This window comes from Dongia sp. agr-C8, from assembly GCF_054658695.1.
Map to the genome: position 1 here is coordinate 330,160 of NZ_BAAGHZ010000002.1, position 54,660 is coordinate 384,819.

Genomic DNA, 54,660 nt, shown 5'->3' on the forward strand with positions numbered 1-54,660 from the left:
TGGTGACCTGGTATTCGACTTGGCCGATCGGCTGCTCGACCAAGGTCTGCCCGGGGTCGTCGGAATGCGCGAGCCGGATCTCGCTCTTCGGTGACATGGCGATCAGGTCTTCGCCGCGCGCCAGGACCAGGGCGCCATCGGCGCCGGTGGTCAGGCGATCGCCTTCCCTGATGGTGGCACCCTTCGCCACCGGAACCGGCGCCGCCGCGCCGGCCGGCGTGACATAAGCATTCGTCGCCGCGGCAATCGTCCAAGACGTCGATTCCGACGGGCTGGCGAACGTCCGCTCGATGGCCCCCAGGATCAGAGCCAGGCTCAGGAACCCGGCGGCGAGCAGAGCTGCGGTGAACCGGACCATGGCTGAATTCCCCCGCTTGGCCCGTTACCGGCGGGCCTGCCAGCATTTAAGAAAAATTTAACCTAATAGGACTTAACCCCCCTTTTTCGGAGAATGACAGGGCCCGCGCCGCGAATCTCTTACGTTATTGGCGGCGGACTCACACCCCATTGGGGCAATCACGAATTGTCGGAAAGAGGATGGAATAAACAGCCACCCGCCCCGGAGCGCTCCAGGGTGGCTGCGCCACCGAAGATCCTTGAAGCGAGAAGTGGCGGAGGGGGTGAGATTCGAACTCACGGTACGCTTGCACGTACAACGGTTTTCGAGACCGTCCCAATCGGCCACTCTGGCACCCCTCCGCAGGGTCCCTCCTTGAGGGTCGGGCCGTAACGGGCGCGGACAATAGTGACCCGCCGCCGCGGCTGCAAGCCCTCGTTAAGCCTTTGTGTCAGGAAGACAAACGCTCTGAATCCAAGCTTCGGGCCAAGCCGGCGGAAAGGCCCGGCGGGGGGCTTCACTTGATCCAAGTCAATTGCCGCCGAGACAGGCTCCGCTAGCCTGGCTTAGAATCGGAGCGGCGCTGCCGTCCGGTTGCGTGGGTGAAGGGGTCGCCAATGCCGGTCTGGACCAGGATCGAGCAGAACAAGTCGCCGATGGTGCGCCTGGTCCACACATGGTGGATGGCGCATCGCGGGCCGAGCGGCATCCCCGATCGGCGCGATCTCGATCCGGCGGCTTTGCGCGCGGTGCTGCCCAATCTGTTCATCGCCGACGTCGAGCCGGAGCCGTTCCGTATTCGCTATCGGCTGGTTGGCACCAAGGCGGTGCGGACCATCGGCTTCGACATCACCGGCCGCTATCTCGACGAACTGCTGACCGTGGCGCCGGAGGTACCCTGGCTGGACTACTACAGGACGGTCTATGACGGCCGCGCCCCGCTGCTGGGCTCGGTGGTGGTTTCGGCCAGGTCGGGCGGCACCTTCGGCTACGAGTTCGGACTCTTCCCGCTGACCCAGGGCGGCTCCGCGGTCGCCCAGATCGCCGCGGTCGAGGACTATTTCGACTTCGATCTGACCTCGGCCCAGCTGATCGCCCGCCCACCCGGCACGGGAAGTGCCGACCCAGGAACTTCCGGCACAGGAAGTCCCGGCGGGGACCGTTAGACCCGGCATGAGAAGCAAGCTGACACGCCGGACCCTGCTCGCGTCGGGACTCGCCGCGGCCGCTTTGGCGCCGCTGAAGGCAGGTCGGGCCGATGGCCTCGCTGGGGCCTGCATCCTGGCACCTGAACAGGCGCTCGGCCCATACCACCTCGCCGATGAACTCCTTCGTCGCGACATTCGCGAAGACAAGCCCGGCATCCCGCTCGCGCTGTACCTCCAGGTGTTGAACGTAAGGACCTGCCAGCCGCTGGCCGATGCCGCGGTCGATGTCTGGCATTGCGACGCCGCCGGCGCCTATTCCGGCTTCGGCGCCGGCGAAGAATCACACAGCTTCCTGCGGGGTATCCAGATCACCGGCCGGGATGGGATCACGCAATTCAACACCATTTTCCCGGGCTGCTACCCAGGGCGCACCAACCATATCCATTTCCAGGTGCGCACCGCAGGCGCCGTCGCCGGCGAGACCTATCGCGGCGGCCATGTCGCTCATACCGGTCAGGTGTTCTTCCCGGAGGAAATCACACTGCAGTTGATGAAGACGCGCTTCTACGCAGCCCAACCGGGTTCACGCACCGGCCAAGCAGAGGACGGCATCTTCCAGCGCCAGGGCGGCCGCGCCAGCACGGCGATGCTGGCGCCGTTGGACCAGGAGTCGTGGGTCGCCTTTGTCGCGAAGCTGATCGTCGCGGTCGACCCCTCCCAAGCATAGGCACGACTTCGCACACCCCAATCGGGGTCGAGAAGCTCCCACATGCTTGGACGCCGCGCCGCCAATCGTTAGGATAGCGGGAATTGCAACGCCGGGGGGCGTGGGAGACAAATTCGTGCTCGGAGACGTGCTCTCCTTTTTGCGGACCCAATACAAGCCGGGTCCCGGCCAGTTCCTGCAGATCGACCCGAAGATCATCATCGAGAAGATGGACTTGCGGCAGCGGGCGGCCGATCGCGCGCGCGCCAACCAACCGGCGCCGGACTCCGCTTCGTTGGACGAGGTCGAGCAGGAGATCGAGAGCACCATCCGCAGCATCGCCGCCGAGGACCAGGCCCGGACCTACGACCAGATCACGACCTACGAACAGCGGTTGCGCGGCGCCGATGTCGCGGGCGCCGCGGTCGATATGCGGGTCATCGCCCGGCAGGCCGAGAGCGACATGGAATCCATGCTGCTCGCGGTCAAGGGCGATCTCCGGGTCGCGCGCAAGGAAGTGCTCGACCGCGAGCGCACGCTGGAAGCCTTCAGACGCGATCACGGCCTCAAGCGCCCGGCCCATCCGCCACGCGGGCATTTCCTGTTCTCGGCGATCATCGTCCTGCTGTTCGCGGCGGAGACCCTGCCCAACGCCATCATCCTCGGCGAGGGCGAGGAGCTCGGCATCGCCGGCGGCTACACGGTCGCCATCCTGTTCTCGCTGATCAACCTGTCGCTGGGCTTTGCCGCCGGACGCTGGGGCTGGACCAACGCGATCCACAAGAACCTCTTGCGCAAGCTGTCCGGCCTCGTCCTCGCCGCCGGCTGCCTCGGCGGCGTGCTGCTGATCAACCTCGCCCTCGCCCATTACCGCGCCGCGGTGGAAAGCGGCATGCCGTCGAGTGCCGCCGCGGCCGCGGTCATCCCGCTGATGCAGGCGCAGCCGCTGGTACTGGGCGACATCAAGTCGGTGATCATGGTGGCGATGGGCGTCATCTCCGCCCTGATCGTGATGATGGAAGGCTGGTTCTGGGACGAACCCTATCCCGGCTATGCCGAGGTCTCCGATCATCTCCGCCAGGCCCAGGCGCGCTATCACGACATGGTCGAGGAAAAGCTCGACCACCTGAAGAGCGTGCAGGAGGAATTCGTGCAGAAGATCCAGGTCGAGCGTTCGCGGCTGCGCGACCGCCGCCTGGAGATTCCCTATGTGATGCAAGAACGGCAACGGCTGCTCGCCCGCTTCAAGGATCACCTGACGCATCTGCAGGATGTCGGGCGGCAGGCCCTGGTGGTCTACCGCGACACCAACCGCAAGGCACGCCAGATCCCGGCGCCCAAGCGCTTCGACGAGGTCTGGCACCTGAACGGCTTCGGCCCGATCGAGCTCGCCGAGCTGCCGCCGATCCCGGAGAGCGAATACGCCAAGGCCAACAAGGCGCTGGAAGACAGCATCAACAAGCTGCAGACCGCCTATGAGGAGGCGATCCGCTGGATCCGACACCTCAGCGAGACCGATCCGGACGCGCCTATCCTCGAAGGAAAGACCCATGGCGCGCCGCAGGTTTAGCCGACGCCGCGGCGGCTCGGAAACCCTGGCGCTCAAGGCGATCGCCATCGCGATCGTGGTGGCCGTGCTGCTGGGCCTGGGCGGCGTCTTCTGGTACGTGCAGGGCCGCGCCGCGCAGCTCGCCGCGCTCGATCCCGAGACGCTCTGCCCGAAGAGCGGACCGACCTCGCAATTCGCCGTCCTGGTCGACCGCACCGACGCGCTGACCGAGATCCAGGGCGAGGCCTTGCGGCGGCAGATCACCGCCTGGGCCGCGGCGATCCCGAAACACGGCAGCTTCAAGGTCTATGAAGTTGGATACGGCGGCGCCCTGCTCCAGCCGGTGGTCGCGGTCTGCAATCCCGGTGACGGCTCGGACCAGTCGGCAATCGATTCCAACCCGAAGATGTGGCGCGCGCGCTACGAGGAGAAGTTCCAGGCGCCGATCGCGGCGATGCTGGAGCGGATGCGGCTCGACGAAGAAGCCAAGGCCAGCCCCATCCTGGAGGGCGTGCAGGCGATCGCGGTCAAGGATTTCGGCCCCGACGCGCCGCAAGGACCGAAGACCCTGATCATCGTCAGCGACCTGCTGCAGAACCAGCCGGGCTTCAGCCTCTATCAGAGCGTGCCGCCGCTCGACGCCTTCTGGGCAACACCCTATGCCGCCTCGGTCCGGAGCAACCTCACCGGCATCCACACCGAGATCCACCTGCTCCACCGCCTGAAGGCGGCGGCCAAGCAGACCGACGCGCTCGGCAAGTTCTGGATCGACTGGCTGCAGCGCCAGGGCGCCGAGGTCGATGCGTTCCGGAGCGTGCCGGGATGAGGCACCCATACTTTGCCTCCGACGAGCGGGCGCGGCGGGAGAAGAACCGCTTCGTCTGGCTGAGCCGCGCGCCGTTCCTGATCGCCGCGCTGATCGGCGGCGGGTCGCTGGTGGCGATGAAGCTCGTCGGGCTCGACCAGCTCATCATCACCGCGACCGCCTGCGCAATCATCGTCGCCTACTGGGCGGTCGTCGCCGCGGTGCCGCTGCTCAGGATCCGCGAGGATCAGCTCGGTGACAACTGCTACTACCTCGGCTTCCTGTTCACCCTGGCGAGCCTCGCCTACGCACTCTACCAGTTCGGTGGCACCGGAGACGTCGATCAGATCGTCGCCAATTTCGGCCTGGCGCTGGGCTCGACCATCACCGGCATCCTGCTGCGGGTGCTGATCAACCAGGCGCGGCGCGACGTGCTGGAGACCGAGCAGGACGCGCGCATGGCGCTGGCCGAGGCGGTGGTGCGGCTGCGGACCAACATCGACGACGCGGTGCTGGCCTTGGGTTCCTTCTGCCGCTCGGTGCAGCAGGTGACCGCGGAGCAGATCGGCGTCACCGCGAAAGAGACCCATGCCGTCCTGGAGCAGAGCGTGGCCCGGGTCGGCGATACTTCGCAGGCGGCGATGGCGCAGATCGACCAGGCCTTCGCCGAGTTCCACGAGCACGCGAGCAAGATCAACGCCACGACCGCGCAGACCGCGGTGGCGATGGGCCATATGCTGGCCGCGATCGATTCCGCGACCTCGGCCCTGCGCGACCTCGATGACAGCCTGCGCGGCACCATCGAGCGGGATCGCAAGCGATGATCGGCTCGGCGCGCGACGACAAGCAGTTTCGCCGCGGCGTGGTGCTCGGCCTCACCATGGCCGAGGCCCTGCTGCTGCTGATCTTCCTGCTGATGCTGATCCTGGGCATCCGCCTCAAGACCCAGACCACGCAGCTCGCCGAACTGGAGAAGCAGCGCGACGATGCGCAAAGCACCCTGGTCGCGATGCAGCCGGTCTTCGATAAGCTTTCGAAGACGGAGAAGTTCGATATCACCAAGGACTACGTGCGGATGCAGCAGCAGCTGGCCGATGCCAATGCGCGGTTGAAGGACGCCGAGCTTTCGGTTGACCTGATGCAGCGGGCGGCCTCGCTCGCGCCGGCCGAGGCGACGCCGGAGCAGGCGGTTCGCGCCTTGCTGAATGAAGCCGCGGTCGGCCGCCAGGCGCTCGATGCCGCGCAGCGCCTGGTGCCCGACCTGCCGCCGGAGAAGGCGGTCGAGGCCCTGGTGAATGCCGCCATCGTCGGTCAGTCTTTGAAAGATGGCGGCACGCCGGATGCGCTGCTGGCGTCGGCCGGCGCCTGCAAGGCCGACCTGCAGAGCTGCAAGAACCAGACGACCTATCTCAATTCCAAGCTCAACGCCAAGACCGGCGGCTTCGACCTGCCGCCCTGCTGGGTCGATAACAAGGGCAAGATTCAATACATCTTCGATGCCAGCCTGACCGATGCCGGAATCTATATCGAAGACAAGGCCGTCTCGGGCCGCGAGGGCGATCAGGAGAAGCTGCCCCTCTCCCGCGCCCGCTACGGCGAGCCGCTCGGCCCCGGCGAATTCTCCGCCGCCTTCTCGCCGCTCCTCAAATGGAGCAACGACCATGGCTGCCGCTTCTATGTCCGGCTCTACGACGACATGCGCGACGGCGACCGTGCCGAGTACAAGGAGCTGCGCGGCACGGTCGAGGGCTATTTCCGGATTCTGCTGAGCTATTGAACGGCCGCTCGCGACGTCGATCGCCACCGCGATGCGGGCCGGAGACTAGCCGATATTCTCCGGGGCTTCCGGGGATTGCGGCGGATGGGTTTCGGGGCCGACGGCTGCGGGCTTACGTGCCGCCTTGATGCGCTTTGCCGTCTGGTTCCGCTGCAGGCCGGGATCGCCCGTTTCGAGTTTCCGCTCCAGGTTGGTGAGGAAGCGGGTCATTGCGATCAGGCTCTGTTCCATGATCAGCAGCTGAGCCTGGGCCTCGTCGGCCGGATGGCGCTCGATCAGCATCTTCTCGACCCGGCGGCGCTGGCGCTGGATTCGCTGCTCGGTTTGCGTAATATTGTTGCGCGCTTGTTCGATCTTTTCCGTCGTGTACTGCATCGCGGGTTCCCCATCCTGTTGTCATTGATCGGCCGGTCGGAAAGAGGCTGACCCGCAGACATCAAGCCTCGGCCCGGAAATTCGTTCCCTCGCTTCGCGATGATCTTCGGAGCCGGCGCCGCGCTGCGGAACCCGGGCCGCCCCGCGCACCTTGGTGGAATACCCGAACCCGTGATCAGGAGTGAGGCGATGCTGCTTCCGCTGGACGACATCGACCGCTACGCGCTCGACATCGAGAAGGTGGCCACGGGCGCCGGCAGCGCCGCGGAGCGCAGCAGCGCCGTGGATATCGTGATCGATGACCTGATGACCGATCTTGCTTTGGCCAACGGCCAAGTCCGGCTGCATGGTGCGCCGGCAACCCGCATCGAATACCTGATGGCGCTGCGCAAGAAGCTCGATCGCCTGCGCGGTCTGGTCGATGCGACGGCGCGACCGGCCATCGACCAAGCGATGGCGCGGTTGAACTGACCCACCCTCGAAGCCCGGAGCCGCGGTTCCGGGATTGAGCCCGCGCTACATCGATGCCACTCTTCACCCCGATTCGCGGGAAAGCGCCGGGGCATGGGGAAAGGTATCAAGGTTCTGATCGGCGGCGCGCCCGCCGTCGGCAAGTCCACCGCCGCGGCGGCTCTGGCGGCACATCTCGGCTTGCCCTGGATCTCCACCGACCAGATCCGCGACATCATGCGCACGGTCGCCGACCGCGGCACGCATCCGAAGCTGTTCAATCCGGAAGGCTACGACGCCGAGACTCTCTTCGACGCCTTCTCGGCCGAGCAGCTGGTCGAGATCGAGGTCGGCCAGGGGGAAGCGGCATGGACGGGGATCCGGGCGCTGATCGAGCGCGATTACACCTGGCCGCAGGGCTTCGTGGTCGAAGGCGTGAACCTGCTGCCGCATCTGATCCGGCGCGATCTCGGCGCCGCATCCGATATCCGCGGCGTCTTCGTCACCGATGCCGACCCCAAGCGGATCCGCGACGTGATCTTCACCCGCGGCATCTGGGACGCGGCCGGCCGCTATCCTGATTCGGTGAAAGAAAAGGAGTTCGCGTGGGTCCTGCGATACGACGCCTGGCTCAAGGACCAGGCCGGGGCGCATGGATTTCCGGTCGTCGCCCTCGACAAGGATGACCAGGACCTCGGCCGCATCCTGGGCGCCCTGCAGCTCTCGTGAGACAAAGACCGATCCTCGGCGCGGGCCTGATGCTCTGCGCGCTCGCGATGCTGCCCGGCATGGATGCGATTGCCAAGCACCTGTCGGCAACGCTGCCGACGGTCGAGGTGACCTGGGGGCGGTTCCTGTTCTACGCGCTGGTCATCGGACCGATCGCGGTGGCCAAATTCGGCCGGCGCGCGCTGCGGCCGTCGCGGCCCGGGCTGCAGATCCTGCGCGGCCTGCTGTTCGCCGGCTCGGCCTATGCCTTCTTTCGCTCGATCGCGGAAATGCCACTGGCCGACACGATGGCGGTGTTCTTCATCTACCCGATGATCGTGCTGCTGGCTTCCGCCGTCATTCTGCGGGAGCGGATCGGCGCCTTGCGCTGGGCCATGGTGGTGCTGGGTTTCGTCGGGGTTCTGCTGGTGATGCAACCCTCGCTCGACGGGTTCTCGCGCGGCGATCTCTTCGCGCTCTTGTCCGGCGCGGGCTATGCGCTCGGCTCCATGATAACACGCCGTCTGGCGCCGCATGATCCCGGCCTGGTCACCGGCCTCATCTCCGCGCTGACCGGCGTCCTGCTTTACAGCTTCGCGATGCCCGTCGTGTGGCAGGCGCCCACAGCCACCGAATGGCTGTGGCTGGCGGCGGTCGGCATCATTGCGGCTGCCGGACATTACCTGCTGATCGCCGCGCATCGCCTGGCGACGGCGGCGCAGCTGGCCCCCTACGGCTATGCGGAGATCGTCTCGGCGATCTTCTTCGGGCTGATCGTGTTCGGCGACTGGCCGGAACCGATCGTCTGGCTCGGCATCGTCGTCATCGTCGCGAGCGGCGTCGTCGTCACCTGGTCGAATGCCAGATTGGAAACCGCCCGCACCGATACGCCTTAGAGAACCGAAACCGCAAAGGCGGCGATGGCAAGCAGCAGCACCACCACCGCAGAGCTGCCCACCACATGGCGCGGGGCAGCGTTCTCGCTCAGGACGTCGTAGTAGTTTTCATAATTGGGCATGGCCCGTCTCCTTTGCGTTTGGAGATGGCGGGTCCGGCCATGCCTTCAAGAGAGTTAACGCCGCCTTCCCATACGACTGTGCGCCGGGTCACAGACAGAATTTGAACCCTTTGCGCAGTCGGCGCAGGACCGCCGGAACCGACACATCCCACTGTATCTCGGCCGGGAGAATGGTGGCCCGGGATCAGGGGATTAAACCTCAGAAGAAGGTCCGGATCGCGCCGGTCACGTTGTAGGCGTCATCGACCAGGTAGATGAGCTGCCAGCGGTCGAAGGTGGTGCAGGGATGCGAGACGCCGAAGGCCACCCGGTCGCCGACTTTCCAGGGCGCGTCCGCCGGACCCTTGAGATAGCCGTGCTGGTCGTTGAGCTTGATGACCGCATTGCCCTTGGGCATCGGCTCCGCCGTTGCGCTTCCCGCCGGCGACCAGGCAATCGGCACCGGCAGGCTCACGTCGAAGGAGACGTCGCGCTTGCCCATGGTGACGAAGGCGAGGCCCGGCTCCGGGATCGACTGCACCAGGGTCCAGACTTCGAGCGCCGCCTTCGGCCCGTTGTTGGCGAGCGCCGAAGACGCGATGCCGCGCTTCTGGATGTCGTGGAAGCGGTCCTCGTAGAGGCCGGAATCATGGGTCAGATAGCAGCCGCTCCTGAGCACGACCTTGACCGGCGCGCCGAAGTCGCCGTTGCGCCAGGTGTCGGCGACGATGTCGAACTCGGCCGAGCCGCCGGCGGTGGCGATGATCTCGCCGGCGCCGAACCAGTTCTCGGCGATGCCGCGCTTGGCGATCGAGCCCAGGAAATCGACGAAGGCGCGCACCTTGGCCGCGCGGTCCTCCGGCGTGGCGCCGTCGATGATGCCTTCGAAGCCCTCGACGCCGCGCAGGATCACATGCGGCGCGGCGGCCAGGACCGCCTTCGCCACGGCCGCTGCCTGCTCCATCGTGCGGCAGCCGGTGCGGCCGCCGGCGATGCCGCCTTCGAGCAGCAGGCGCAGCGGCCGGCCGACATTCGCGGTCTTCGCGATCTCGGCCAGGCGCTGCACCGCGGCGGGTGAATCGACCAGGCAGTAGAACTCGAAGCCGGGATCGCGCTTCATCTCGGCCAGCACATAGCGGATGCCCTGCGGATCGACGAGCTGGTTGGCCATGATCACGCGGTTGACGCCGCAGCCGCGCGCGATGCGGAGCTGCTGGGGGGTCGCGACCGTGATGCCCCAGGCGCCGTCCGCCAATTGCCGCTGGAAGAGATGCGGGCTCATCGTGGTCTTGCCGTGCGGGCAGAGCTCGACGCCCTGCTCCTTGCGGAAACGGTCCATCCAGCGGCTGTTGTGATCGATCGCCGAGGTCTTCAGCACCGCGACCGGAAACGGCAGGTCGCCTTTCAGGAGGTTCCAGCCCTGCTTGCCGATCTCGCCGAGCTTGACCGGCTGGGCGGCGGGCGGGAAGCCCTTGAACGTGTCGTCGATCAGGCTGGCATCGAGCGCCGCCAACGCTGCGTTCATGGGGGCGGTTGTCGCGGTCCGGTCCATTGGAAATCCATTCGTCACAAGGCGGGAATCGGCGCGAGTGTCTTGGCCGGACCGCGCGGAGTCAAGCGCACCCGCGCCCTTTCCGTTTCACCGGCTTTCCGCTACGGTTTCGGATGTCGTGACCATTCCAACGGGGAGGAAGTCTTGGGCTGGATTGCATGGATCATCTTCGGCCTCATCGCCGGTGTCATCGCCAAGTTCCTGATGCCGGGCCGCGATCCGGGCGGCTTCATCGTCACCATCATCCTCGGCATCCTCGGCGCCGTGGTCGGCGGCTGGATCGGCTCGCAGCTCGGATTGGGCTCGGTCAACGGCTTCGACCTGATGAGTTTCGCGCTCGCCGTGCTCGGCGCGGTGATCCTGCTGTTCATCTATCGCCTGATCAAATCGCGCTCTTGAGCTGAGGCTCAGCTGCTCGACTTGTACTGCGCGACGTTGTCGCCGAGATAGGCGTTGTTGGCTTCGCGGATCTTGGCGGCCGCGTCGTCGTAGAGGAACGGCAGGAAGGCGTAGCGCCTGCCCTTCGTCACCGGCAGCGCCTGGTGCAGCAAGCTGCAGGAGAACACCACCGCGCCGCCGACCGGCGGCTTGAAGATGGTGCGGCCGTATTCCGGGAAGGTGAGCTCGCCGCCCTCGTATTCGTCGCTGTTAAGATTGACCGTGACGGCGAAGCGGCGATGCGCCGTGCCTTTCGTCGTGTTGTCCCGGTGCGCCTGGAAATAGCCGCCGACCTCGGCGTCATAGCAGGCGACGATGTAGCGCTCCATCCGCGTGATCCTGAACTGGAACGCCTTCTGGATCTCGGGGACGACCCGCCGCAGGATCCGGGCCCGCGCCGCCTCCTTCAGCGTTTCGTCGGCGATGGTCCAGTCGGAGCGGCGCTTGTGCTTGTGATCGATGACCAGCACGGTCTTGCCGTCCTTCTCGCGCATGAAGCCGGATTCCGCGCCGCCGCCCGACTCATAGCCGTCGATCAGCCGCCGGCAGAGCGCCGGCTCGAACACGCTGGTGAGCATCAGCACCGGCGCCTGGGGGACGCCGGGACGATGCGACCCGATCTGCGGCAGCCGCTTCAGGAGCTCATAGACCGCGGCGGCATGCCGGGCCGGATCGGGCTGCGTCACGACCGCGAGGATGCGCAGGTCGAGGCCGATCAGATAGCTCACCGGCTCACCCGGCGCCGCGCCGTATCTCTGCGCCACGGCCCCGTCGTCCCAGAACATGTCCATGCCGGGCCGCTGCTGCCGGAGCGCGGGCGCGCCGTCGGCGGCCTTGCCGGCGACCACGCCGAAGAAATAGCAGTCGGGATTGGTGAAGATCGCCGCGCCGGCGAGAAAGGCGTCGAACCGGGTCTTCGCCGCACCGGCCTCCACCGGGCCGAGAAAGCTCAACACCAGGTAGCGGCCCGCGGCAGTGCTGAAGTCGAAATCCGGGTTGACGTTGCTGTTCGCCCGGAAGACCGGCGCCGGATCGCCCGGCAGCAGGAGGTTGCGCGCTTCAGTCACGTCCGGACCCGTGGTTGCCCCGATGGTCAATTCTCCAGGTTCTGCTGGAAGAAGGCCAGTGTCAGCTTGAGTGCCTGTTCATGGCTCTGCGGTTCAAACGAGGCACGTTCGTCGCAGGAGAAGCCGTGGCCGGCCGGCCAGGTGTAGACCTTCACCTCCGGCCGCGCGGCCTTGACCTTCTCGACATCGGTCATCGGGATGCCCTGATCCTTCTCGCCGAAATGCAGGATGGTGGGCACCTTGGGCTTCTCGTCCTTGTGGGCGGCGATCATGCCGCCGTAATAGCCGACCGCGCAGGCGAGGCCGGAGAGGCGTGCCGCCGCCAGGAAGGCGAGCGAGCCACCCCAGCAATAGCCGACCACGCCCACTTTCCCCGCAGACTGAGCGGCAGCGATCGCCGCCTGCACGTCCTTCAGCGAATCCTCGAGCCTGATCGCGGCGCGGAGCTTCACGCCCTCGTCCATCGCCGCCTTGTCGTAGGCGTCGAGTTGGACGTCGGCCTTGGCGCGGTCGAACAGCGCCGGCGCCACCGCGGCATAGCCCATGGTCGCGAAGCGGTCGCAGACATTGCGGATGTGATGGTTGACGCCGAAGATCTCTTGGATGACGACCAGGCCGCCCCTGGGACTCCCAGCCGGATCGGCGCGATAGCCGCCCAGCAGAAATCCGTCGCTCGCTTTCAAACCGATCGTCTGGCCCATGGGAACTCCTGACCGCGTGATCCGGATGATCTAGGCCGACCGCGCGAAGATTTCCAGCGTGATGGCCTCCGAAAGCCGCCCGAGATCGGGACCCAGCGCGCGCAAGGCGGTGATCGGCGGCGCATGGCGGCGGATGAAGGCGAGCCGCGCCCGCAACGCCGGCGGCGCATCGCGCCGGGTCACGTCCAGCGCTTCCGCCGCGATCAGGCCCAGCACGGCGAGGCAGCCGTCAAAGGCCTTGCCCGCCACCGCTTCCTTCTGCCAGGCCAGGAAGCTTGCAACGCCGACGTCGTTCTGGCCGAAGCCGCCGCTCTCGGCGCCGGGCAGGAAGCTCCTTTGCGCCGCATGCCGCGCGCGCTCGCCCAGGCCGACCGCGACCATCGGCAGCGGGATCAATTCGCGCGGATCCTCGGGATCGGCGCGGAGCGATTCCGGCAGCAGCGAGACCCTGCCGTCGAGCAGCTTCGCCGACTGCCGCTCGGCGAGCGTGCAGAGATCGGCCCAGCCCGCGGCGAGATCGTCCAGCACCGGCGCCGCCATGCTGTTGTGATAGCCGCCGTTGCTCAGGACCCTGCCGTTCGGAAAGCGCCCGTCTTCCGCCGGCGGGATATAGACCGGGTTGTCGGTGATCGAGCCGAGCGAGACTTGCGCCGCCTGGATCGCGGCATCGCGGGCGCGGATCGCCCGGCCGAGGATCCGCGGCACAATGCGGAAACTCACCGGCGCCTGGTAGGGCCGCCGTTCGGCCGTGCCGCCCGAGATCAGGGTGCGGATCGCGGCCAGCGCTTCGCTTTCAGCCGGATCCTGCCAAAGCGTCTCCAGCGCCGCGTCATAGGCCTCGAGCGGCGCCTTGAAGGCCTCGGCGGAGAGCGCCAGGATCTCCTTGGCGATCTCGATGCGCTTCCGACTGGCCAGCGCCGCGTCGGCGATCAGCGCCGCGGCGCAGGGACTGCCGTTGATCAGCGCCAGGTGTTCCTTCTCCTCGAGGCCGACGCTTTCGCCGAGTGCCGCGAACAGATGGCCCAATGCCAGGATCTCGCCGGCACCGCTGTTGCCGATCGACGGCACGTCGGGCATCGCGCCATCCAGCATCGCCGCGACCGCTTCGGCGAGTTGCGGCCGCACCGCGGCATGGCCTTCCAGGAAATTCGCCAGCCGCGCCAAGACAAAGCCGCGGGTCACCCGCTTCGGGAAGGGCTCACCGAAGGTGGCGGCGGTGCCGTGGTTCGGCTGGGCCGCATGGCGCTTGCGGTCCTCGGGCTTCAAGCGCTGGCCGGCGCGGCTGCCATAGCCCGAGGTGACGCCATAGATGTTGATTGCCGGTTCTTCGATCAGCCGCATGAAGGCGGCGCGCGCGTCGGCGATCCGCGCCAGCGCTTCCGGCGCCAGGCGAACTCCCTCGCCTTGCCAGGCGACGGCTTCGAAATGTTTCAACGTGATGTCGCTGCGCCGGGTGAGCGTGACCATCGCCGGTCCGGGAGCTGAATGTGTTGGCTACTTCTCGGCGCCGGGATCGGTGGCGGAGAAAATGATCCAGAACCCGAAGCAGCCCATCAGGATGACCGCGGGATAGATCACCAGGTTGGACCAAAGTCCTCCGGTCGGATCGGCCGCCCCGGTCAGCCCGGTCGCACCGATGCCGGCAAAAGTCACCGCGCCGAAGACCGCGGCAACCAGCGCACAAACGAAGAATCGAAGCCCCCTCATGGGTGCGATGATAAGACGCCGCGTGAGTCGCCGCAAGCAAACCGTTCAATAGCGCTGCACTTTATAGCCACGCCGGGCGAGCTGGTCGGGCAGACTGTCCTTGCCGACGAGATGGCCGGCGCCGACCGCGATGAACTGGGTGCCGGAGCCCGTCATCATCACCTCGATCTGCTTCACCCAGTTGTTGTTGCGCTGCAGGATCATCGCATCGAAGAGTTCCGGCGCCTCCTGGCGCATGCGATCGGTGCTGATCCGTTCCAGCTGCTTCACGTCGCCGGCGAGCCAGGCCGCCTGCAACGCGTCGATGACATTCTCGCCCTCGCCGACTTCGTTCAGGGTCTGGACCAGCATCTCCGCCGCGATCCTGTCGGGCATTTCGGCGAGATAGCCGAGCTGCTCGGACGCGGTCTCGAACGGCCTGACGGCCTTGCCGGCCGCCACCGCCTCCCTTTGCAAGGTCTGATCGATCCCCAGCGCCGGGTCATAGCCGATGCTGGCGACCTGCGCTTGCGTCAGCACCATGCTCGCGAGCCAGGGCCGCATCTGGTGCAGGTCGCGGGTCGGAATGTCGTAGCGTTCCGCCAGCGCGACGAGTTTCTCGAAATTCGCCTCCCCCACCGCGTTCGCCAGCGGTTTCCGGGAATCCATGCCGAAGTTGAGCAGATAGGTCTGCACGACAGCCGGATCGGCCTGGAGATCGATCTCCATCCAATACTCGCTGCTGCTCTTCAGCGCCGCATCGAGCTTTTCCGAGCGCCAGTTCACCCCCGGCTTCATCACATGGATCGTGCCCAGCAGGTAGACGGTACTGTCGGCATCCTTCACCACCCACATCGCCGGCTCGGCGGTTGCGGCGCCGGCCCCGCAAACCAGGCCCAAGCCGGCGCAGAGATATCGGTACGCGCTGCGGCCGAAGCGAGAGAACTGCATGACCCGTCCCTTATCGATCAGGCGCGCGTCGCGGCTTCGACCGAGAGCCGCCGGATGTCGGGCCGCACCGCCGCCTTCTGCTTGGCGCGGAAGCTGGCGCGGAAGGCGCGGGGCGTCTGCTTGAACTGGGCGCGGAAGGCGCGGCTGAACACCGCGGGATAGGAGAAGCCGCAGGCGACCGCCACGTCCTTGATGCTGAATTCCTCATAGAAGAGGATGTTGCGCGCCGCCTGCAGGCGGATCCGCAGATAGAGCCGCATCGGCGTCTCGCCGAAGCTCCGGCGGCATTCGCGGACCACGGTGCGGCTGGAGACGCCGAGCTTGGCGGCGATGCCATCGAGGTCCAGCGGAAAGTCGAGATTGCTCTCCATCACCGCGACGATCCGGTCCGAAAGCGCCTGCTTCGGCCCCGCCGCGTCGCCCAGGCGCTGCACGGTCTGCGCCGGCCGCGGCGTATGCACCAGCGCATCGGCGACCTCATTGGCAAGCGCCGGGTCGTACAGCCGGCCGATCAGCTCCAGCATCATGTCCAAGGTCGCGACGCCGCCAGCGCAGGCGATGCGCTTGCCGTCGATCAGATAGATCTGGTTGCGGGTCTTGGTTTCCGGAAAGCGCTCGTGGAAGGTCGGGGTCGCCTCCCAATGCAGTACCGTCTCGCGCTCGCCGATCAGACCCGCCTGCGCCAGCGCGAAGCTGCCGGTATCGACGCCGCCGACGCTGCCGCCGAACCGCGCCGCCGCACGCAGCTGATTGAGCAACTTCGGCGAATTGCGCTGGGTCGGGAGATTGCCTTCGAACAACAAGGTGAACATCGCGCGCGGCATCGACGGCAGGTCGCAATCGGCCGGGATCCACATCCCGTTCGAGCCGCGCACCGCGGCGCCGTCTTCCGAAACGATGCGCCAGCGAAACAGGTCGCGCCCGCTGTTCTGGTTGGCGATGCGCAGGGCCTCGGTCGCGAGGATCAGCGCATTCACCGGAAACTCCGGCTGCAGGATGAAATTGAAGGACGGCAGTTCTTCCCCGGATTTCGTTACTGTTGTCTTCGAAGCCAATCTCGCCTCCCGACAGGCGTTTGTGCGCTGTCCGTCATCGTCAAGTATTGGTCTGTTAAAATCAATATACATGACAGGGGGCGGCACAGGATGGCTGCGTGATGGTGCGCCTGAAGCCGGAAAGACAGGGGCGCGCCGACGACATCGAATGAAACACCACGAGCCGGAGACGCCGCAGAACGCGAGGTTCTGCGAAGGGAGAAGCGTGTCCGCGCCGCAGGAAGAACGTGACAAAGAGAGGGAGTGCGGGAAATGAGCAGAATGCGGAATGTGATCCTCGGCGCCGGCGTGATCGCGGCGGGGCTCGGTTTTGCGGCCAGCGTCGCCTCGGCCGATGATGCGGTGCGGCTGCGCCTGAACTGGATGTATTACGGCTCCCATGCCGGCTTCGCCTATGGCAAGGACAAGGGCTATTACAAGGAGCAGGGCATCGATCTCGACATCCGGTCGGGCAATGGCTCGGGCTCGGCGCATCGCCTGGTCGCCAACGGCGACAGCACCTTCTCTTACGGCTCCTGCGCCTCGATGACCAACCTCGCGGCGCAGGGCGCGCCGCTGGTCTCGGTCGGCGTGATCGACGCCATGGGCACCGAGGCGATCATCGTGCAGCCCGATGCCGGCGTGAAGGACATCAAGGATTTGAAGGGCAAGGCGCTCTTGACCACGGCGAACGCGGGCGTGAACACCTTCTTCCCGCTGGTGCTGAAGAATGCCGGCCTCGCCGAAGGCGACGTGAAGATCACCAACGTGCCGGACGGCGCGCTGGTCTCCTCCTATCTGCAGAAGGCCGGCGGCGCGGTCGGCATCCTCGGCGGCCTCGACGACAAACCGGCGGAGATCAAGGCCAACGGCGGTGCGGCCCCGGTCACCTTCCCCTATTCCGATTACGGCGTGAACCAGGTCGGCTATTGCATCGTGACCACCAAGGACACGATCGCCAAGAACCCGGACCTGGTGAAGCGCTTCATGGCCGCGACGGTGAAGGCCTACAAGGAGACCGCGGCCAACCCGGATGCGGCGATCGCCTCGATGGCCGACATCGTCGGCGGCACCATGGCGGAAGATGCCGGCAAGGCCCAGGCCCGCGAGGTGCTCGACGTCACCATCGGCGTGCTCTACTCCAAGGCCAACAAGGACAAGGTGCTGGGTCTGAACGTCGCCTCCGACTGGGACGACATGCTGAACCTGATGAAGAAATACAACGACCTGAAGACCGACCAGCCGGCCACGGCCTTCTACACCAACGACTTCCTGCCGAAGTAAGCTTCACGTTGAAGGAAGCCCCGGGGGACACGTGCTCCCGGGGCATTTTTATGCTCTGCTCGCGCCCATGACCGCCGCCGTCCAACTCACCTCCGTCTCGAAGACCTTCGGCCTCGGCGCCGATGCGGTCCATGCCTTCGGCCCGGTCGACCTCGCGATCGAGAGCGGCGAGTTCATCTCCCTGCTCGGGCCCTCGGGCTGCGGCAAGTCCACGCTCATGCTGATGATCGCCGGACTGCTCGACGCCACCGAGGGCGAGATCCGGGTCAATGGCGAGGTCGTCGACGCGCCGCGCACCGATATCGGCATCATGTTCCAGGACAACACCCTGGTGCCCTGGCGCGCCGTGGAAGGCAACATCGCGCTGCAGTTGGAGCTGCGCGGCCTCGATCCAAAGGCGCACAAGGCGCGGATCGACGAGCTGCTGAAATCCGTCCGCCTGGAAGGTTTCGCGCATCGCATGCCGCATGAGCTCTCCGGCGGCATGCAGCAGCGCGCCGCCTTCTGCCAGGCGTTGGTGCATGACCCTAAGACTGTGCTGCTCGACGAGCCCCTGGGCAAGCTCGACGCCATGACCCGCGAAAGCATCCGCAGCGACCTGCAGGCGCTCTGGATGCAGAAGCGGCCGACCGTCGTCTTCGTCACCCATTCGATCGAGGAGGCGGTGCAGCTTTCATCCCGGGTCTGCGTGGTGACGCCGCGGCCGGGAAGGATCGACCGGGTGATCGACATCGATCTCCCCTGGCCGCGCGACCTCGAGGTCAAGCGCTCGGCCAAATTCGCCAACTATGTCGCCGACATCCAGGGGATCTTCCATGGCTTCGGCATCCTCTGAGCCTACCGGCCTCGGCCCGAAATGGTTCGCCCCGCTCTCGCGCTGGGCGGCGAAATCCTGGATGTTCGTGCTGTTCTTCATCGGCTTCTTCCTGTTCTGGGAAGTGTCGATCGATCTCTTCCAGGTCCCCCGCTACATCCTGAACAAGCCGAGCGAGATCCTCCTGGCGAGCCGCGCCGATCTCCCCCGGCTGCTGGAATACACCTATGTCACCGGCCTGGAGGCGATCCTCGGCTATGGCATCGCGATCTCGATCGCGGTGCCGCTCGGCCTCGCCATCGCCTTCTCCAGCATCCTGCGGCGGACCATCTATCCCTTCTTCGTCTCGATCGAGATGACGCCGAAGATCGCCTTCGCGCCGCTGTTCATCTCCTGGCTCGGCTTCGGTCTCTTGCCGAAGGTGATCATCGTCTTCCTGGTCTGCTTCTTCCCGATCGTGCTGAACGCGATCCTCGCCTTCAGCTCCTTGTCCGAGGAACTGGAGCGCTTCAGCCGCGCGACCGGCGCCAACTGGGCGCGGGTGTTCTGGAAGGTGCGGCTCCCGGCGGCGATGCCGCAATGCTTCGTCGGCTTCAAATACGCGGCGCTCAACGCCACGGTCGGCGCGACCATCGCCGAGTTCATCGGCTCGGATCAGGGTCTCGGCTTCTACATCCAGATCTCGACCGGCAACATGCGCCCCGACCTCGCCTTCGCCGGCATCTTCCTGTTGACCCTGCTGGGCCTCTTGATGTTCGGTCTCGTGACCGCGGCCGAACGGTTGCTGATACCGTGGCACATCTCGGTGCGAAGGAATGCGTGAGAGGAAAATTGAATTGAAGCACCCAAAGGAATGAAATGACCCCGCGCTACAGCCCCGCCGCCCTGCGCGCCTACGCCACCGCCATCCTCATCAAAGCCGGCATGCCGGAAGAGCCTGCCGCATCGACGGCGCGCGGGCTGGTCGAAGGCGATCTCTACGGCCACACCACGCACGGCCTCGCGCAGCTCCCCGGCTACATCGAGGAAATCGAGAGCGGCAGCATGGCAGTCTCGGGCCGGCCGGACGTGGTCGCCGACCACGGCGCCGCCGCCTGCTGGGATGCCCGCCGCCTGCCCGGCCTCTGGACCACCGAGCTCGCCGTGACCGAAGCGGTCGCGCGCGCCGGGAAGTTCGGCCTCGCGGCAATCACGCTGCGGCGCAGCCACCACATCGCCTGCCTCGCCGCCTTCCTGGAGGAGCCGGCGCGGAACGGCACTCTGATCCTGGTGCTCTCCTCCGATCCCGGCGAATCCAAGGTGGCGCCCCATGGCGGCCTGACCCCGGTGCTGATGCCGGACCCGATCGCCGCCGGCATCCCGCGCCGCCCCGATCCGATCTTGATCGACGTCTCGACCTCGATCACCACGCTCGGCATGGTCGGCCGCTCGAAGACCGAGGGCCGCAAGCTCGGCGGCCTCTGGCTGCAGGATGCCGAAGGCAAGCTCACCGACGACCCGAACGTGGTCGCCCATGGCGGCACGCTGCTGCATGTCGGCGGCCAGGACCACGGCCATAAGGGTTTCGGCCTGGGGCTGCTGGTCGAAGCGTTGACCCAGGGCCTCGGCGGCTACGGCCGGGCCGACAAGCCGACCGATTGGGGCGCGGCGGTGACGGTGCTGGCGATCGCGCCCTCGCGTTTCGCCGGCGAGGACGCCTTCCGCCGGCAGATGGACTTCACCGCCGATCTCTGCCTCGCCGCCAAGCCGCGCGATCCCAAGAATCCCGTGCGCCTGCCCGGCCAGCTGGCCCTGGCGAAGAAGCGCCATGCGGAGCGCGACGGCGTCACCCTCCATCCCGGTATCGCCGAAAAGCTCGCCGCGCTGGCGGAGAAATACGGCATCACTCCGCTCAAGCCCGCCTAGATCGGGCAGCAAGCGCGATCAAGACAGCGGCGCGGGAATGCGCCAAGCTTTGCGCCATGAAGCTGAAGCCTCTCCCCACCGAAGCCTGCGCGCCGCCGCCAAGCGCCAGCGATCCGCTGGAGCAGGTGCTGGCACATATCGAGCGAAACCTGTTCGAGCCCTTGAGCGTCGCCGCGCTGGCCGATGTCGCGGGCCTGTCGCCGTTCCATTTCTCGCGCCTCTTCACCGCGCGGATCGGCGAGAGTGTCATGGCCTATGTGCGCCGCCGCCGCATGCTGCGGGCGGCCGCGCGGCTCGGCTGCAATCCCGGCGTCGACGATGACTTCGAGGCGCCGGCCCTGATCGACCTCGCCCTCGATTGCGGCTTCGAATCCCAGGAAGCCTTCACCCGCGCCTTCGCGCAGGTCTTCGGCGTGACGCCGGGCCGCTACAAGCGCAACCCCATCCGCTACCAGGCCGCAGCCATGGAGAAAGCCATGAACCAGATCCCCGCCGTGAAACCCAACGTCACCCGGCTCGACGGCGTCACCCGCAAGGACGCCTTCGTGGTCGCCGGCTTTTCCGAGCGGATCAGTAAGGACAACATGGCGGCGATCCCGGCGATCTGGCCGAGGCTGCGGGAACTGATGCCGTTCGACGGCCAGACCTCACCCGTCTGCTACGGCCTCTGCTACGGCAACAACGCGGAAGAAGGCAGCTTCAGCTATATGGCCGCCGCCGAGATCGCGCCCGGCAAGAAGCCGCCCGCGGCACTCACCTTGATGCAGGTCCCGGCCCAGACCTATGCCGTCTTCCGCATCACCTTGGCCGCCGGCGAGATCCACCCGCAGATGCGGGCGGCGATGAAATACATCTTCACCGAGGGACTGCCCAACTCTGGCTGTAAGCCCACCGGCGGCATCGACCTCGAAGTCTACGGCGAACGCTTCAACCCGGAGAAAGCGGGCTCGGTGCTGGATTTCTATATCCCGGTGGAGGGGTAGCCATGAGGAAGCGTTCACCTAAGGAAGAGGCTAGGCTCGACGAAATTGCCAGGGAAGACGTCGCAAGCGGTATGGGTGTGCCGCTCGATGAAGCCATTGCTTGGGTCGAATCTTGGGGCCAAATCGAAGAGTTGCCCGTTCCGAAGGCGAAGAAGCTCTCTTGAGATCCAGTCCTCACCAATGCAGATACTTGTCGATGGTCCAGAGCCAGGTGCCGTCGCTCTGGCGGCGGGCCACCTCGGCGGTCATCTTGCCGTCCGCCATCCGGGTCCCGGTCAGCGCCAGGTCGCCGTTGACCACCGCCGGCGCCTGCCGGCCCATCCGAAACTTGCGGCCGGAGGCGCAAAGCTCGACGAAGAAGGCGCGGATTTCCGCATGCCCGCGGATCAGCCGGGTCTCGGTCTTGTCTCCCTCGGCCACGTCGACGATGGCGTCGGGCTCGAACAGCGCGACCATGCCCTCGACGTCGCCCTGGTTCTGTCGGGCGACCAGCAGGCGCTCCAGATCCTGTGGATCGCGCGCCGGCTCGCGGGTCTGAATGCCCATGACTTTGCTCCCTGAAGCGCCCTTTCCGGCAGTCTAAGGCGGCCGGGCCGCCCTGGCCACACGCTCCGGACGCGCGGGCGCCTTGCCTCCCGCCCCGCCCCATGACACGATCCGCCCAAGCAAAATCCACCGCCGGAACAGCCGGGAATCTCGATGTCGCGTCGTTTCGCCTGGGCCAGGCTGCCCGACGAAAAGCTCCTCAAACTGAAGGTCAAGGACCTCAAGCTCACGCTCGAAGGGACGTGGCTCGAGGAATGCCTGCACGACCTGCATGTCGAGCTGGAGAAGCGCGGGATCCGGATCCGGCCCCATGCCTGGCTCAGCGACGAGTGGTTCAGCTCCGAGGCCTCGCCGGGAATCGCCGTGCCTTTCTACCTGGCCCATCCGCGCCTGATGCGTCTGGAGCGCAAGAAGATCATCGACGTCGAGGGCGGTTCCCGCGCCGAATGTATGGCGATCCTCCGCCACGAGACCGGGCATGTGATGCAGCATGCCTACCAGCTGCAGCGCCGACGCCAGTGGCAGAAGCTGTTCGGCAAGTCGTCGGAGACCTACCCCGACTACTACCGGCCCAATCCCGGCAGCCGCAATTACGTGCAGCATCTGCGCCTCTGGTACGCGCAGAGCCATCCCGACGAGGATTTCGCCGAGACCTTCGCGGTCTGGATGGGCCCCAAGCACAAATGGCGCAAGCGCTATGCCGGCTGGGGCGCCCTGAAGAAGCTCGAATACGTGGACGAGCTGATGGCGGAGATCGGCGATGCCAAGCCCCGCCTCGTCACCCGCGCCTTCGTCGATCCGGTCAGCAGGCTCAAATTCACCCTCGGCGAATACTACGAGCAGAAGCAGGCGCGCTACATGACCCGCCCGCCGACGGTGCATGACCGCGACCTGAAGCGGATCTTCTCCGACCAGCCGCGGCACCGCAACGCTAAGAAAGCGTCAACCTTCCTGCGCGAGAATGGGCCGGAGATCCGCCGCATGGTCGCCAAGTGGACGGGACAGTATCAGCTGACCCTCGACGCGCTCCTCGATGAGATGATCGCCCGCTGCCGCGCGCTGAAACTGCGCGCGCCGGGCTCGGAACGGCGCATGATGGTGGACTTCACCGTGCTGCTGACCGCGAAGACCGTGCAATCCCTCTACAGCCCGTCACGCCGATGGTTCGCTCTCTAAGGCCGCTCCGCATTCTGGTCCTGGTGCACCCCGAGCTGGTGCCGCCGGAGTCGTTGAAGGGCTATTCCGACAAGGAGATCCACGTCTTCAAAACCGAATACGACGTGATCTCGACCCTTAAATGGCGCGGCCATGACGTGCGCCCGCTGGGCTTGAAGGACGAGTTGAAGCCGATCCGCGACGCGATCGAGGGCTGGACGCCGCATGTGGTCTTCAACCTGCTGGAGGAATTCCACGGCCAGGCGACCTACGACCAGAACGTGGCGAGCTTCCTCGAGCTCCTGCGCCTGCCCTATACCGGCTGCAACCCGCGCGGCCTGATGCTGGCCCGCGGCAAGGCCCTCTCCAAGAAGCTCACCTCCTACCACCGCGTGCCGACGCCGGCCTTCACCGTGATTCCGATCGGCCGCAAGATCCAGCGCCCGGCGAAGCTCACCTTCCCCCTGATCGTGAAGAGCGCGACCGAGGATGCTTCCTACGGCATCGCCAAGGCCTCGCTGGTGAACGACGAGGAGAAGCTGAAGGAGCGCGTCACCTTCATCCACGACAAGATCGGCACCGATGCCCTGATCGAGCAGTATATCGACGGCCGCGAGATCTATGTCGGCGTGATCGGCAACGAGCGCCTGCGCGTGCTGCCGGTCTGGGAACTGAACTTCGGCGATGCCCAGGAGGACGGCAAGCGCATCGCCACCGCCGCGGTGAAGCACGACCTCGAATACCAGCAGCGCCACAACGTGACCGAAGGCCCGGCCAAGGGGCTCTCGCCCGAGACCGTGGCGCGTATCCAGCGCCTCGCCAAGCGCATCTGCCGCACACTCGAGCTGGACGGCTATTCCCGCATCGACTTCCGCCTCGCCGAGGACGGCACGCCCTATTTCATCGAAGCCAACCCCAACCCCGAGATCGCCAAGATCGAGGAATTCGCGAGAGCGGCCGCCCATGACGGCATCAAGTATTGGCAACTGCTGGAACGCATCTGCCAGCTCGGCATCAGCCGCACCCGGGCGATCACCGAAGAAGCGCCGATCGCGCCTTAGTCTCTCCAGACCGTCATCGCCGGGCTTGACCCGGCGATCTAGTGCCGTCGGCGCGAGATGCCCGGGTCAAGCCCGGGCATGACGAGACTACTTCACCGCCCGCGTCGATTCCCGCACATGCAGCGTGCAATGCAGCCGGATGCGCGCGGACTTCGCATGACCGCCGGCGAGGCGCTGCAGTAGGAGGCGCCAGGCTTCGGTCGCCATTTCCTCGACCGGCTGGGCGACGGCGCTGATATAGGGGTGCAGCACCGCCATCCAGTCGGAATCGTCGATGCCGAGCAGCGAGATGTCCTCCGGGAACTCCAACCCGACCGCGCGCATGGCCCGCACCGTGCCGAGCGTCGCCGCATAGTTCGCGGCGAAGATCGCGGTCGGGCGGTTGGGGCGGCGCAATTCGCGCTCGACCGCGGCGCGGCAGGATTCGACGTCGTGCCCGCCGGTCACCACCCGCGCGCGCCGGGCGACGCCCGCCTCGTCCAGCGCGCGGCGATAGCCGGCGATGCGGTCCTTGAAGTTGGCGAGCTTCGCGTCCATCACGATCATGGCGATGTCGCGATGGCCGAGCTCCAGCAGGTGCTTGCAGCCGCGATAGGCGGCGTCGACGTTGTCGGCGGCGATCGTGTCGAAGCCGGCGAGGCCGAAGCCGCGGTCGACCAGCACGGTCGGCGGCAGGTTGCCGATCGGGTGGCTGACCGCCTCGACCTCGTCGCGCGACGGCGCCACGATCAGACCGTCGATCCGGCGGTCGAGCAGGGTGCGGATCCGCGCCGCCTCCAGTTTCGGATCCTCGTTGGAGCTCGCCAGCAGGATCTGGTAGTCGCTGTCGCCCGCCAGCTCCTCGATGCGATGCACGAAGGCGGCGAAGAAGGGGTTGGTGATCTCCGGCACCACCACGCCGATGGTGCGGGTCTCCTTGCGCCGGAGGCTGGCCGCCAGCGCATTCGGCCGGTAGCCGAGTTGCTTCACCGCGGCCAGCACCCGCTCCTTGCGGATCTCCGCCACCGGCCGCGTGCCGTTGAGGACATTGGAGACCGTCGCCGGCGCCACCTTGGCCAGCCGCGCCACGTCCTGGATCGTGGGCACGCGGGTCTTCTTCACCTCGTTGCGCTTGCGCGGGGACATGCTCAGGTCGTCGCCACCGGCATGCTGCGCAGCCGTGCAGCAATGGCGGGATCGGCGCGCCGGCACATCACCGGCGGCAGGCCTCTGAGGATCAGCTCGGCATCGGCCACCGTCATCCGCCCGATCTGGTGCAGCGCTTCCTTCATCCCGCCGGTGCGGTGCGCCGAGAGCAGCAGCCCTTCGATCTGCCGCACCGGGTCGTCCTGGGCCACGGGTTCCACGGGGAAGACATCGGTCGCGGCGCGAACATGCCCGGACCGCACCGCGTCGAGGAAGGCCGGGAAATCCACCACCGCGGCGCGACTCATCAGCAGGAAGCAGGCGCCCGGCTGCATCCGCGCGAACTCGCGCCGGCCGATGAAGCCCTGGTTCTCGGTGGTGACGCTGGCAAAGCAGAACACCACCCGCGCGGTCGCGAGCAGCTCGTCGAGGCCGGCCGGCGCGCAGTCCGCGGCGCGGATCACGTCTTCCGGCAGCCAGGGGTCATAGACCTGGACCGAGTTGCGGAACGGCACCAGCAGCGCGCGCAAGGCGCGCCCGAGATCGCCATAGCCGACGATGCCGACCGGAGCGCCGGCGAACATGAAGCTCTCGGCATTGGCCGCGAGCCCGTAGCGCTCCCGTCCGGCGCGGAAATCGCGGTCCGCCGCGGTGATGCCCCGCGCGAGATCGATCGCCATCGCCAGCGCGGATTCTGCGACCGCTGAGGCAAAGGAGGAGGTCGGGCTCAAGACCCAGATGCCGCGGGCCTGGGCCTCGCGATAGTCGATGTTGGGCAGGAAGTTGGTCTCGACGTTGAAGATGGCCTTCAGCTTCGGCGCGCGGTCCAGCCGGGCCTTCGGCATGTCGGTCTGGCCGATCAGGATCTCGGCCTCCGGCAAGAGCCGGTCGACCTCGGCCGCTGCCATCGGCTTGTCCTCGGAGATGACCAGCCGCCCCAGGGCGTCGAGCCGCCGGCGCACCTCCGGCGCGCAGATGACGTCGAGCGTCCGCGGCAGCGGATCGATCAGAATCAATGGACGGTCGGGCATGCAGCCGGCGTCCTCCCCCCGGAATCTTTATAGGTGCACCTTCGTCGGCCCTCAGGCGGGACCGTTCGAACAGACGCTAACCGGGAAATTCGCCGTTGGAAATCGATTTAATTTGCTGCGGCGCAAGATGGCTAGAGGAAGCGCAGCGCCAGCTTGACCAGGCTCGGCACCAGAACCGGGCGGAGCAGCCGGTTGTCATACTTCGCCATCCGCCGGTCGTTCTCGGCGAGGCAGAGCCGCATCAGGTCGGGCACCTTCATATCGACCGCCAGCGCCTTGCTGGTGGTGGCGGTGAAGTTCTTGTCCTGCTTCTTGTCGCCCTGGCTGCCCTTGACCGCGCGCGCGGTGTCGAGCCGGCCCTTGATGCGACCGAGGAAGCAGGCGAAGCAGCGCAGGTTGAACCAGAGCCGCGCCGGCCAGGCGAGCTGCCGCCGATGCCAGGCCAGCCAGTTCACGAAGAACAGGATGTGCCGCGCCTCCTCCTGGATCACCGGCTCGAAGGTCTCGACCAGCTCTTCCGGGAAGAAACCCGAGCGCCGCGCCACGTCGAACAGGCCGAAGGCGAAGAAGCTGTCGATGCACTCCGCGTAGCCGGTGGTCATGAACGCCCATTCCGCATCCTTGGGCGCCGGATAGGGCGGCTCGGGATCCAGCGTGATGCCGTAGAAGGCGACCATCTTGGACAGCACGTCCTTGTGCCGCGCCTCCTCGCCGCCGTCCATCAGGATGGCTTCCTTGAGCAGCGGATCGGCCACCTGCTCGCCATAGGTCCGGACCGCGATCGAGGCGCGGCCCTCGATCTGCACCGCGATGTTCCAGATCGGCAGGCCGGTCAGCCGTTTGAACGCCGCTTCTTCCAGCTTCGGCCAGGGGATGACCGCGGGCCTATAGGGATCATGGGTGTCGAGCAGCATGCGGCAGAAGACCCGCTTGTGCTCCTCCGACCCGAGCTTCAGCCCCGGCTGGCCCTCGCCCGTGGTCTGCCCTGGGGAGAGAATCGGTTGTGCGGAACTTTGGTCGGCCATGCTCTTTGATCCGGGCGGGAAAGGCTGGGAACCATCGCCACCGGGCCTGCCCCTGTCAAGCCGGACCGCCTGCGATCCGATGCCGCAAAACCGTTGATTCCTCGGGGATTCGGCGAGTCTGGCGAGGCCGGATCGACGCCCTATATCTGGATGACCCCCCTAGGGAGAACCCCGATGAGCGCTGCCGCCCAAAAGACACAAGGCAAGATCCCCGGCCCCGACCATCCGATCGCCATCCAGCCGAGCCTGGACAAGGTCGCGGTGAAGTTCGCCGGCCGGACCATCGCCGATTCCGCCAATGCCCTCACCCTCCGCGAAGCGCAATATCCGCCGGTGCAATACATCCCGAAGCGCGATGTGCGGATGGAGTTGCTGACCCCCACCAGCCACAAGACCCATTGCCCCTACAAGGGCGACGCCTCCTATTTCAGCATCAAGCTGGGCGACCGGATCGCGGAGAACGCGGTCTGGTGCTACGAGAACCCCTTCGACGCCGTATCCGAGATCGCCGGCCATGTCGCCTTCTATCCCGACCGCGTGGACAGCATCGACATCAAGAAGGCCGAGGCTTAAGGCGCTTTCCCCTGTCATCCCGCGGCCAGGTCGCGGGATTCACGCCTGGGGTGCGAAAAAAGGCGTGGATCCCGGCACCAAGTGCCGGGATGACGGCGGAAATTTCACCCGCTAGACTTCCCGCACCTTTTGCACTCAATCAAACATTAGGACAGGGGCAATCCCATGGCGAAGCGAGCGAGCACGCGGCCGGCCGGGCGCGTGATGTTCACCGGCGGCAGCGGCAAGGCCGGCAAGCATGTCGTGCAGTATCTGGTGGACAGCGGCTACCAGGTGCTGAACCTCGATTCGAAGCCGCTGGACAATCCCAAGGTCCGCACCCTCATCACCGACATCACCGATTCCGGCCAGGTGTTCAACGCGCTCTCGAGCTACATGGGCCTGCACGAGTTCGATCCCTCGCTGCGGCCGCAGCAGGTCGATGCCGTGGTGCATTTCGCGGCGATCCCGCGGATCATGATCACGCCGGACAACGAGGTCTTCCGCGTCAACGCGCTCGGCACCTACAACGTGATCGAGGCCGCGACCAAGCTCGGCATCCGCAAGATCATCGTCGCCTCCTCCGAGACCACCTACGGCCTGGTCTTCGCCAACGAGCCGAAGGACCCCGACTACCTGCCGCTCGACGAGGAATACGACGTCAACCCGATGGACAGCTACGCGCTGTCGAAGATCGTCAACGAGCAGACCGCGCGGGCCTTCGCGACCAGGAGCGGCTACGACATCTATGCGCTCCGCATCGGCAACGTGATCGAGCCGCATGAGTATCAGCAGAACTTCCCGAAGTTCTTCAAAGATCCCTCCGGCCGCAAACGGATCATGTGGTCCTACATCGATGCCCGCGATCTCGGCGAGATGACCCGGCTCTGCCTGGAGAAGGATGGGCTCGGCTACCAGGCGTTCAACGTCGGCAACGACGACTGCTCGTCGGACCTGCCGACTGCCGAGTTGCTGAAGCGCTTCTACCCGAAGGTCAAGGTGAAGCATAAGCTCGGCAAGTATGAATGCCTGTTCTCCAACCGCAAGGCGCGCGACCTGCTCGGCTTCCGGCCGCAGCATTCCTGGCGGAAATACGTGAAGGTGTGACGCCCGCCACCCTCCCCGGTTGCGTTGTCCCTTGATCCCCGGGGCGGGCGGCGTAGAACAGGTCCCCGAGAGCTGCGGGGGATCATGCGGAAAGCTTCGCCCTGGATGATGCATGGGTACTGGGCCGTCGTCACGGCGGCTGCCGGGCTTGCCGCGGCTTTGCTGATCTGCAGTCCGGCGGCCGCGGGGCCTTGCGCGCCGGCGCCGCAGGAGATCGTTGCGGTCAACTACGCGACCCAGTCCACCAGCGCGCTGGAAGACGGTTTCGAGGACGGCCCGCTTTCCCGCAACTGGTCGCTGAAGCACATCCTTGCCGGCAGCCACGCCTATACGCGCAGCACCGCGACGGAAGGCCGGCAGGCCTTGCTTCTCACCGTGCATCACGGCGACAAGGAAGCGGAAGGCGCGGAGAGCGACCGCTGCTCCGAACGCGCCGAGCTGATGGAGCCCGGCCATGCCATCCTCGGCATCGGCCCGGACCTCTGGTACGGCTTCGCGCTCTACCTGCCGCCTGACCTGCCGCCGATCGACCGCCGCCTGATCCTCGCCCAGATCAAGCAGCCGAGCGCAGGCATCATCCCGCCGGGCCACGCGGCGGCGACGCCCGGCTACCGAAGCGGCAACCCGGTCGTGGCGCTGCGGCTGCGCGAGATCAAGAGCGCCGGCGGCGAGAGCCTGCTCTGCTTCAGCGTGACGCCCGGCAATGACGGCGAGACCCACAAGCAGCATATCGCGATCGTCCAGCTCCGGCGCGCCGACGCGGTCGGCCGCTGGCACAACATCGTGCTCCACGCCAAGATCATGCCGAAGGATGCGGTCAAGAGCCGGCTCGACTTCTGGTTCGACGACCAGGCGGTGCCGCGCCAGCCGGATATGCGCAAGCCGATCGCGATCGGCTACGCCCAGGCGGAGCCGACGAGCTATTTCAAGATCGGTCCCTACCGCGACCAGGCCTTGCCCGGGTCATACGAGGTGGACGAGCCCTGGACCTTCGGCCTCGACGCCTTCAAGCGCCATATCGGCGCCGACGCCTATGCCGAAGTCGCCCCGCCGGCGATCAAGAATGCGCAGCCATTGGGGAACACGACCGCTTGCGAGATGGCGCTGCGGCGGGCAGGCTAACCGAGCGCAGCCAGCACGGTCGCGTCTGCGTCCGAAACCGAGATCCCGAACCTCTCCCGCAACGCCGCCGCCAGCGCCTGCGCGTCTTCCAGCAACACCGTCTCTACCGTCCCATCCGGCTTGCGCGTGCGGAACTCCTTGTTGAACAAGGTGTAGCGGCAGGCTTCGCCGGGGATCGCGGCAATCACGTTGTTGGCGAAGAACGAGCTCGGATGGGTCGCGGTGTACCAGTTGGCATGCTCGAAATCGACCGGCAGCAGGGGATGCAGGGTGAAGCGGTAGAGCACGCCCCACTGCCCGGCCATCCATGCTTCCAGCTCCAGCTCGCCGTCGGCGGTGCGGCGCAGGCGATAGGGCTCGTGGGTGGTCGCCTGCTCAAGATTGACGGCGAAGCTCAGCGGCTGGGGCGGCGTCTGGCCGCCGAAGGCGACGTCAGCGAGATAGAGGCCCGCCTCGAGATCGACCATCAGCAGCATGTGGCTGCGCGGCGGCAAGCTGGGATCCTTGCGCTCCCAGAGCACCCGCGCGGCGAGCGGCGTCACCGTGAAGCCCAGCGCCTGCAGCGCGTACATGAAGAGCGCGTTGCTCTCGAAGCAATAGCCGCCGCGCCGCCCGGCGACGATCTTCTGTATGAGCGACGCCGGATCGAGCTGGATCGGGCGCTTCAGCACCACGTCCAGGTTCTCGAACGGCACGCTGTAGAGATGCGCGCGGTGGAGGCCGCGTAGGGTCTCCAGCGTTGCCTCGCGCGGGCCGGCATAGCCGATGCGATTCAGGTAAGCTTCAAGATCGAACTCAGCCATGTATTCTTACTCCGTCATCCCGGGACTTGGTCCCGGGATCCACGCCTTTCTCTCGTGTCGCAGCCAAGGCGTGGATCCGGCGACCTAGTCGCGGGATGACGGCTGAGTGTGAGACGGGCATCGTGACTAAGCCTTCACCGCCTCCGCCTCGATCTCGCAGAGCAGCTCCGGCATGGCGAGGCCGGCGACCACCAGGAAGGTCGAGGCCGGGCGGTGGCCGGCCATGAACTCGTCGCGGATCTGCCGCACCAGCCCGACCGCCGAACGATCGGTGACGAAGCTCGTCACCTTGACGAGGTCGGTATGGGCCATGCCGCCGGCCTTCAGCACCTCGATCAGGTTCTTCCAGGTCTGGCGCAGCTGGGCCTCCATGCCGTCCAGGACAATGCCTTCCTTGGTCATGCCGATCTGGCCGGAAATGAGCAGCCGCCGCCCGCCGGCCGAAACCAACACTCCCTGGCTGTAGTTCGAGGCCGGCGCGGTGATGCTGCTCGGGTTGATGAAGTCCATGATTCGGCTCCCTATTATCGTTCCACGAGACAGTAGCCCAGGATTTCATTAAGCGGAATGGCGTCGGGAGAACCCTGACAAAGCGACCTCCTTGCATATCCGGATAGGTAATCGGCTGTTAACCCCCCGCTCATTATGCTGCGTCAACCCATCCGTCCCATCCTTTCTGAGAAGGTTTCTTCCGAAATGCTTCGCCGCCTTTCGTTCGGTCGACTGTCGATCGCCACCCGCATGACCGCCGCCAACCTGGCCGGACTCATCCTCATGAGCATCATCCTGGTCGCGGTCATCTACCGTCTGGTCGCCGCCGAGATGGAGCGCCAGACGGAGGACAAGCAGGAGACCAGCATGAAGGTCGCCTGGCAGGTGCTGAACACGGCGGGCACCGACTTCCGGATCGATGGCGACAAGATGTATGCCGGCGACGTGCTGTTGAACGGCAATGACGCGCTGGTCGATGAGATCAAGGCCATCGCCGGCGGCACCGCCACCATCTTCATGGGCGACACCCGCATCGCCACCAACGTGATGAAGCCCGACGGATCGGGCCGCGCGGTCGGCACCAAGCTCGCCAAGAATGCCGCCCATGAGAGCGTCCTCGGGCAGGGCAAGCCGTTCCGCGGCCAGGTGCCGATCCTGGGCGAGATCTATTTCACCGGCTACGACCCGATCAAGGATAAGGACGGCAAGACCATCGGCATCCTCTATGTCGGCGTGAAGAAGTCCGAGTTCTTCGCGGTCGTCGACCGCATGCTGTGGAGCGCTGGCATCGCCGCCGCGATCCTGCTGGTCGTGCTCGGGCTCGCTGCCTTCTTCACCACCCGCTGGCTGCTCGGCCCGCTCGCTCGTATCCGTTCGGCGCTGGAGGCGCTGGGGGCCGGCCGCGCCGATACCGAAGTGCCCTATCGCGCGCGCCAGGACGAGATCGGCGCCATGGCGAAATCGGTCCAGGTCTTCAAGGACAGCATGATCGAGACCGAACGCCTCCGCGCCGAGCAGGAGACGTCCAAGCTGCAGGCCGATGCCCAGCGCCGCGAGCATATGCTGGCCCTGGCGCAGCGTTTCGAGGCGACCGTCGGCGGCATCGTCGGCGAGGTCGGGAGTTCCGCGACCGAGCTGCAGAAGACCGCCCGCGCCATGGCCAACAATGCCGAGGAAGCTTCGCGCCAGTCGGCCTCCGTGGCCACGGCCTCCGACCACACCACCAGCAGCGTGCAGACCGTCGCCGCGGCGACCGAGGAGCTTTCCTCCTCGATCCGCGAGATCGGCAGCCAGGTGCAGGAATCGACCCGCATCGTCGGCACCGCGGTCAGCCAGGCCGATCAGACCACCGCGCAGGTCCAGGGCCTCTCCGAAGCCGCGCAGAAAATCGGCGACGTGGTGCGGCTGATCAACGACATCGCCAGCCAGACCAACCTCTTGGCGCTCAACGCCACGATCGAGGCCGCCCGGGCCGGCGAGGCCGGCAAGGGCTTCGCCGTGGTCGCCTCCGAGGTGAAGACGCTGGCCACCCAGACCGCGAGGGCGACCGATGAGATCGCCACCCAGATCCGCGCCATCCAGGACGCCACCGCGGGTTCCGCCGCCGCGATCCAGGAGATCAGCGCCACCATCAACCGGGTGAACGAGATCTCGACCACGATCGCCTCCGCCGTCGAGGAGCAGGGTGCGGCCACCCAGGAAATCTCCCGCAGCATCCAGCAGGCGGCCGACAGCACCGTCACGGTCAGCTCCAACATCGCCAGCGTGACCCAGGTCGCGGCCCAGACCGGCGACGCCGCCGGCCTGGTGCTCACCTCCGCCGAGAAGCTCTCGCAGAACGGCGCGGTGCTGAAGACCCAGGTGGAAGGGTTCCTGCGCGAGCTGCGGGCTTAACGCCGCTTCAAATCAAGCTCCATCGCCTCCCAAACTCCGTCATCCCGGGACTTGGTCCCGGGATCCACGCCTTGCTTTCTTCAAGCCCCAAGGCGTGGATCCCGGCGCCTAGCGCCAGGATGACGACGGAGTATGTATGGCAGCCGCTTAGAATACGCTGCACAATCTCAGCGAATCATAAATCGCCGCATGGATGTTGCGGCTGGCGACCGCGTCGCCGACCCGGAACAGCTGGTACGAGCCGCTGGAGTTGCTGGCGATCTCCTGCGGCTTGCATTCTATGAGCGCGGCCTGGTCGATCTCGCCGCGATTGCGCGATCCGTCCTTCAAGCCGAAATAGAGCTCATCCGCCGGCAGCGCGCCGTGGCAGGCGATCACCTGGTCGACCCGCCGCTCCACGGTCGACTTGTCATAGGCGTTGTGGAAGCTGGCCACGATCTGGTTGCCGTCGCGGCGCAAGCCCTTCAGGCGCAGGTTCAAGGTCTGCGTGACCTTGGCCTGGTAGAAGGCCTTGTAGAAAGCCGGGTAGTTCAAGCCGCCGACATCGACGCCCAACACGCGTTCCGGCGTCACGATCTCAAGGGCTTTGGCCTTGCCGGCGATGAAGTCCGCCGAGGACAAGGCCTCGGTGCCGCCCTCGTCGTCATAGAACAGCACGTTGTCGCCGACCGCGACCTGGCCGCTCAGGACATCCCAAGTCGTGGTGGCGAGGTCGTCGGCACCGGGGAAGAATCCCGGATTGGGCACGCCGCCGGTTGCGATCACCACGATGTCGGGGTTGAGTGCCTGGACATCGGAGGGTTCGGCAAAGACGCCGGTCTTGAGATCGACACCGAGCTGCTCCACCTCCGCGACCAGCCAGTCGATGATGCCGACGATCTCCTTGCGCCGCGGCGCCTTGGCGGCGATCAGCACCTGCCCGCCGGGCTTCTGCGCCGCCTCGAACAAGGTCACCTGGTGTCCGCGCGACGCCGAAACCCGCGCGGCTTCCAGTCCCGCCGGGCCTGCGCCGACCACCACCACGCGCTTCTTCTGCGCCGCCGGTGCGATCACATGCGGCATGGTCTGCTCGCGCCCGGTGGCCGCGTTGTGCAGGCACAAGGCCTCGCCGCCCTGGTAGAGCCGGTCGATGCAATAGCCGGCGCCGACGCAGGGGCGGATCCGCGTCTCCTCGCCGCGCATCACCTTGGCGACGATATGTGGGTCCGCCATATGCGCGCGGGTCATGCCGATCAGATCGACCGCGCCGCTGGAAACCGCATGCCGCGCCGTCGCCACGTCGGCGATCCGCGCCGCATGCAGGACCGGCACGTTGAGCTGCTCCTTCACCCGCTTCACCATCTCGAGATGCGGCGCCGCCGGCGTGCCCATCACCGGGATGACATGGCTGATCGCCTCGTCGCTCTCGATATGGCCCTTGATCACGTTGACGAAATCGATCAGGCCCGCATCCTGGAAGCGCCGGGCGATCTCCAGCCCCTCGTCGAACTTGATGCCGTCTTCCAGATCGTCCTCGTCGATCACCATGCGGACGCCGAGGATGAAATCCGATCCGGCCTGGCGGCGGATCTCCTGCAGCACCGCCAGCGGGAAGCGCATGCGGTTCTCGAGGCTGCCGCCGTAATTGTCCTCGCGCTTGTTGGTCGCGGGCGAGAGGAAGGCGTCGAACAGATGGCCGTAGGATTCGATCTCCACACCGTCCAGCCCGCCCTCGCGGCACCGCCTTGCGCCGGCGCCATAGGCCTTGACGATCCGCTCGATCTCGAAGTCTTCCATCACCTTCGGGAAGGCGCGATGCGCCGGCTCGCGCACCGCCGAGGCGGAGACCACGGGCAGCCAGTTCTCCTTGTTCCAGTTGGTGCGACGCCCGAGATGGGTGATCTGGCACATGACGGCGCAGTCGTATTCATGCACCGCGTCGGCGAGTTGGCGGAACCAGGGAATGATCGCGTCGGTGCCGGCGCGGAGATTGCCGAAGGCCTGCGGTGAGTCTACGTCCACCGTGGCCGAGCCGCCGATCATGGTCATGGCGCAGCCGCCCTTGGCCTTCTCGACGTGATAGAGCCGATAGCGCTCTTTGGGGAGACCATCCTCGGAATAGGCCGGCTCGTGGCAGGTCGAGATCACCCGGTTCTTCAAGTTGAGATGCCGCAGCTTGAAAGGCTGCAGGAGCGGATCCTTGGACGCCGATGCGGCGGCCGCGGACGAGGTCGTGGCAGGCTGGCTCATGGGCCCAAAGAATGCACAGGGCCTGCAACGAAATCCAGCCCGAACCATCTGGAAAGACGCGGAAAAACCAAGCACTGGTTGCGCTTGACTTGGATCAGGGGGAGACGCAAGGTCGCCGCCTTGAGGAGCAGTCTCATGAATCTCGCCACCGATCCGAAACGCAAAGTCGCCGCCGCCGAACCCGGCCACAACCATCCGCGCAACAGCGGCATCGCCTTCAACGAAGAAGCGGCGCTGGGGCCGACCGTGAACCTATCCGCCGTCGAGCGCCGCACCGCGACCTTGCCCGCGCGCCGAAGCGTGAAGAAGGAATACCAGGCTGCCTGGCTGGTGAAGGCGATCCAGTGCATCGATCTCACCACGCTCGCCGGCGACGACACGCCCGCGCGCGTGCATCGCCTCTGCGCCAAGGCGAAGTCGCCGCTGCGTGCCGATATCGTCGAAGCGCTCGGTCTCGCCGATGACGCGCCGAAGGTCGGCGCGGTCTGCGTCTATCCGACCATGGTGAAGCCCGCGGTCGAAGCGCTGACGGGATCCGGCATCCCGGTCGCCTCGGTCGCGACCGGCTTCCCCGCCGGCCTGATGCCGCTGGATCTGCGGCTGGAGGAAATCCGCCGCGCCGTTGCCGACGGTGCCAACGAGATCGACATCGTCATCACCCGCGCCCATGTGCTGGGCCAGGACTGGACCGCGCTCTATGACGAGATCGCGGCCATGCGCGCCGCCTGCGGCCCGGCGCATCTGAAAGCCATCCTCGCCACCGGCGATCTGAAGACTCTGCGCAACGTCTACCGCGCCAGCATGACCGCGATGATGGCCGGCGCGGATTTCATCAAGACCTCGACCGGCAAGGAGGATGTCAACGCCACCCTGCCCGTCTCCCTTGTGATGGTGCGCGCGATCCGCGATTACCTGGAGCAGACCGGCTTCAAGGTCGGCTTCAAGCCGGCGGGTGGGTTGCGCACCGCCAAGGATGCGATGAACTGGCAGATCCTGATGAAGGAGGAGCTCGGCCGGGAATGGCTGGAGCCCGATCTCTTCCGCATCGGCGCCAGCTCATTGCTCGGGGACATCGAGCGCCAGCTCGAGCACTACGTCACCGGCCGCTACGCCGCCCTCAACCGTCACGCCATGGCCTGAAGATTATGAGCACCGTCAAAGAAATCCTGCAGACCATGGATTACGGCCCGGCGCCGGAAGCCAAGGACGCCGTCACCGCCTGGCTCGGCAAGCACCAATCCGGCTTCCGTCACTACATCGGTGGCGAATGGAAGAGCGGCAGCGCCTTGTTCGACGTGCACAACCCGGCCGACGGCTCTGTCCTCGCCAAGGTCGCGCAAGGCTCGGCCGCCGATGTCGATGCCGCGGTCGCCGCGGCCCGCGCCGCTTTCCCCGCCTGGTCGAAGAGCTCCGGCGAGACCCGCGCGAAGTATCTCTACGCCATCGCGCGCCATGTGCAGAAGCGCGAGCGCTTCCTCGCGGTGCTGGAGAGTCTCGACAACGGCAAGCCGATCCGCGAATCCCGCGACATCGACATCCCGCTGGTGGCGCGGCACTTCTATCACCATGCCGGCTGGGCGGCTTTGCTGGAGAGCGAATTCCCCGGCATGGGCGCGGTCGGCGTCTGCGGCCAGATCATCCCCTGGAACTTCCCGCTGCTGATGCTGGCCTGGAAAGTGGCGCCGGCCCTCGCCGCCGGCAACACCGTGGTGCTGAAGCCGGCGGAGTACACGCCGCTGACGGCCCTCGCCCTCGCCGAGATCTGCGACGAGATCGGCCTGCCGAAAGGCGTGCTCAACATCGTGACCGGCGACGGCGCCACCACCGGCGCGGCCATCGTCAACCACGCGGATGTGGACAAGATCGCCTTCACCGGCTCGACCGAGGTCGGCCGCGAGATCCGCAAGGCGACCGCCGGGACGGCCAAGAAGCTCAGCCTCGAGCTTGGCGGCAAGTCGCCCTTCATCGTCTTCGACGACGCCGATCTCGACAGCGCGGTCGAAGGCGTCGTGGACGCGATCTGGTTCAACCAGGGCCAGGTCTGCTGCGCCGGCTCCCGCCTGCTGGTCCAGGAAGGCGTCGCCGAGCGCTTCTACGACAAGCTGAAGCGCCGCATGGAGACGCTGCGGGTCGGCGACCCGCTCGACAAGTCGATCGACATCGGCGCCATCGTCGCCAAGGTCCAGCTCGACCGCATCAAGTCGCTGGTGGAGAAGGGTCGCCAGGAAGGCGCCACCTGCTTCCAGCCTTCCGCAGCGCTGCCGGGCAAGGGCTGGTTCTTCCCGCCGACCCTCTTCACCAATGTCGAGCCCGCCTCCACCATTGCCCAGGTCGAGATCTTCGGCCCGGTCCTCGCCGGCACCACCTTCCGCACGCCCGACGAGGCCGCGGCGCTCGCCAACAACTCGGCCTACGGCCTGTCGGCCTCGGTCTGGTCGGAGAATATCGACCGCTGCCTCGACCTCGCGGCGCGGATCAAGGCCGGCGTGGTCTGGATCAACGGCACCAACCTGTTCGATGCGGCCGCCGGCTTCGGCGGCTATCGTGAATCCGGCTTCGGCCGCGAGGGCGGCCGCGAAGGCATGATCGAATACCTCGCCCCCGCGAAGAAGAAGGGCGCCAAGGAATCGGCCAAGGCGAAGCTCAGCGCCGAGCCCACCGCCTCATCGTTCACAGGCGAGCCGGCGCTCGACCGCACCGCCAAGCTGTTCATCGGCGGCAAGCAGGCGCGCCCGGACAGCGGCTATTCCTATTCCGTGCTGGACGCCAAGGGCCATTCGATCGGCCAGGCGGGCTTGGGCAACCGCAAGGACATCCGCAACGCGGTCGAAGCCGCCTCGAAGGCGACCGGCTGGACCGCGCTCTCCGGCCATGCCCGCGCCCAGGTGCTCTACTTCCTGGCCGAGAATCTTTCTGCCCGCGCCGACGAGTTCGCCGCCCGCCTCACCGCGATGACGGGTGCGGCGAAGAAAGCCGCCCGCGCCGAAGTCGACGCATCGGTTTCGCGCATCATCCACTACGCCGCCTGGGCGGATAAGTATGACGGCCGCGTCCATTACACCAAGGCCCGGCACGTCACGCTCGCCATGCCGGAGGCCTGGGGCACGATGGCGATCTCCTGCCCGGACGAAGCGCCACTCCTGGGCTTCATCTCGTTGGTGATCCCGGCCATCGCCATGGGCAACCGCGTGGTCGCGACCCCCGCGCCGCTGCATCCCTTGAGCGCCACCGACTTCTACCAGGTGCTGGAGACCAGCGACGTGCCCGACGGCGTGGTCAACATCGTGACCGGCGAGCGCGACGTTCTCGCCAAGACCCTGGCCGAGCATGACGAGGTCGCCTGCCATTGGTATTTCGGCGGCGCCGACGGCGTGGCCCTGGTCGAGCGCGGCTCCGCCGGCAACCTCAAGGCCACCTGGTGCGAGCCCGGCACCCGCGACTGGCTCAGCCCGGAGAACCAGGGCGAGGACTTCCTCCGCCGCGCCACCCAGATCAAGAACATCTGGGTGCCTTACGGGGAATAGGACCGGAGCCCGCGCGCGCCATTTGCGCACCTTCGCCGAACCTCTATGATCGGTGCCAACAAAACGCGGGGGAGTGGAACGGCATGGCGGGCAATCCGAGCATCGAGAAGGCGCGCACCGAGGTCACCTCGCTGATGCTGATGGAGGCGCATGACATCGGCGAGCAGTTCGTGCCTTTCGCGCGCGAGCGCGGCATCATCGACGTCGATGCCGCCTATCGCGTGCAGGATTCCTACGCGCGCCGGATCATGGCGGCGGGCAACACCCAGGTCGGGGGCTTCAAGATCGGCCTCACCACCAAGAAGATGCAGGAGATGTGCGGCATCGACCAGCCGGTCTCCGGCTATGTCGCCGCCAGCCGGATCTACCGCGCGCCTGCCACGGTCGATGCGATGGAATACACCCATCTCGGCCTGGAATTCGAGGTCGCGGTGAAGCTCGCCCACGACTTCCCGTTCCGCCCGGTGCCCTATACCCAGGAAGAGGTGAGCCGCGAGATCCAGGTGGCGCCCGGCGTCGAGCTGGTCGATGACCGCAACGCCGATTACGCGACACTCGAAGCGCTCTCGCTGATCGCCGACAATTCCTGGAACGCCGGCATTGTGGTCGGCAACTGGCAGGACCCGCCGGCCGATCTCGCCGGCATCGAGGCCACCATCACCTGCAACGGCCAGCTGGTTGATCGCGGCCATGGCCGCGACGCGCTGGGCCACCCCTTCATCCCCTTGACTTGGCTCGCCAACTTCCGCATGCGCACCGATCGCCCGCTGAAGAAGGGCGACATCGTCCTGACCGGCAGCTTGATCCGCACCCAGTTCCCGAGCGAGGCCTGCAAGTTCCACTACGCGCTCGCCGGATTGGGCGCGGTCGAAGTCGACGTGCAGTTCTGATCCCTACGCACACCCCGCCGGTAACAGCGAGGAAGAAAAAATGGATCTTCACATAAGCGGCAAGCGCGCGCTGGTCACCGGTTCGTCGAAGGGCCTCGGCCGCGCCATCGCGGCCGGGCTCGCGGCGGAAGGCGTCAAGGTCGCGATCGCCTCGCGCAACCCGGACTCGGTCGCGAAGACCGCGGCCGAGCTCAAGGCCGAGGGCTTCACCTGCGACCTCTCGCAACCCGGCGCCGCTGAGAAGCTGGTCAACGAGGTGCAAGCCAGGCTCGGCGGCATCGACATCCTGGTCGCCAATACCGGCGGCCCGCCGCCGACCGTGTTCGACGGCACCAGCGACGCGCAGTGGCGCGCCGCCTTCGAGAACCTGTTCATGAGCACGGTGCAGATGATCCGCCTGGCACTGCCGGGGATGCGGCAGCGCAAGTGGGGCCGCATCATGGTGGTGACCTCGGTCGCCGCCGAAGAGCCGCTCGACGGACTGACCATCTCCAACGCGTTGCGCCCCAGCCTGCATGGATTGTTCAATTCTCTGAGCCGCGAGGTCGGCAAGGACGGGATCACGGTCAACTGCCTGATGCCGGGCTCGACCCTGACCGACCGGCTGAAGGACTTCCCCTACGACCAGGCGGAGATCGACCGCACCATCCCCGCCGGGCGCCTCGGCAAGCCGGAGGATTTCGGCGCGGTCGCGACCTTCCTCGCCTCGGAGCAGGCCGGCTATATCAACGGCCAGGCGCTCGCGGTCGACGGCGGCATGCTGCGTTCGATCTAGGGAACGTGCCGGTAGTGCGGGGGTTCAGCTTTCATGAGCCCGAAAACACCTCGCATCATCCGCCCCGAGGACGAGGATCGTCGCACCGATCGGCGACCGGATTCCGAGGCGAAGAAGGGCGGCGTCGAATCCCTGCCCGACGGCGAGGTCGACGCCGCGCGTGACCTCGAGAAATCCCGCGACGACTGACCCCCATCAAGCCGTCATCGCCGGGCTTGACCCGGCGATCCTCATCCGACGGACAAAGATGCCCGGCTCAAGGCGGGGCATGACCTTTTGGGGGGCGGGTTACGCCGCGACTTGGAATCCGGCCTGGGTCGCGAACTTCTTCAAATTCTCGTAGCCCATCTTGGCATAGGTGAGCGGATGCGCCTTGGCCGGGTCCTGCTCGGCCTCGACCACCAGCCAGCCGGCATAGCCCGCGTCGTGGAAGATCTTCAGGATGGTCAGGAAATCCACCTGGCCGTCGCCCGGCACGGTGAAGATGCCTTCCAGCACCGAGCGCAGGAAGCTCGCATCGGTGGCCCGCGCCTTGTCCAGGATCGGCTTGCGCGAATCCTTGCAATGCACATGCACGACGCGCTTGGCATGGCGCCTGGCCAGCGCGATCGGGTCGCCGCCCGAGAAGGCTGAGTGGCCGCTGTCGAACAGCAGCCCGACCGCCGGGCCGGTATTCTGCATCAACTTGTCCACCTCGCCATCGGTCTCGACCACCGTGCCCATGTGGTGGTGGAAGGCCATGCGCACCCCGAAATCCGCCATCTTCTCGGCGAGCTCGGTCAGCTTCTTGCCGTAGTCCTTCCAGTCGCCGTCCGGCATCTTCGGCCGCTTGGAGATCGGCGTGTCGATGCCGCCATGGTCGCCGCCGCTGGTATCGGCATAGACCACGTACTGGCAGCCGTTCGCTTTCAGCAGCGCGAGATGCGGCAAGGCCTCCTCGAACTCCTTCTTCGGGTCGGCATTCTTGTAGGCGCGGCCGGAATACCAGCCTGAGATGAGGGCAAGGTGATGCTTCGCCAGCACGGCCTTGAGGGCATTCGCCTCGCGCGGGAACTTGCCGCCCATCTCGATCCCGGCATAGCCCGCCTGGTGGGCTTCGGCGAGGCAGGTCTCGAGCGGCGTGTCTCCCCCCAAAGACGGCAGGTCGTCATTGGTCCAAGTGATGGGGTTGATGCCGATTCTGACGCTCATGACCTCTCCTCCGGGCTCCCGTGCGGCGCGTTGATTGGAACGCTCCAATGGGCGTTCTGCCTGTTCTTTATCACAGCCACGCCGGGTTGCTATAGAATTATTTTTCCATTATCGTGAACTTTAGAAAACGCACCCTTCGGCGGCACCCCCGAGCCGGGAAATCAGGCTAAGGTGGCCGAAGCATCGCCATAACCGGAAGAATCCGCCATGACTCTGCACTTGGCCAACAATCGCAACGGCTTCCCCGCCGGCATGACCTGGGTGACCCGCGTCGACGACCCCCAGGACAACACCGGCATCGCCTTCGGCGTCTACCGCATGAAGGCCGGCGAGACCGCCGAGCAGGTGGCGGATGGCGAGACCGCCTGGTTGCTGATGACCGGCTCCGCTTCGCTCTCGGTCGGCAATGTCACCAAGGAATGGACCCGCGGCTCGATCTTCGACGAGAGCCCGAAATGCATCCATGTGCCGAGCGGCACCACGGTCCGCCTGCGTGCCGAGACCGACACCGAGTTCACCGTCTATCGCACGGCGAATGCGAAGAAGTTCGAGCCGAAGTTCTACGACGCCGTCGCCAACGAGCATCGCGGCAAGGGCCAGGTCGGCGACGCCTGCCTCCGCTTCGTGCGCACGATCTTCGACCGCAGCAACTCCGATCCCAATGCCGAACTGGTATTGGGCGAGGTCATCACCATGCCCGGCCGCTGGTCGTCCTATCCGCCGCACCATCATGCGCAGCCGGAGATCTATCACTACCGCTTCACCGAGCCCCAAGGTTATGGCCTCGCCGAGAACGGCCCGCAGGTCTTCCGGGTGAAGCAGTACGACACGGTGAAGATCTTCGACGGCAACGACCATGCGCAGACCGCGGCGCCCGGCTACGGCATGTACTACGCCTGGGTGATCCGGCATCTCCCCGACAATCCCTACGGCATCCCCGACTTCACCGAGGAGCACAAGTGGGTGATGGAGAAGAACGCTCCCTTCTGGTTCCCGGAAGAGCTGAAGGACGGAAAGTAAGCGTATGCCAGCTTCTGAACCAGCCGAGCGCCCACTCGATCTGATCTGCCTCGGGCGCGCCGCGGTCGATCTCTACGCGGAGCAGCTCGGCGCGCGGCTGGAAGACGTCTCCAGCTTCGCCAAGTATATCGGCGGCTGCGCGGCCAACATCGCCGTCGGCACGGCGCGGCAGGGCCTGAAGTCCTCCATGCTGGTGCGCGTCGGCGACGATCATATGGGCCGCTTCGTGCGCGAAACCCTCGCGCGGGAAGGCGTCGACACCGGTCACGTCTCGACCGATCCGTCGCGCCTCACTGCCCTCGTGCTCCTCGGCATCAAGGACCGCGACACCTTCCCGCTGATCTTCTACCGCGAGAATTGCGCGGACATGAATCTCCAAGCGTCGGATTTCGACGCCGGCTACATCGCTTCGGCCAAGGCCTTGCTGGTGACCGGCACGCATTTCTCGACCGAGAACATCAACCAGGTCAGCCACCGCGCGATCCAGCTCGCCAAGCAGGCCGGCACCAAGGTCATCCTGGATATCGACTATCGCCCGGTGCTCTGGGGCCTGACCAGCCGTGGCATGGGCGAGATCCGCTACATCGCCAGCGAGGGAGTCTCGGCGCATCTGCAGAAGATCGTGGCGCATTGCGACCTCATCGTCGGCACCGAGGAAGAGCACTGCATCGCCGGCGGATCCGACGACATCATGGCCGCACTCCGCACCACCCGGTCGATGAGCAAGGCGCAGATCGTGGTGAAGCGCGGCCCCTTGGGCTGCAGCGTGTTCCCGGCCGAGATCGGCACGACGCTCGATGACGGCATCACCGTGAAGGGCGTCACCGTCGAGGTGCTGAACGTGCTCGGCGCCGGCGACGCCTTCATGTCCGGTTATCTCCGCGGCTGGATCAACAATGAGAGCATCGAGCAGGCCTGCACCTATGCCAATGCCTGCGGCGCACTGGTGGTCTCGCGCCATGGCTGCGCCCCGGCGATGCCAAGCCGGATCGAGCTCGACGACTACCTCTCGCGTGCGAATGACGTGAAGCGGCCGGATCTCGACCCACGCCTCAACCACCTGCACCGCGTCACCAACCGCGCCACACAATGGCCGGAGGTCATGGCGCTCGCCTTCGATCACCGCTCGCAATGCGAGGCGCTGGTGAAGGAAGTCGGCCAGCCGTTGAGCAAGATCGGCGAGTTGAAGGAGATCATCGGCCAGGCCGTGCTTTCCGTGGCCAAAGATTTCCCCGGCCGCGCCGGGGTGCTCTGCGACGGCCGCTTCGGCCAGTCGGTGCTGGAGCACATCACCGGCCGTGGCCTCTGGATCGCGCGCCCGGTGGAGCTGCCGGGCTCGCGGCCCTTGCGCTTCGAGGTCGGCCCCAACATCGCGCAGGAGATGCGCGCCTGGCCCGCCGATCACACCGCGAAATGCCTGGTCTTCTATCATCCCGACGACAAGCCGGAGCTGAAGCAGGAACAGCTTTCATACCTGGCTCAGCTCCAGGAAGCCTGCATCGGCACCGGCCACGATCTGCTGGTCGAGGTCATCCCGCCGAAAGCACTGCCGAGCGACGACAACACCCTGCCCCGCGCTTTGGCCGAGATCTACGCGCACGGGATCAAGCCGGATTGGTGGAAGCTGCCGTCGATGAGCGACGAGAGCTGGCGCCGCGTCACCAGCGAGATCAAAGGCCACGATCCCTATTGCCGGGGCGTGGTGCTGCTGGGCCTGGAAGCGCCGGAGGACGAGCTCGCCGCCGCCTTCAAGATCGCGCGCCGCCACCCGATCTGCAAAGGCTTCGCCATCGGCCGCTCGATCTTCATGGCCCCGGCCCGCGACTGGCTTTTGGGCAACTGCGACGCCGAGGCGTTTGCGGCAAGCGTCGCCGACAACTATCGTCGCTTGATCGAAATCTGGCTGTCGCCGCAATCGGCCGCGGCGTGAAGACACACACTCAGCCGTCATCCCGGCGCTAGGCGCCGGGATCCACGCCTTGGCGACTGAAGAAGGAAAGGCGTGGATCCCGGGACCAAGTCCCGGGATGACGCCGAGAAGATGCAACGGTGGTGCGAAGCCACCAAAGGACACGGGTGGAACGACCATGAAGACCATCAGACTGACCATGGCGCAGGCGGTGGTGCGGTATCTGGCCGCGCAGCGCAGCGAGATCGACGGGCCCAACGGACCTCGGGAAGTGCCGCTGGTCGCCGGCACTTTCGCGATCTTCGGCCACGGCAATGTCGCCGGCATGGGCGAAGCGCTGGCCGCCGCGACCGACGTGCTGCCGACCTATCGCGCGCATAACGAGCAGTCGATGGCCCTGGCCGCGATCGCCTATGCCAAGGCGAAGAACCGCAAGCAGTTCATGGCCGCCACCACCTCGATCGGCCCCGGCGCCACCAACATGGTGACCGCTGCCGCCTTGGCCCATGTCGATCGCCTGCCGGTGCTGCTGCTGCCCGGCGACATCTTCGCCAGCCGCTTGCCCGACCCGGTGCTGCAGCAGATCGAGGTGTTCGGCGACCCGACGCTCTCGGTCAACGACACCTTCAAGCCGGTCTCGCGCTTCTGGGACCGCATCATGCGCCCCGAGCAGATTCTCCAGAGCCTGCCCCAGGCGATCCGGGTGCTGACCGACCCGGCCGATTGCGGCCCGGTGACGTTGTGCCTGCCGCAGGACATCCAGGCCGAGGCCTATGACTATCCGGCGGAGTTCTTCGAGACGCGCAGGCACCGCCTGCGCCGTCCGGCACCCGACGCGCGCGAGGTCGCGGATGCCGCCGAGGCGTTGCGCAACGCCAAGCGGCCGATGGTGATCCTCGGCGGCGGCGTGCACTACTCGGAAGCCGTCGCCGAGGCGCGCGCCTTCCTGAGCAAGCACGGTCTCATGGCCGGCGAGAGCCAGGCCGGCAAGGGCGTGCTCAACTGGGACGACCCGCACAACCTGGGCTCGGTCGGCGTCACCGGATCGAGCGCCGCCAACACCTTGGCGAGCGATGCCGACGTGGTGCTGGCGATCGGGACGCGCCTGCAGGATTTCACCACCGGCTCCTGGGCCCTCTTCAAGTCGAAGCCGAAGCTGATCCAGCTCAACGTCGCCGCCTACGACGCCTGGAAGCACAACGCGCTGCCGCTGGTCGGCGACGCGCGTGTGACCCTGCCCTTGCTGAGCGCGGCACTCGGGGACTGGAAGGTGCCGGCCGATCGCGCGGCGCGCGGCACGGCGGAGATCGCGCGCTGGCGCGGTGCGGTCGATGCGGTGACCGCGGCGCCGAAGGGCAACGCCCTGCCCTCCGACGCCCAGGTGCTCGGCGCGGTCAACCGCAAGTCGGCGCCGACCGACGTCGTGGTCAACGCCTCGGGCGGATTGCCGGGCGAGATGCACAAGCTCTGGAAGACCCGCGATCCCAAGGGCTACCACATGGAATACGGCTTCTCCTGCATGGGCTATGAGATCGCCGGTGCCTTGGGCGTGAAGCTGGCCTCGCCGGAGCGGCGCGTCCTCGCCCTGATCGGCGATGGCGGCTACATGATGATGAATTCCGAGATCGCCACCTCGGTGATGATGGGGGCGAAGATCGACATCGTCGTGCTCGACAACGGCGGTTTCGGCTGCATCAACCGCTTGCAGCAGGCCTGCGGCGGCCGGCCGTTCAACAACCTGCTGGTCGATGCGCATCGCAAAATGGATGTGCCGATCGACTTCGCCGCGCATGCCGCCGCGATGGGCGCCATCGCCGAGAAGGTCGGCAGCATCGCCGAGCTGGAAGCGGCGCTCGACAAGGCCAAGACCAGCGACCGCACCCATGTGATCGTGATCGACACCGACCCGATGATCACGACCCAGGAAGGCGGCGCCTGGTGGGAGGTCGCGGTGCCGGAAGTCTCCACGCGCAAGGAGGTCGAAGCCGCCCGCAGGAATTACGAGAAGCAGATGGCGGCGCGCTCGGGGGCCGCTGAATAGATCAGATGCAATCTTCACGCGGCACGCCCTCCTTACCTCCCCCGAAGTCGGGGGAGGAAGACCCAAGCACGGTGCGAACCCCTCCCCCGTCTTCGGGGGAGGTTGGGTGGGGGTGCCACACACTCGATCTCTCGGAGCTGAAATGACCAAGAAGAAACTCGGCATCGGCCTGATCGGTGCCGGCTTCATCGGCCGCGCCCATGCCTTCGGCTATCACACCATGCCGGCGGTCTTCGCCAATGCCGCCGCGCTCCCCGTCCTCAAGGTGATGTGCGACACGCCGGCCGCGCGCGCCGCGCAGGTCGCCGAGGAGCTCGGCTTCCCGCGTTCGACCGACGACTGGCGCAGCCTGGTCAGCGATCCGGAGGTCGACATCGTCGATATCTGCGCGCCCTCGAACCTGCACCGCGAGATCGCGCTGGCGGCCATCGCCGCCGGCAAGCATGTCTATTGCGAGAAGCCGGTCGGCCTCGGCGGCAAGGAGGCGACCGAGATCGCCGCCGCTGCCAAGCAGAAAGCTATCAAGACCCAGGTCGGCTTTTCCTATGCGCGGCATCCGGTGATCGGGCTGGCGAAGAAGCTGATCGACGAAGGAGCGCTCGGCAAGCTCATCCACATGCGCTGGACCTACAACGAAGATTATATGTCCGACCCCGCCGCACCCTTCACCTGGCGCAACGATGCCAAGCTCGGCTCCCGCGCGGGTGCCTTGGGCGATCTCGGCGCGCATGGCCTGGCGATCACCGGCGTGCTGGCGGGCGATATCTCGGCCGTCTGCGCCCGCACCGTCCTTGCCACACCGAAGCGCAAGGACCCAACCACGGGCGAGATGCGACAGGTCGACAACGAAGACGTGACCGACTGCCTGTTCGAATGCAGCAATGGCGTGACGGGGATCTTCAGCACCAGCCGCATCGCTTGCGGCTCGAAGATGCATCTTTCCTTCGAGCTGGTGGGCAGCCAGGGCACGGTCCGCTGGAATGCCGAGCGATACAACGAGCTCGAAGTCTACGACAGCCGCGAGCCGAAGGATCGCCAGGGATTCCGCACCATCTTCGCCAATGCCAGCCACCCGCCCTATGGGAACTTCTGCCCGGCGCCGGGCCACGGCATCGGCTTCAACGACTTCAAGGTGATCGAGATCTACGAGTTCATGGAAGCGATCGCCTCGGGCAAGCCGGTCCTCACCGACATGGAGGCCGGCGCCAAGGTCGGGCGCATCATGGATGCGGTGCTGGATTCCGCCGACAAGCGGGCCTGGGTCTCCGTCGGCTGAACTGAAGGCTACCGCCGGATGCCGAGCGGTCCCGGGCCGAACGCCGTCATGTAGAGCAGACCCGCCGCGAAGGCGAAGTGGTCCACGAAGACGCCGAACTCCATGTGGTTGCCGCCCCAACTCTGCGGCCCGTGGAAGGCGAAAGCGAGAAACAGCAGATAGAGCGCCGCAAGCAAGGCGGCCTCGCGCATCAGGATTCCGGTCAGGAAGGCGACTGCCAGCAGCGCCTCGAAGACCGCGGCGATCCAGGCGAGCGGCATGGCCATCGGGAAGCCGGCATTCGCGATGTAGGTGGCCGTGCCGGCGATGTCGGCGAACTTCGTGCCGCAGGCCATCAGGAAGATCGCGGCCACGATCAGCCGCGCCAGCAGCAGGCCGCCGCGCTGCCAGAAGGGATGTCGCACGATCGCTGAGAGAACCGGGATCGACATGGGCCGGCAGCTTATCCCCCTCCCCTTCGCCGTCAATTGGGTGATTGGGAGGGGGTGTCGATTCGGTGCCGCCCTAGCGGTTGAGGGAGGGTTGCCCCAATCCCAGGCGCGGCGCCGGACGCGGCAGGTCCTCCAGCACTTTCGCGGCCTGCACCTGCTCCGGCGTCAAGCCGATATCCTTGAGCAGATGAGCGTCGAGGCGACGCAAGGCGTGGAGCTGCCGGCTCCGCGATTTTGGCGAGCCGATGCAGGAAAGGCCGAATTCCCGGAGGGCTTCCAGGATCGATGGGTAGCTGAACATGGCGACCGCGCTCCTTTGGGCGGCAGGCATAGGATGCGCCCCGGCTCTTCATAAATGAAGCTTTGGAAAGCTATGCAAAGCATGAGAAAATCTTTGTATGAAGACATTCAATCTTGACCATCTGGAAACCTTTGTCCGGGTCATCGAATCCGGCAGCTTCTCGGCGGCGGCGGAGAAGCTCGGCCTGACCCAGCCGGCGGTCAGCCTGCAGATCCGGCAGCTCGAGAAGAAGCTGGGCACGGTGCTGATCGAGCGCGTCGGCCGCCGCGCGCGCCCGACCGCGGCGGGCAGCGAGCTGCTGGAGCACGCGTCGCGGATCGATGACGCGGTCGCATCGGCGATTGAGTCGGTGGCGCGCCATGCCGCGGACGCGATCGGCCATGTCCGGCTGGGCACCGACAACACCGTCACCATCTTCCTGCTGCCGCCAGTGCTCGGCGCCTTGCGCAGCCGCTATCCCAATCTGCAGATCACGGTCTCGACCGGCAATGCGGCGGATATCGTGAAGGCGGTCGAGGAAAACCGGATCGATCTCGCCTTCGCGACGCTGCCGGTCTCGGGACGCGCCTTGGAAGTGACCGCGGTGATCGATGACCCGATCGTCGCCATCGCACCGCCCGACATGGCCTTGCCGCAGCGGTTGACGGCCGCGAACCTCGCCAGGCTGCCACTGCTGCTGTCGCAACCCGGCTCGGCCAGCCGGCGCATCACCGACCGCTGGTTCGCGCGCGGCGAGGCGACGGTCAATCCGGCGATGTCGCTGGGCAGCGCCGAAGCGATCAAGGCGATGGCCGTCGCGGGCTTGGGCTGCGGAATCCTGCCGGAGATGGCGATCGGCAAGGAGGGCCGGGAAAAGTTCGTGGTCCGCCCGCTTTCTCCGCCGCTGAAGCGCACGATGGGCGTGGTGATCCGCAAGGACAAACGGCTCTCACGCGGGCTGAAGGCGACCTATGACGCGCTGCTGGGGTTGGGGAGGCGGTGACTTGCGCTTACAGGCGTCGGTGTCTCCGCCCCCCACCCCGACCCTCCCCCGATTCGGGGGAGGGAGAAGAAAGAACTCGCTCTAGTCCCCTCCCCCGAATCGGGGGAGGGTTAGGGTGGGGGTGCGAATCTTACGAACTACTTCCCCTGCGGGCTGCGCATCGCCAAGCCCACGGCCAACGTCTGCGCCAGGCAGAGCGAGGCGGTCAGCGAGCGGAAGCCCTGCACCTCGGCGTCCTTGATCTCGAAGAACACGCTGGCGAAGCGTGAGATCGGGCTGACCATGCTGTCGGAGATGACGATCACCGCAGCGCCCCGCCCGGCGGCGCGCTCGACGATCGAGGCGGTCTCGCGCGCGTAGGGCGAGAAGCTGATCGCGATCAGCGCGTCGTCGGACTGGATCGAGCGCACCTGCTCGTCCAGCATGCCCCCCAATCCGTCGAGCAGATGCGTCGGCTTCTCGGAATGCGGCAGCGCATAGGCCAAGTAGGCGGCGACCGGAAAGGAGCGGCGCTGCGCCACGACATAGACCTGGCGCGCCTTCGCCAGCAGGTCGACCGCCTGGCCGAGCTGCTCCGGGGTCAGCACCTCCTGGATATGCTCGAGGGCGACCGCGCTGGCGGCGCAGAAGCGGGCGAGGAAATGGTGCGGCCCGTCCCCTTCCTGCTCGGCGCGGTCGAGCGCCAAGCCGCGCACCCGCTCGGCATAGCTCGGGCTGCGGCTGGCGAGCGGCGCCTGGAACACCCGCTGCATCTCGCGGAAGCCGGAATAGTCGAGCGCCTGGGCAAAGCGGATCAGCGCTGAGGGCGGCACCCCGGCCCGCTCGGCGATCACCACCACGGTCTCCAGCGCGATGTCATTCGGATGGTCGAGCACGAACTTGGCGATCTGCTGCAGCCGATTGCTCAAGCTGTCGTAGCGCTCGGCGATGCGGGCGCGCAGGGCCGCCAGGTTCTCGGCCGCGTCCGGCGCGCTGCTTTTGCTCTTCGGTTTCGCCAACGTGCTTGCTCCCCCTCAAAAATGCATCCGTCCAGAATGGGTCCGGTGATGAAACATGCATTCGGCTTGGTTGCATCATTGGAAAAAATATTGCAAATTCCAAGCTGAATTTTCCAAAAGCTCTGGGACGGAAAAACATGCTCGAAATCGCTCTGATCGGCGCCGGCCGGATCGGCCAGATCCATGGCCGCAACATCGCCGCGCATCCCGGCGCCAAGCTGCGCTGGGTCACCGACGTCAATGCCGATGCCGCCAACAAGCTCGCCTCGGCGCTCGGCGCCCAGAGCGGCACCGACGCGAAGAAGGCGATCGAGGATCCGGCGGTCAAAGCGGTCGCGATCTGCAGCTCGACCGACACCCATGCCGAGATGATCGAGCTGGCGGCCAAGGCCGGCAAGGCGATCTTCTGCGAAAAGCCGATCGATCTTTCGCTGGAACGGGTCGATCAGTGCCTCGCCACCGTGCGCAAGGCCGGCGTCACCATGATGATCGGCTTCAACCGCCGCTTCGATGCCAGCTTCGCGGCGGTGCATGACGGCATCCGCGGCGGCAAGATCGGCAAGCTGGAAACGCTCATCATCACCAGCCGAGATCCCGGCCCGCCGCCGATCGGCTACATCAAGGTCAGCGGCGGCCTGTTCCGCGACATGATGATCCACGACTTCGACATGGCGACCTGGCTCTTGGGGGAGATGCCGACCGAGGTCTATGCCACCGCCTCCAACCTGGTCGATCCGGAGATCGGCAAGGCCGGCGACATCGACACCGCGATGGTGGTCTTGAAGACCAAGAGCGGTTGCATCGCGCAGATCAGCAACAGCCGCCGCGCGGTCTACGGCTACGACCAGCGGATCGAGGCCTTCGGCTCCAAGGGCATGCTGCAGGCCGGCAACCAGGTCGCGAACACGGTGGTGTTCTCCGGCGAGCCCGGCGTCGTCGGCGAGAAGCCGCTGCACTTCTTCCTGGAGCGCTACGACGCCGCCTATCGGGTCGAGCTGCAACACTTCATCGACTGCGTGCTCGGCAAAGCCAAGCCCGCCACCAGCATCGAGGACGGCCGCAACGCCTTGGCGCTCGCGGAAGCGGCGGTGCAGTCACTGAAGACCGGCGCGCCGGTGAAGGTCGGCTAACGGAGCCCGCGATGAAGATCGGCATGATCACCGACAGCCTCGGCAACCTCTCCTTCGACAAGATGCTGAAGGCCAGTGCCGAGCTGAAGCTCGAGACCCTTGAGTTCGCCTGCGGCAACTGGTCGAGCGCGCCGCATATCAAGCTCGACCAGATGCTGGAGAGCGAGAACGCGCGCAAGGAGTTCAAGGCCAAGATCAAGGACCACGGCTTGGAGATCGCGGCGCTCAATTGTTCGGGTAACCAGCTGGCGCCGGGCGACTACGGCAAGCGGCACGACGAGGTCGTGCGCAAGACCTTCAAGCTCGCCAAGCTGATGGGCATCCATCGCGTGGTGATGATGTCGGGACTCCCGGGCGGCCCCGGCGATGCCAATCCCAACTGGATCGTCACCGCCTGGCCGCCGGAAGCGACCAAGGCCTTGAACTGGCAATGGGACAAGGTCGCGATCCCCTATTGGAAGAAGCTCGCGAAGCTGGGCAAGGATTGCGGCATCGACCAGATCTGCATCGAGATCCATGGCGGCCAGCTGGTCTATAACACCGAGACCATGGCGAAGCTCAGGGATGCCGCCGGCGACAATGTCGGCGCCAACTACGATCCCAGCCACATGATGTGGATGGGCGGCGAGCCCTTGACCGGGATTCGCAAGCTCGGCGAGGCGATCTTCTACGTCCATGCCAAGGACACCCGGATCGACCGGCAGAACGCCGATCCGAATACGCTGCTCGAGACCAAGACCAACGACCGCGTCGCCGACCGCTCCTGGAACTACGTGACCTTGGGCTACGGGCATAACGAGAGCTGGTGGCGCGACTTCATCGCCCTCCTCGCCCAGGTCGGCTACAACGACGTGCTTTCGATCGAGCACGAGGACAATGCGATGTCGCCGATGGAGGGCATGCGCCGTTCGGTCGAGCTGCTGGAACGCGTCATCATCCGCGACGTGATGCATTGAGAACGGCGAAGCCCAGTTGGATAGACCCGTCGCCCCCACCCTGTCCCTCTCCCGCAAGGGGAGAGGGGACGCTGTGGTACCAGCCTTTTGAAACTGTCACGCCGTGCAGCGAAACGAGGCCCCCTCTCCCCCTGCGGGAGAGGGCTGGGGTGAGGGATCGAAGGCCTTTTCCGGTCTAGATCGTGCCTTCCAACTCAGCCAGGTCCTGCAGTTCCTTGTCGCCGGCCATCATCGTCTGCAGTGCGTCGAGGGTAATCTCGGACTTGGCGAAGGTGCCCATGGTCTTGCCGCGGTTCAGGATGGTGAAACGGTCGCCGACCGCGTAGGCGTGGCGGACGTTGTGGGTGATGAAGATCACCCCGAGCCCACGCGCCCGCACCTGGCGGACGTATTTCAGCACCATCGAGGTCTGCGCCACACCCAAGGCCGAGGTCGGCTCGTCGAGGATCAGCACCTTGGCGCCGAAATAGACCGCCCTGGCGATCGCCACGCATTGCCGCTCGCCGCCGGACAAGGTGCCCACGGCTTGCTGCGGATCGCGGATGTCGATGCCGATCTTCTTCATCTCCTCGCGGGTGACGGCGTCGGCGTGCTTCATGTCGATGAAGGCGAACGGGCCTTTGCGCTTCGCCGGCTCCCGGCCCATGAAGAAGTTCCGGGTGATCGACAGCAGCGGGATCATGGCGAGGTCCTGGAACACGGTCGCGACACCGCGGTCCAGCGCGTCGCGCGGCGTGGTGAAATTCACCGGCCGGCCCTCGATCCGGATCTCGCCCTCGGAGGGCTGATAGACCCCCGACAGCGTCTTGATCAGGGTCGACTTTCCGGCGCCGTTGTCGCCCAGCAGGCAATGCACCTCGCGGGCATTCACCGTCATCGAGACGCCGGTCAGCGCCACCACCGGGCCGAAGAACTTGGTGACGTCCTTGATCTCAATGAGCGGCTGGCTGGGCAAGCTCTGTTCAGCAGCGGCCATCACTAGCGCTCCCCCGTCACGCGGCGACGGATCATGTTGTTGAACAGCACCGCCGTCAGCAGCATGGCGCCGAGGAAGACGCGGAACCAGTCGTTGGGCACGCCGGTGAAGAGAATGCCCATCTGCACCACGCCGAAGATGAGGGCGCCGAAGCAGGCGCCGACGATCGAGCCGTAGCCGCCGGTCAAGAGGCAGCCGCCGATGACCGCGGCAATGATCGCCTCGAATTCCTTCAGCAAGCCGCGGTCCGAGGCGGCGGAGCCGAACTCGAAGACCTGGCTGGTGGCATAGACCGCGGCACAGAAGGCGGTGAACATGAAGAGCGAGATCTTCACGCGGTTCACGGGGACGCCGACATTGCGCGCGGCGTTGGAATCGCCGCCGGCGGCGAAGATCCAGTTGCCGACCCGGGTCCGGGTGAGGACGATATGCGCGACCAGCGCCAGCCCCAGGGCCCAGAGGATGACCGCCGGCACGCCCTGCACGGCCGGCGAGCCGTCGGCCAGCTGGTCGATCACGCCGACCTGGGAGAACCACACGAACAGCGGGCGGAAGGCGATGCCGGAGAACAAGGCCGGGATGATGCTGTCGCCCGCCGCCTCTTTGACGCCGGAGACGATGGTGCGATTGGAGAACACGATCGACAGCGCGATGGTGAGGCCGCGCAGGATGTAGAGCGAGGCCAGGGTGACGATGAAGGACGGCAGTCTTGTCCTGACCGTAATCCAGCCGTTCAGGAAGCCGACGGCGAGGGCGCCGGCGAAAGCGAAGGCGGTGCTGGCCAGCGCCGACCAGCCGAAATAGACCATCGGGATCGCAACCATCATGCCGGCGAAGCCGATCATCGAGCCG

57 protein-coding genes and 1 tRNA gene (2 of these 58 cut by a window edge) are annotated in these 54,660 nt (G+C 66.3%); 34 read left to right on the forward strand and 24 right to left on the reverse strand.

Going from position 1 to position 54,660, the window contains the following annotated elements:
- Positions 1-358, reverse strand: partial view of a FecR domain-containing protein gene (locus ACYQ4T_RS09010; RefSeq protein WP_459852778.1) — the start only. Its footprint begins 599 nt before the window's first position; 358 of the gene's 957 nt are visible here — the first part of the coding sequence; it begins with the start codon at positions 356-358; its stop codon lies beyond the left edge, outside the window.
- Positions 359-609: 251 nt separating this feature from the next.
- Positions 610-699, reverse strand: a tRNA-Ser gene (locus ACYQ4T_RS09015).
- Positions 700-954: 255 nt separating this feature from the next.
- Here ACYQ4T_RS09015 and ACYQ4T_RS09020 point away from each other — a divergent pair.
- From ACYQ4T_RS09020 to ACYQ4T_RS09045, 6 genes are all read left to right on the forward strand, one after another.
- The gene (locus ACYQ4T_RS09020) at positions 955-1,503 is read left to right on the forward strand and encodes a PAS domain-containing protein (RefSeq protein WP_459852781.1); all 549 of its coding nucleotides are present in this window, start codon (positions 955-957) and stop codon (positions 1,501-1,503) included.
- 7 nt (positions 1,504-1,510) lie between these two features.
- Positions 1,511-2,212 (forward strand): intradiol ring-cleavage dioxygenase, encoded by a 702-nt coding sequence (locus ACYQ4T_RS09025; RefSeq protein WP_459852784.1) that lies wholly within the window; start codon positions 1,511-1,513, stop codon positions 2,210-2,212.
- 115 nt (positions 2,213-2,327) lie between these two features.
- The gene (locus tag ACYQ4T_RS09030) at positions 2,328-3,761 is read left to right on the forward strand and encodes a hypothetical protein (RefSeq protein WP_459852788.1); all 1,434 of its coding nucleotides are present in this window, start codon (positions 2,328-2,330) and stop codon (positions 3,759-3,761) included.
- Positions 3,742-4,566, forward strand: coding sequence for a hypothetical protein (locus ACYQ4T_RS09035; protein WP_459852790.1), 825 nt, complete (start codon positions 3,742-3,744; stop codon positions 4,564-4,566). The genes ACYQ4T_RS09030 and ACYQ4T_RS09035 overlap by 20 nt, the downstream gene beginning before the upstream one ends.
- Positions 4,563-5,369: a hypothetical protein gene (locus ACYQ4T_RS09040; protein ID WP_459852793.1), complete on the forward strand. Its 807-nt coding sequence runs from the start codon at positions 4,563-4,565 to the stop codon at positions 5,367-5,369. Before ACYQ4T_RS09035 ends, ACYQ4T_RS09040 begins: the two co-directional genes overlap by 4 nt.
- Positions 5,366-6,322, forward strand: coding sequence for a hypothetical protein (locus ACYQ4T_RS09045; RefSeq protein WP_459852796.1), 957 nt, complete (start codon positions 5,366-5,368; stop codon positions 6,320-6,322). Before ACYQ4T_RS09040 ends, ACYQ4T_RS09045 begins: the two co-directional genes overlap by 4 nt.
- A gap of 45 nt (positions 6,323-6,367) precedes the next feature.
- Here ACYQ4T_RS09045 and ACYQ4T_RS09050 read toward each other — a convergent pair whose 3' ends face one another.
- Positions 6,368-6,697, reverse strand: a complete 330-nt coding sequence (locus ACYQ4T_RS09050; protein WP_459852799.1) for a hypothetical protein — start codon at positions 6,695-6,697, stop codon at positions 6,368-6,370.
- Positions 6,698-6,886: 189 nt separating this feature from the next.
- Here ACYQ4T_RS09050 and ACYQ4T_RS09055 point away from each other — a divergent pair, with 189 nt between their 5' ends.
- From ACYQ4T_RS09055 to ACYQ4T_RS09065, 3 genes are all read left to right on the forward strand, one after another.
- On the forward strand, positions 6,887-7,168 hold the full coding sequence (locus ACYQ4T_RS09055; RefSeq protein WP_459852802.1) for a hypothetical protein: 282 nt from the start codon (positions 6,887-6,889) through the stop codon (positions 7,166-7,168).
- A gap of 93 nt (positions 7,169-7,261) precedes the next feature.
- On the forward strand, positions 7,262-7,876 hold the full coding sequence (locus ACYQ4T_RS09060; RefSeq protein WP_459852805.1) for a hypothetical protein: 615 nt from the start codon (positions 7,262-7,264) through the stop codon (positions 7,874-7,876).
- Positions 7,873-8,751 (forward strand): DMT family transporter, encoded by an 879-nt coding sequence (locus tag ACYQ4T_RS09065; protein WP_459852808.1) that lies wholly within the window; start codon positions 7,873-7,875, stop codon positions 8,749-8,751. Before ACYQ4T_RS09060 ends, ACYQ4T_RS09065 begins: the two co-directional genes overlap by 4 nt.
- On the opposite strand, the gene ACYQ4T_RS09070 is transcribed toward ACYQ4T_RS09065, so the two are convergent.
- Positions 8,748-8,873: a hypothetical protein gene (locus ACYQ4T_RS09070; RefSeq protein WP_395015984.1), complete on the reverse strand. Its 126-nt coding sequence runs from the start codon at positions 8,871-8,873 to the stop codon at positions 8,748-8,750. The genes ACYQ4T_RS09065 and ACYQ4T_RS09070 overlap by 4 nt on opposite strands.
- A 199-nt stretch (positions 8,874-9,072) precedes the next feature.
- A complete protein-coding gene (locus tag ACYQ4T_RS09075) occupies positions 9,073-10,377 on the reverse strand; it encodes an amino acid deaminase (protein ID WP_459852811.1) in 1,305 nt (434 codons plus the stop codon).
- Between the two features lie 171 nt (positions 10,378-10,548).
- Between ACYQ4T_RS09075 and ACYQ4T_RS09080 the strand changes: the two genes are divergently transcribed.
- Positions 10,549-10,803 carry a GlsB/YeaQ/YmgE family stress response membrane protein gene (locus ACYQ4T_RS09080; protein ID WP_459852813.1) on the forward strand — a complete coding sequence of 85 codons (255 nt, stop codon included), beginning with the start codon at positions 10,549-10,551 and terminating at the stop codon, positions 10,801-10,803.
- 8 nt (positions 10,804-10,811) lie between these two features.
- Here ACYQ4T_RS09080 and ACYQ4T_RS09085 read toward each other — a convergent pair whose 3' ends face one another.
- The 6 genes from ACYQ4T_RS09085 to ACYQ4T_RS09110 are packed head-to-tail and all read right to left on the reverse strand — an operon-like array spanning position 10,812 to position 16,302.
- Positions 10,812-11,909: a 2OG-Fe(II) oxygenase gene (locus tag ACYQ4T_RS09085; protein ID WP_459852816.1), complete on the reverse strand. Its 1,098-nt coding sequence runs from the start codon at positions 11,907-11,909 to the stop codon at positions 10,812-10,814.
- A gap of 26 nt (positions 11,910-11,935) precedes the next feature.
- Positions 11,936-12,610 (reverse strand): dienelactone hydrolase family protein, encoded by a 675-nt coding sequence (locus ACYQ4T_RS09090; protein WP_459852819.1) that lies wholly within the window; start codon positions 12,608-12,610, stop codon positions 11,936-11,938.
- A 30-nt stretch (positions 12,611-12,640) separates the two neighbouring features.
- Positions 12,641-14,077: an aromatic amino acid lyase gene (locus ACYQ4T_RS09095; protein WP_459852821.1), complete on the reverse strand. Its 1,437-nt coding sequence runs from the start codon at positions 14,075-14,077 to the stop codon at positions 12,641-12,643.
- A 27-nt stretch (positions 14,078-14,104) separates the two neighbouring features.
- Positions 14,105-14,317 carry a hypothetical protein gene (locus tag ACYQ4T_RS09100; protein ID WP_459852823.1) on the reverse strand — a complete coding sequence of 71 codons (213 nt, stop codon included), beginning with the start codon at positions 14,315-14,317 and terminating at the stop codon, positions 14,105-14,107.
- Between the two features lie 45 nt (positions 14,318-14,362).
- Positions 14,363-15,247 (reverse strand): TraB/GumN family protein, encoded by an 885-nt coding sequence (locus ACYQ4T_RS09105; protein ID WP_459852826.1) that lies wholly within the window; start codon positions 15,245-15,247, stop codon positions 14,363-14,365.
- Between the two features lie 17 nt (positions 15,248-15,264).
- Positions 15,265-16,302, reverse strand: a complete 1,038-nt coding sequence (locus ACYQ4T_RS09110; protein WP_459852828.1) for a GlxA family transcriptional regulator — start codon at positions 16,300-16,302, stop codon at positions 15,265-15,267.
- A gap of 252 nt (positions 16,303-16,554) precedes the next feature.
- On the opposite strand from ACYQ4T_RS09110, the gene ACYQ4T_RS09115 reads away from it, so the two are divergent.
- From ACYQ4T_RS09115 to ACYQ4T_RS09140, 6 genes are all read left to right on the forward strand, one after another.
- Positions 16,555-17,565, forward strand: a complete 1,011-nt coding sequence (locus ACYQ4T_RS09115) for an ABC transporter substrate-binding protein (protein WP_459852830.1) — start codon at positions 16,555-16,557, stop codon at positions 17,563-17,565.
- Between the two features lie 67 nt (positions 17,566-17,632).
- On the forward strand, positions 17,633-18,400 hold the full coding sequence (locus ACYQ4T_RS09120) for an ABC transporter ATP-binding protein (protein ID WP_459852832.1): 768 nt from the start codon (positions 17,633-17,635) through the stop codon (positions 18,398-18,400).
- Positions 18,381-19,202, forward strand: coding sequence for an ABC transporter permease (locus tag ACYQ4T_RS09125; RefSeq protein WP_459852834.1), 822 nt, complete (start codon positions 18,381-18,383; stop codon positions 19,200-19,202). Before ACYQ4T_RS09120 ends, ACYQ4T_RS09125 begins: the two co-directional genes overlap by 20 nt.
- 35 nt (positions 19,203-19,237) lie before the next feature.
- Positions 19,238-20,284 carry an Ldh family oxidoreductase gene (locus tag ACYQ4T_RS09130; RefSeq protein WP_459852836.1) on the forward strand — a complete coding sequence of 349 codons (1,047 nt, stop codon included), beginning with the start codon at positions 19,238-19,240 and terminating at the stop codon, positions 20,282-20,284.
- Between the two features lie 56 nt (positions 20,285-20,340).
- Complete coding sequence (locus ACYQ4T_RS09135; protein WP_459852838.1) at positions 20,341-21,267, forward strand: GyrI-like domain-containing protein; 927 nt, start codon at positions 20,341-20,343, stop codon at positions 21,265-21,267.
- 2 nt (positions 21,268-21,269) lie between these two features.
- Positions 21,270-21,431, forward strand: coding sequence for a hypothetical protein (locus tag ACYQ4T_RS09140; protein WP_459852840.1), 162 nt, complete (start codon positions 21,270-21,272; stop codon positions 21,429-21,431).
- 10 nt (positions 21,432-21,441) lie between these two features.
- On the opposite strand, the gene ACYQ4T_RS09145 is transcribed toward ACYQ4T_RS09140, so the two are convergent.
- Entirely contained in the window at positions 21,442-21,813 is a 372-nt protein-coding gene (locus ACYQ4T_RS09145) for a YybH family protein (protein WP_459852843.1), read from the reverse strand.
- Positions 21,814-21,966: 153 nt separating this feature from the next.
- On the opposite strand from ACYQ4T_RS09145, the gene ACYQ4T_RS09150 reads away from it, so the two are divergent.
- On the forward strand, positions 21,967-22,989 hold the full coding sequence (locus ACYQ4T_RS09150; RefSeq protein WP_459852845.1) for a putative zinc-binding metallopeptidase: 1,023 nt from the start codon (positions 21,967-21,969) through the stop codon (positions 22,987-22,989).
- Complete coding sequence (locus ACYQ4T_RS09155) at positions 22,974-24,029, forward strand: D-alanine--D-alanine ligase family protein (protein WP_459852847.1); 1,056 nt, start codon at positions 22,974-22,976, stop codon at positions 24,027-24,029. The genes ACYQ4T_RS09150 and ACYQ4T_RS09155 overlap by 16 nt, the downstream gene beginning before the upstream one ends.
- Positions 24,030-24,116: 87 nt before the next feature.
- Here the strand turns inward: ACYQ4T_RS09155 and ACYQ4T_RS09160 are convergent, their stop codons facing one another.
- From ACYQ4T_RS09160 to ACYQ4T_RS09170, 3 genes are all read right to left on the reverse strand, one after another.
- Complete coding sequence (locus tag ACYQ4T_RS09160; RefSeq protein ID WP_459852850.1) at positions 24,117-25,154, reverse strand: LacI family DNA-binding transcriptional regulator; 1,038 nt, start codon at positions 25,152-25,154, stop codon at positions 24,117-24,119.
- Between the two features lie 2 nt (positions 25,155-25,156).
- Entirely contained in the window at positions 25,157-26,185 is a 1,029-nt protein-coding gene (locus ACYQ4T_RS09165) for a hydroxyacid dehydrogenase (RefSeq protein ID WP_459852853.1), read from the reverse strand.
- Positions 26,186-26,316: 131 nt separating this feature from the next.
- Positions 26,317-27,210 (reverse strand): ferritin-like domain-containing protein, encoded by an 894-nt coding sequence (locus ACYQ4T_RS09170; protein ID WP_459852855.1) that lies wholly within the window; start codon positions 27,208-27,210, stop codon positions 26,317-26,319.
- Between the two features lie 174 nt (positions 27,211-27,384).
- Between ACYQ4T_RS09170 and ACYQ4T_RS09175 the strand changes: the two genes are divergently transcribed.
- The 3 genes from ACYQ4T_RS09175 to ACYQ4T_RS09185 all read left to right on the forward strand — a co-directional run bounded on the left by ACYQ4T_RS09175 (position 27,385) and on the right by ACYQ4T_RS09185 (position 29,991).
- Positions 27,385-27,783 carry a DUF427 domain-containing protein gene (locus ACYQ4T_RS09175; RefSeq protein ID WP_459852857.1) on the forward strand — a complete coding sequence of 133 codons (399 nt, stop codon included), beginning with the start codon at positions 27,385-27,387 and terminating at the stop codon, positions 27,781-27,783.
- A gap of 165 nt (positions 27,784-27,948) precedes the next feature.
- Positions 27,949-28,869 (forward strand): NAD-dependent epimerase/dehydratase family protein, encoded by a 921-nt coding sequence (locus ACYQ4T_RS09180; protein WP_459852859.1) that lies wholly within the window; start codon positions 27,949-27,951, stop codon positions 28,867-28,869.
- Between the two features lie 84 nt (positions 28,870-28,953).
- Positions 28,954-29,991, forward strand: a complete 1,038-nt coding sequence (locus ACYQ4T_RS09185; RefSeq protein ID WP_459852861.1) for a heparin lyase I family protein — start codon at positions 28,954-28,956, stop codon at positions 29,989-29,991.
- On the opposite strand, the gene ACYQ4T_RS09190 is transcribed toward ACYQ4T_RS09185, so the two are convergent.
- Together ACYQ4T_RS09190 and ACYQ4T_RS09195 are read right to left on the reverse strand one after the other, a co-directional pair.
- Positions 29,988-30,794, reverse strand: coding sequence for an arylamine N-acetyltransferase family protein (locus ACYQ4T_RS09190; RefSeq protein WP_459852863.1), 807 nt, complete (start codon positions 30,792-30,794; stop codon positions 29,988-29,990). The genes ACYQ4T_RS09185 and ACYQ4T_RS09190 overlap by 4 nt on opposite strands.
- Positions 30,795-30,920: 126 nt before the next feature.
- Positions 30,921-31,304 (reverse strand): RidA family protein, encoded by a 384-nt coding sequence (locus tag ACYQ4T_RS09195; RefSeq protein ID WP_459852866.1) that lies wholly within the window; start codon positions 31,302-31,304, stop codon positions 30,921-30,923.
- A 186-nt stretch (positions 31,305-31,490) separates the two neighbouring features.
- Between ACYQ4T_RS09195 and ACYQ4T_RS09200 the strand changes: the two genes are divergently transcribed.
- Complete coding sequence (locus ACYQ4T_RS09200) at positions 31,491-33,179, forward strand: methyl-accepting chemotaxis protein (RefSeq protein ID WP_459852868.1); 1,689 nt, start codon at positions 31,491-31,493, stop codon at positions 33,177-33,179.
- Between the two features lie 147 nt (positions 33,180-33,326).
- Here the strand turns inward: ACYQ4T_RS09200 and ACYQ4T_RS09205 are convergent, their stop codons facing one another.
- Positions 33,327-35,408: an oxidoreductase gene (locus ACYQ4T_RS09205; protein ID WP_459852871.1), complete on the reverse strand. Its 2,082-nt coding sequence runs from the start codon at positions 35,406-35,408 to the stop codon at positions 33,327-33,329.
- Between the two features lie 135 nt (positions 35,409-35,543).
- On the opposite strand from ACYQ4T_RS09205, the gene deoC reads away from it, so the two are divergent.
- The 5 genes from deoC (at position 35,544) to ACYQ4T_RS09230 (ending at position 40,786) form a co-directional block, all read left to right on the forward strand.
- Positions 35,544-36,548: a deoxyribose-phosphate aldolase gene (gene deoC, locus ACYQ4T_RS09210; protein WP_459852874.1), complete on the forward strand. Its 1,005-nt coding sequence runs from the start codon at positions 35,544-35,546 to the stop codon at positions 36,546-36,548.
- Between the two features lie 5 nt (positions 36,549-36,553).
- The gene (locus ACYQ4T_RS09215) at positions 36,554-38,932 is read left to right on the forward strand and encodes an aldehyde dehydrogenase family protein (RefSeq protein ID WP_459852878.1); all 2,379 of its coding nucleotides are present in this window, start codon (positions 36,554-36,556) and stop codon (positions 38,930-38,932) included.
- Between the two features lie 83 nt (positions 38,933-39,015).
- Complete coding sequence (locus ACYQ4T_RS09220) at positions 39,016-39,822, forward strand: 2-keto-4-pentenoate hydratase (RefSeq protein ID WP_459852881.1); 807 nt, start codon at positions 39,016-39,018, stop codon at positions 39,820-39,822.
- 40 nt (positions 39,823-39,862) lie between these two features.
- Positions 39,863-40,597, forward strand: a complete 735-nt coding sequence (locus ACYQ4T_RS09225; RefSeq protein WP_459852883.1) for an SDR family oxidoreductase — start codon at positions 39,863-39,865, stop codon at positions 40,595-40,597.
- Positions 40,598-40,630: 33 nt separating this feature from the next.
- Positions 40,631-40,786: a hypothetical protein gene (locus tag ACYQ4T_RS09230; RefSeq protein WP_459852886.1), complete on the forward strand. Its 156-nt coding sequence runs from the start codon at positions 40,631-40,633 to the stop codon at positions 40,784-40,786.
- Positions 40,787-40,885: 99 nt separating this feature from the next.
- Here ACYQ4T_RS09230 and iolE read toward each other — a convergent pair whose 3' ends face one another.
- Positions 40,886-41,788, reverse strand: a complete 903-nt coding sequence (gene iolE / locus ACYQ4T_RS09235) for a myo-inosose-2 dehydratase (RefSeq protein WP_459852888.1) — start codon at positions 41,786-41,788, stop codon at positions 40,886-40,888.
- Positions 41,789-41,995: 207 nt separating this feature from the next.
- On the opposite strand from iolE, the gene ACYQ4T_RS09240 reads away from it, so the two are divergent.
- The 4 genes from ACYQ4T_RS09240 to ACYQ4T_RS09255 all read left to right on the forward strand — a co-directional run bounded on the left by ACYQ4T_RS09240 (position 41,996) and on the right by ACYQ4T_RS09255 (position 48,034).
- Positions 41,996-42,808 carry a 5-deoxy-glucuronate isomerase gene (locus ACYQ4T_RS09240; RefSeq protein ID WP_459852892.1) on the forward strand — a complete coding sequence of 271 codons (813 nt, stop codon included), beginning with the start codon at positions 41,996-41,998 and terminating at the stop codon, positions 42,806-42,808.
- Positions 42,809-42,812: 4 nt separating this feature from the next.
- Positions 42,813-44,738, forward strand: a complete 1,926-nt coding sequence (locus tag ACYQ4T_RS09245) for a bifunctional 5-dehydro-2-deoxygluconokinase/5-dehydro-2-deoxyphosphogluconate aldolase (RefSeq protein WP_459852894.1) — start codon at positions 42,813-42,815, stop codon at positions 44,736-44,738.
- 157 nt (positions 44,739-44,895) lie between these two features.
- Positions 44,896-46,758, forward strand: a complete 1,863-nt coding sequence (gene iolD, locus ACYQ4T_RS09250; protein ID WP_459852897.1) for a 3D-(3,5/4)-trihydroxycyclohexane-1,2-dione acylhydrolase (decyclizing) — start codon at positions 44,896-44,898, stop codon at positions 46,756-46,758.
- A gap of 142 nt (positions 46,759-46,900) precedes the next feature.
- The gene (locus ACYQ4T_RS09255) at positions 46,901-48,034 is read left to right on the forward strand and encodes a Gfo/Idh/MocA family protein (RefSeq protein WP_459852899.1); all 1,134 of its coding nucleotides are present in this window, start codon (positions 46,901-46,903) and stop codon (positions 48,032-48,034) included.
- An 8-nt stretch (positions 48,035-48,042) separates the two neighbouring features.
- Here ACYQ4T_RS09255 and ACYQ4T_RS09260 read toward each other — a convergent pair whose 3' ends face one another.
- Positions 48,043-48,465: a DoxX family protein gene (locus ACYQ4T_RS09260; RefSeq protein ID WP_459852902.1), complete on the reverse strand. Its 423-nt coding sequence runs from the start codon at positions 48,463-48,465 to the stop codon at positions 48,043-48,045.
- Between the two features lie 73 nt (positions 48,466-48,538).
- Positions 48,539-48,766, reverse strand: coding sequence for a DUF1127 domain-containing protein (locus ACYQ4T_RS09265; protein ID WP_459852905.1), 228 nt, complete (start codon positions 48,764-48,766; stop codon positions 48,539-48,541).
- A 97-nt stretch (positions 48,767-48,863) separates the two neighbouring features.
- Here ACYQ4T_RS09265 and ACYQ4T_RS09270 point away from each other — a divergent pair, with 97 nt between their 5' ends.
- Positions 48,864-49,748: a LysR family transcriptional regulator gene (locus ACYQ4T_RS09270; RefSeq protein WP_459852907.1), complete on the forward strand. Its 885-nt coding sequence runs from the start codon at positions 48,864-48,866 to the stop codon at positions 49,746-49,748.
- Positions 49,749-49,885: 137 nt separating this feature from the next.
- Here ACYQ4T_RS09270 and ACYQ4T_RS09275 read toward each other — a convergent pair whose 3' ends face one another.
- A complete protein-coding gene (locus tag ACYQ4T_RS09275; RefSeq protein ID WP_459852910.1) occupies positions 49,886-50,746 on the reverse strand; it encodes a MurR/RpiR family transcriptional regulator in 861 nt (286 codons plus the stop codon).
- A gap of 137 nt (positions 50,747-50,883) precedes the next feature.
- Here ACYQ4T_RS09275 and iolG point away from each other — a divergent pair, with 137 nt between their 5' ends.
- Together iolG and ACYQ4T_RS09285 are read left to right on the forward strand one after the other, a co-directional pair.
- Positions 50,884-51,876 carry an inositol 2-dehydrogenase gene (iolG, locus tag ACYQ4T_RS09280; RefSeq protein WP_459852914.1) on the forward strand — a complete coding sequence of 331 codons (993 nt, stop codon included), beginning with the start codon at positions 50,884-50,886 and terminating at the stop codon, positions 51,874-51,876.
- 11 nt (positions 51,877-51,887) lie between these two features.
- Positions 51,888-52,832 (forward strand): sugar phosphate isomerase/epimerase family protein, encoded by a 945-nt coding sequence (locus ACYQ4T_RS09285; protein ID WP_459852917.1) that lies wholly within the window; start codon positions 51,888-51,890, stop codon positions 52,830-52,832.
- A 175-nt stretch (positions 52,833-53,007) separates the two neighbouring features.
- On the opposite strand, the gene ACYQ4T_RS09290 is transcribed toward ACYQ4T_RS09285, so the two are convergent.
- Positions 53,008-53,808, reverse strand: a complete 801-nt coding sequence (locus tag ACYQ4T_RS09290) for an ATP-binding cassette domain-containing protein (protein WP_459852920.1) — start codon at positions 53,806-53,808, stop codon at positions 53,008-53,010.
- Between the two features lie 2 nt (positions 53,809-53,810).
- Positions 53,811-54,660 carry the 3' portion of an ABC transporter permease gene (locus ACYQ4T_RS09295; protein WP_459852922.1) on the reverse strand. 284 nt of this gene lie beyond the right edge of the window, so only the last 850 of its 1,134 coding nucleotides appear in the window; the start codon falls outside the window, past its right edge; the stop codon is at positions 53,811-53,813.

Bases quoted from the DNA above. Each gene is read 5' to 3' on its own strand.
- ACYQ4T_RS09020 (WP_459852781.1), top strand. From the start codon at position 955: ATGCCGGTCTGGACCAGGATCGAGCAGAACAAGTCGCCGATGGTGCGC.
- ACYQ4T_RS09025 (WP_459852784.1), top strand. From the start codon at position 1,511: ATGAGAAGCAAGCTGACACGCCGGACCCTGCTCGCGTCGGGACTCGCC.
- ACYQ4T_RS09035 (WP_459852790.1), top strand. From the start codon at position 3,742: ATGGCGCGCCGCAGGTTTAGCCGACGCCGCGGCGGCTCGGAAACCCTG.
- ACYQ4T_RS09040 (WP_459852793.1), top strand. From the start codon at position 4,563: ATGAGGCACCCATACTTTGCCTCCGACGAGCGGGCGCGGCGGGAGAAG.
- ACYQ4T_RS09045 (WP_459852796.1), top strand. From the start codon at position 5,366: ATGATCGGCTCGGCGCGCGACGACAAGCAGTTTCGCCGCGGCGTGGTG.
- ACYQ4T_RS09050 (WP_459852799.1), bottom strand. From the start codon at position 6,697: ATGCAGTACACGACGGAAAAGATCGAACAAGCGCGCAACAATATTACG.
- ACYQ4T_RS09055 (WP_459852802.1), top strand. From the start codon at position 6,887: ATGCTGCTTCCGCTGGACGACATCGACCGCTACGCGCTCGACATCGAG.
- ACYQ4T_RS09060 (WP_459852805.1), top strand. From the start codon at position 7,262: ATGGGGAAAGGTATCAAGGTTCTGATCGGCGGCGCGCCCGCCGTCGGC.
- ACYQ4T_RS09070 (WP_395015984.1), bottom strand. From the start codon at position 8,873: ATGCCCAATTATGAAAACTACTACGACGTCCTGAGCGAGAACGCTGCC.
- ACYQ4T_RS09075 (WP_459852811.1), bottom strand. From the start codon at position 10,377: ATGAACGCAGCGTTGGCGGCGCTCGATGCCAGCCTGATCGACGACACG.
- ACYQ4T_RS09090 (WP_459852819.1), bottom strand. From the start codon at position 12,610: ATGGGCCAGACGATCGGTTTGAAAGCGAGCGACGGATTTCTGCTGGGC.
- ACYQ4T_RS09095 (WP_459852821.1), bottom strand. From the start codon at position 14,077: ATGGTCACGCTCACCCGGCGCAGCGACATCACGTTGAAACATTTCGAA.
- ACYQ4T_RS09100 (WP_459852823.1), bottom strand. From the start codon at position 14,317: ATGAGGGGGCTTCGATTCTTCGTTTGTGCGCTGGTTGCCGCGGTCTTC.
- ACYQ4T_RS09105 (WP_459852826.1), bottom strand. From the start codon at position 15,247: ATGCAGTTCTCTCGCTTCGGCCGCAGCGCGTACCGATATCTCTGCGCC.
- ACYQ4T_RS09115 (WP_459852830.1), top strand. From the start codon at position 16,555: ATGAGCAGAATGCGGAATGTGATCCTCGGCGCCGGCGTGATCGCGGCG.
- ACYQ4T_RS09120 (WP_459852832.1), top strand. From the start codon at position 17,633: ATGACCGCCGCCGTCCAACTCACCTCCGTCTCGAAGACCTTCGGCCTC.
- ACYQ4T_RS09125 (WP_459852834.1), top strand. From the start codon at position 18,381: ATGGCTTCGGCATCCTCTGAGCCTACCGGCCTCGGCCCGAAATGGTTC.
- ACYQ4T_RS09130 (WP_459852836.1), top strand. From the start codon at position 19,238: ATGACCCCGCGCTACAGCCCCGCCGCCCTGCGCGCCTACGCCACCGCC.
- ACYQ4T_RS09135 (WP_459852838.1), top strand. From the start codon at position 20,341: ATGAAGCTGAAGCCTCTCCCCACCGAAGCCTGCGCGCCGCCGCCAAGC.
- ACYQ4T_RS09140 (WP_459852840.1), top strand. From the start codon at position 21,270: ATGAGGAAGCGTTCACCTAAGGAAGAGGCTAGGCTCGACGAAATTGCC.
- ACYQ4T_RS09145 (WP_459852843.1), bottom strand. From the start codon at position 21,813: ATGGGCATTCAGACCCGCGAGCCGGCGCGCGATCCACAGGATCTGGAG.
- ACYQ4T_RS09150 (WP_459852845.1), top strand. From the start codon at position 21,967: ATGTCGCGTCGTTTCGCCTGGGCCAGGCTGCCCGACGAAAAGCTCCTC.
- ACYQ4T_RS09155 (WP_459852847.1), top strand. From the start codon at position 22,974: ATGGTTCGCTCTCTAAGGCCGCTCCGCATTCTGGTCCTGGTGCACCCC.
- ACYQ4T_RS09160 (WP_459852850.1), bottom strand. From the start codon at position 25,154: ATGTCCCCGCGCAAGCGCAACGAGGTGAAGAAGACCCGCGTGCCCACG.
- ACYQ4T_RS09165 (WP_459852853.1), bottom strand. From the start codon at position 26,185: ATGCCCGACCGTCCATTGATTCTGATCGATCCGCTGCCGCGGACGCTC.
- ACYQ4T_RS09170 (WP_459852855.1), bottom strand. From the start codon at position 27,210: ATGGCCGACCAAAGTTCCGCACAACCGATTCTCTCCCCAGGGCAGACC.
- ACYQ4T_RS09175 (WP_459852857.1), top strand. From the start codon at position 27,385: ATGAGCGCTGCCGCCCAAAAGACACAAGGCAAGATCCCCGGCCCCGAC.
- ACYQ4T_RS09180 (WP_459852859.1), top strand. From the start codon at position 27,949: ATGGCGAAGCGAGCGAGCACGCGGCCGGCCGGGCGCGTGATGTTCACC.
- ACYQ4T_RS09185 (WP_459852861.1), top strand. From the start codon at position 28,954: ATGCGGAAAGCTTCGCCCTGGATGATGCATGGGTACTGGGCCGTCGTC.
- ACYQ4T_RS09190 (WP_459852863.1), bottom strand. From the start codon at position 30,794: ATGGCTGAGTTCGATCTTGAAGCTTACCTGAATCGCATCGGCTATGCC.
- ACYQ4T_RS09195 (WP_459852866.1), bottom strand. From the start codon at position 31,304: ATGGACTTCATCAACCCGAGCAGCATCACCGCGCCGGCCTCGAACTAC.
- ACYQ4T_RS09200 (WP_459852868.1), top strand. From the start codon at position 31,491: ATGCTTCGCCGCCTTTCGTTCGGTCGACTGTCGATCGCCACCCGCATG.
- ACYQ4T_RS09205 (WP_459852871.1), bottom strand. From the start codon at position 35,408: ATGAGCCAGCCTGCCACGACCTCGTCCGCGGCCGCCGCATCGGCGTCC.
- deoC (WP_459852874.1), top strand. From the start codon at position 35,544: ATGAATCTCGCCACCGATCCGAAACGCAAAGTCGCCGCCGCCGAACCC.
- ACYQ4T_RS09215 (WP_459852878.1), top strand. From the start codon at position 36,554: ATGAGCACCGTCAAAGAAATCCTGCAGACCATGGATTACGGCCCGGCG.
- ACYQ4T_RS09220 (WP_459852881.1), top strand. From the start codon at position 39,016: ATGGCGGGCAATCCGAGCATCGAGAAGGCGCGCACCGAGGTCACCTCG.
- ACYQ4T_RS09225 (WP_459852883.1), top strand. From the start codon at position 39,863: ATGGATCTTCACATAAGCGGCAAGCGCGCGCTGGTCACCGGTTCGTCG.
- ACYQ4T_RS09230 (WP_459852886.1), top strand. From the start codon at position 40,631: ATGAGCCCGAAAACACCTCGCATCATCCGCCCCGAGGACGAGGATCGT.
- iolE (WP_459852888.1), bottom strand. From the start codon at position 41,788: ATGAGCGTCAGAATCGGCATCAACCCCATCACTTGGACCAATGACGAC.
- ACYQ4T_RS09240 (WP_459852892.1), top strand. From the start codon at position 41,996: ATGACTCTGCACTTGGCCAACAATCGCAACGGCTTCCCCGCCGGCATG.
- ACYQ4T_RS09245 (WP_459852894.1), top strand. From the start codon at position 42,813: ATGCCAGCTTCTGAACCAGCCGAGCGCCCACTCGATCTGATCTGCCTC.
- iolD (WP_459852897.1), top strand. From the start codon at position 44,896: ATGAAGACCATCAGACTGACCATGGCGCAGGCGGTGGTGCGGTATCTG.
- ACYQ4T_RS09255 (WP_459852899.1), top strand. From the start codon at position 46,901: ATGACCAAGAAGAAACTCGGCATCGGCCTGATCGGTGCCGGCTTCATC.
- ACYQ4T_RS09260 (WP_459852902.1), bottom strand. From the start codon at position 48,465: ATGTCGATCCCGGTTCTCTCAGCGATCGTGCGACATCCCTTCTGGCAG.
- ACYQ4T_RS09265 (WP_459852905.1), bottom strand. From the start codon at position 48,766: ATGTTCAGCTACCCATCGATCCTGGAAGCCCTCCGGGAATTCGGCCTT.
- ACYQ4T_RS09270 (WP_459852907.1), top strand. From the start codon at position 48,864: ATGAAGACATTCAATCTTGACCATCTGGAAACCTTTGTCCGGGTCATC.
- iolG (WP_459852914.1), top strand. From the start codon at position 50,884: ATGCTCGAAATCGCTCTGATCGGCGCCGGCCGGATCGGCCAGATCCAT.
- ACYQ4T_RS09285 (WP_459852917.1), top strand. From the start codon at position 51,888: ATGAAGATCGGCATGATCACCGACAGCCTCGGCAACCTCTCCTTCGAC.
- ACYQ4T_RS09290 (WP_459852920.1), bottom strand. From the start codon at position 53,808: ATGGCCGCTGCTGAACAGAGCTTGCCCAGCCAGCCGCTCATTGAGATC.